General features: G+C 46.0%; 52 protein-coding genes, 2 tRNA genes and 1 pseudogene. 41 read left to right on the top strand and 14 right to left on the bottom strand.

Going from position 1 to position 55,318, the window contains the following annotated elements; genetic code table 11:
* Nucleotides 1–312 precede the first annotated feature (312 nt).
* Nucleotides 313–2,394 (top strand): FAD-dependent oxidoreductase, encoded by a 2,082-nt coding sequence (locus QMD66_05515; protein ID MDI6822297.1) that lies wholly within the window; start codon nt 313–315, stop codon nt 2,392–2,394.
* Nucleotides 2,395–2,560: 166 nt separating this feature from the next.
* Complete coding sequence (locus QMD66_05510; GenBank protein ID MDI6822296.1) at nt 2,561–2,995, top strand: hypothetical protein; 435 nt, start codon at nt 2,561–2,563, stop codon at nt 2,993–2,995.
* A 253-nt stretch (nt 2,996–3,248) separates the two neighbouring features.
* On the opposite strand, the gene QMD66_05505 is transcribed toward QMD66_05510, so the two are convergent.
* The 11 genes from QMD66_05505 to QMD66_05455 form a co-directional block, all read right to left on the bottom strand.
* Nucleotides 3,249–3,980: an ABC transporter ATP-binding protein gene (locus tag QMD66_05505; protein ID MDI6822295.1), complete on the bottom strand. Its 732-nt coding sequence runs from the start codon at nt 3,978–3,980 to the stop codon at nt 3,249–3,251.
* Nucleotides 3,977–4,735: a cobalt ECF transporter T component CbiQ gene (gene cbiQ, locus QMD66_05500; protein ID MDI6822294.1), complete on the bottom strand. Its 759-nt coding sequence runs from the start codon at nt 4,733–4,735 to the stop codon at nt 3,977–3,979. Before cbiQ ends, QMD66_05505 begins: the two co-directional genes overlap by 4 nt.
* A gap of 191 nt (nt 4,736–4,926) precedes the next feature.
* Nucleotides 4,927–5,220: a PDGLE domain-containing protein gene (locus QMD66_05495; protein MDI6822293.1), complete on the bottom strand. Its 294-nt coding sequence runs from the start codon at nt 5,218–5,220 to the stop codon at nt 4,927–4,929.
* A gap of 10 nt (nt 5,221–5,230) precedes the next feature.
* On the bottom strand, nt 5,231–5,704 hold the full coding sequence (locus QMD66_05490; protein MDI6822292.1) for an energy-coupling factor ABC transporter permease: 474 nt from the start codon (nt 5,702–5,704) through the stop codon (nt 5,231–5,233).
* 95 nt (nt 5,705–5,799) lie between these two features.
* On the bottom strand, nt 5,800–6,051 hold the full coding sequence (locus QMD66_05485; protein ID MDI6822291.1) for a hypothetical protein: 252 nt from the start codon (nt 6,049–6,051) through the stop codon (nt 5,800–5,802).
* Between the two features lie 164 nt (nt 6,052–6,215).
* On the bottom strand, nt 6,216–6,419 hold the full coding sequence (locus tag QMD66_05480) for a CooT family nickel-binding protein (protein MDI6822290.1): 204 nt from the start codon (nt 6,417–6,419) through the stop codon (nt 6,216–6,218).
* Nucleotides 6,412–6,846, bottom strand: a complete 435-nt coding sequence (locus QMD66_05475) for a DUF3842 family protein (GenBank protein MDI6822289.1) — start codon at nt 6,844–6,846, stop codon at nt 6,412–6,414. Before QMD66_05475 ends, QMD66_05480 begins: the two co-directional genes overlap by 8 nt.
* Before the next feature lie 90 nt (nt 6,847–6,936).
* Nucleotides 6,937–7,266 carry a thioredoxin gene (trxA, locus tag QMD66_05470; GenBank protein ID MDI6822288.1) on the bottom strand — a complete coding sequence of 110 codons (330 nt, stop codon included), beginning with the start codon at nt 7,264–7,266 and terminating at the stop codon, nt 6,937–6,939.
* Nucleotide 7,267: 1 nt separating this feature from the next.
* Nucleotides 7,268–8,230 carry a thioredoxin-disulfide reductase gene (gene trxB, locus QMD66_05465; protein MDI6822287.1) on the bottom strand — a complete coding sequence of 321 codons (963 nt, stop codon included), beginning with the start codon at nt 8,228–8,230 and terminating at the stop codon, nt 7,268–7,270.
* A 264-nt stretch (nt 8,231–8,494) separates the two neighbouring features.
* Nucleotides 8,495–8,854 (bottom strand): hypothetical protein, encoded by a 360-nt coding sequence (locus tag QMD66_05460; GenBank protein MDI6822286.1) that lies wholly within the window; start codon nt 8,852–8,854, stop codon nt 8,495–8,497.
* Nucleotides 8,855–10,876: a DUF6049 family protein gene (locus QMD66_05455; protein MDI6822285.1), complete on the bottom strand. Its 2,022-nt coding sequence runs from the start codon at nt 10,874–10,876 to the stop codon at nt 8,855–8,857.
* A 184-nt stretch (nt 10,877–11,060) separates the two neighbouring features.
* Here QMD66_05455 and lon point away from each other — a divergent pair, with 184 nt between their 5' ends.
* From lon to QMD66_05430, 5 genes are all read left to right on the top strand, one after another.
* Nucleotides 11,061–13,466, top strand: a complete 2,406-nt coding sequence (gene lon / locus QMD66_05450; GenBank protein MDI6822284.1) for an endopeptidase La — start codon at nt 11,061–11,063, stop codon at nt 13,464–13,466.
* A gap of 10 nt (nt 13,467–13,476) precedes the next feature.
* A complete protein-coding gene (locus QMD66_05445) occupies nt 13,477–13,605 on the top strand; it encodes a hypothetical protein (GenBank protein ID MDI6822283.1) in 129 nt (42 codons plus the stop codon).
* Nucleotides 13,606–13,631: 26 nt separating this feature from the next.
* Nucleotides 13,632–14,072 carry a DUF488 domain-containing protein gene (locus QMD66_05440; GenBank protein MDI6822282.1) on the top strand — a complete coding sequence of 147 codons (441 nt, stop codon included), beginning with the start codon at nt 13,632–13,634 and terminating at the stop codon, nt 14,070–14,072.
* Nucleotides 14,073–14,160: 88 nt separating this feature from the next.
* A complete protein-coding gene (gene ppcA, locus QMD66_05435; protein ID MDI6822281.1) occupies nt 14,161–15,777 on the top strand; it encodes a phosphoenolpyruvate carboxylase in 1,617 nt (538 codons plus the stop codon).
* 21 nt (nt 15,778–15,798) lie between these two features.
* Complete coding sequence (locus QMD66_05430) at nt 15,799–16,020, top strand: NifU family protein (protein ID MDI6822280.1); 222 nt, start codon at nt 15,799–15,801, stop codon at nt 16,018–16,020.
* 77 nt (nt 16,021–16,097) lie between these two features.
* On the opposite strand, the gene QMD66_05425 is transcribed toward QMD66_05430, so the two are convergent.
* On the bottom strand, nt 16,098–16,331 hold the full coding sequence (locus QMD66_05425) for a DUF2892 domain-containing protein (protein MDI6822279.1): 234 nt from the start codon (nt 16,329–16,331) through the stop codon (nt 16,098–16,100).
* Between the two features lie 159 nt (nt 16,332–16,490).
* On the opposite strand from QMD66_05425, the gene QMD66_05420 reads away from it, so the two are divergent.
* Nucleotides 16,491–17,213: a nitroreductase family protein gene (locus tag QMD66_05420; GenBank protein ID MDI6822278.1), complete on the top strand. Its 723-nt coding sequence runs from the start codon at nt 16,491–16,493 to the stop codon at nt 17,211–17,213.
* On the opposite strand, the gene QMD66_05415 is transcribed toward QMD66_05420, so the two are convergent.
* Nucleotides 17,210–17,446, bottom strand: coding sequence for an Lrp/AsnC ligand binding domain-containing protein (locus tag QMD66_05415; GenBank protein MDI6822277.1), 237 nt, complete (start codon nt 17,444–17,446; stop codon nt 17,210–17,212). The two genes, QMD66_05420 and QMD66_05415, sit on opposite strands and share 4 nt — an antisense overlap.
* A 298-nt stretch (nt 17,447–17,744) precedes the next feature.
* On the opposite strand from QMD66_05415, the gene QMD66_05410 reads away from it, so the two are divergent.
* Nucleotides 17,745–18,455, top strand: coding sequence for a DUF72 domain-containing protein (locus QMD66_05410; protein ID MDI6822276.1), 711 nt, complete (start codon nt 17,745–17,747; stop codon nt 18,453–18,455).
* Here QMD66_05410 and QMD66_05405 read toward each other — a convergent pair.
* Complete coding sequence (locus QMD66_05405) at nt 18,452–19,147, bottom strand: hypothetical protein (GenBank protein MDI6822275.1); 696 nt, start codon at nt 19,145–19,147, stop codon at nt 18,452–18,454. The genes QMD66_05410 and QMD66_05405 overlap by 4 nt on opposite strands.
* Nucleotides 19,148–19,308: 161 nt before the next feature.
* Between QMD66_05405 and selA the strand changes: the two genes are divergently transcribed.
* The 32 genes and pseudogenes from selA (at nt 19,309) to QMD66_05245 (ending at nt 55,006) form a co-directional block, all read left to right on the top strand.
* Nucleotides 19,309–20,739: an L-seryl-tRNA(Sec) selenium transferase gene (gene selA, locus QMD66_05400; protein MDI6822274.1), complete on the top strand. Its 1,431-nt coding sequence runs from the start codon at nt 19,309–19,311 to the stop codon at nt 20,737–20,739.
* A gap of 324 nt (nt 20,740–21,063) precedes the next feature.
* On the top strand, nt 21,064–22,968 hold the full coding sequence (gene selB, locus QMD66_05395; GenBank protein MDI6822273.1) for a selenocysteine-specific translation elongation factor: 1,905 nt from the start codon (nt 21,064–21,066) through the stop codon (nt 22,966–22,968).
* A 79-nt stretch (nt 22,969–23,047) separates the two neighbouring features.
* Nucleotides 23,048–23,143 (top strand) — tRNA-Sec (locus tag QMD66_05390).
* 349 nt (nt 23,144–23,492) lie between these two features.
* Entirely contained in the window at nt 23,493–24,554 is a 1,062-nt protein-coding gene (locus tag QMD66_05385; protein ID MDI6822272.1) for a glycosyltransferase family 4 protein, read from the top strand.
* 415 nt (nt 24,555–24,969) lie between these two features.
* Nucleotides 24,970–26,667 (top strand): formate--tetrahydrofolate ligase, encoded by a 1,698-nt coding sequence (locus tag QMD66_05380; GenBank protein ID MDI6822271.1) that lies wholly within the window; start codon nt 24,970–24,972, stop codon nt 26,665–26,667.
* Between the two features lie 292 nt (nt 26,668–26,959).
* Nucleotides 26,960–28,906: an ASKHA domain-containing protein gene (locus QMD66_05375; GenBank protein ID MDI6822270.1), complete on the top strand. Its 1,947-nt coding sequence runs from the start codon at nt 26,960–26,962 to the stop codon at nt 28,904–28,906.
* 5 nt (nt 28,907–28,911) lie between these two features.
* Nucleotides 28,912–29,703 (top strand): AAA family ATPase, encoded by a 792-nt coding sequence (locus QMD66_05370; GenBank protein MDI6822269.1) that lies wholly within the window; start codon nt 28,912–28,914, stop codon nt 29,701–29,703.
* Nucleotides 29,704–29,715: 12 nt separating this feature from the next.
* Nucleotides 29,716–30,570, top strand: coding sequence for a bifunctional methylenetetrahydrofolate dehydrogenase/methenyltetrahydrofolate cyclohydrolase FolD (gene folD, locus QMD66_05365; GenBank protein MDI6822268.1), 855 nt, complete (start codon nt 29,716–29,718; stop codon nt 30,568–30,570).
* Nucleotides 30,571–30,626: 56 nt separating this feature from the next.
* On the top strand, nt 30,627–31,577 hold the full coding sequence (gene cdhD / locus QMD66_05360) for a CO dehydrogenase/acetyl-CoA synthase subunit delta (protein MDI6822267.1): 951 nt from the start codon (nt 30,627–30,629) through the stop codon (nt 31,575–31,577).
* Nucleotides 31,578–31,607: 30 nt separating this feature from the next.
* Nucleotides 31,608–32,093 (top strand): NAD(P)H-dependent oxidoreductase subunit E, encoded by a 486-nt coding sequence (locus QMD66_05355; protein ID MDI6822266.1) that lies wholly within the window; start codon nt 31,608–31,610, stop codon nt 32,091–32,093.
* Nucleotides 32,086–32,217, top strand: a complete 132-nt coding sequence (locus tag QMD66_05350; GenBank protein MDI6822265.1) for a hypothetical protein — start codon at nt 32,086–32,088, stop codon at nt 32,215–32,217. Before QMD66_05355 ends, QMD66_05350 begins: the two co-directional genes overlap by 8 nt.
* Nucleotides 32,193–32,372, top strand: a pseudogene (locus QMD66_05345) (NADH-ubiquinone oxidoreductase-F iron-sulfur binding region domain-containing protein). Before QMD66_05350 ends, QMD66_05345 begins: the two are co-directional and overlap by 25 nt.
* A 236-nt stretch (nt 32,373–32,608) precedes the next feature.
* Nucleotides 32,609–32,923: a 4Fe-4S binding protein gene (locus tag QMD66_05340; protein MDI6822264.1), complete on the top strand. Its 315-nt coding sequence runs from the start codon at nt 32,609–32,611 to the stop codon at nt 32,921–32,923.
* 15 nt (nt 32,924–32,938) lie between these two features.
* On the top strand, nt 32,939–33,313 hold the full coding sequence (locus tag QMD66_05335) for a 2Fe-2S iron-sulfur cluster-binding protein (GenBank protein ID MDI6822263.1): 375 nt from the start codon (nt 32,939–32,941) through the stop codon (nt 33,311–33,313).
* A complete protein-coding gene (cooS, locus tag QMD66_05330) occupies nt 33,306–35,276 on the top strand; it encodes an anaerobic carbon-monoxide dehydrogenase catalytic subunit (GenBank protein MDI6822262.1) in 1,971 nt (656 codons plus the stop codon). Before QMD66_05335 ends, cooS begins: the two co-directional genes overlap by 8 nt.
* The gene (acsB, locus tag QMD66_05325; GenBank protein ID MDI6822261.1) at nt 35,269–37,947 is read left to right on the top strand and encodes an acetyl-CoA decarbonylase/synthase complex subunit alpha/beta; all 2,679 of its coding nucleotides are present in this window, start codon (nt 35,269–35,271) and stop codon (nt 37,945–37,947) included. Before cooS ends, acsB begins: the two co-directional genes overlap by 8 nt.
* Nucleotides 37,948–38,019: 72 nt before the next feature.
* The gene (acsC, locus tag QMD66_05320) at nt 38,020–39,366 is read left to right on the top strand and encodes an acetyl-CoA decarbonylase/synthase complex subunit gamma (protein ID MDI6822260.1); all 1,347 of its coding nucleotides are present in this window, start codon (nt 38,020–38,022) and stop codon (nt 39,364–39,366) included.
* An 18-nt stretch (nt 39,367–39,384) separates the two neighbouring features.
* Entirely contained in the window at nt 39,385–40,038 is a 654-nt protein-coding gene (locus QMD66_05315; GenBank protein ID MDI6822259.1) for a methylenetetrahydrofolate reductase C-terminal domain-containing protein, read from the top strand.
* Nucleotides 40,038–40,904 (top strand): methylenetetrahydrofolate reductase, encoded by an 867-nt coding sequence (locus QMD66_05310; protein ID MDI6822258.1) that lies wholly within the window; start codon nt 40,038–40,040, stop codon nt 40,902–40,904. The genes QMD66_05315 and QMD66_05310 overlap by 1 nt, the downstream gene beginning before the upstream one ends.
* A 34-nt stretch (nt 40,905–40,938) precedes the next feature.
* Entirely contained in the window at nt 40,939–41,658 is a 720-nt protein-coding gene (thyX, locus tag QMD66_05305) for an FAD-dependent thymidylate synthase (GenBank protein MDI6822257.1), read from the top strand.
* 69 nt (nt 41,659–41,727) lie between these two features.
* The gene (locus tag QMD66_05300) at nt 41,728–42,522 is read left to right on the top strand and encodes a carbon monoxide dehydrogenase accessory protein CooC (GenBank protein ID MDI6822256.1); all 795 of its coding nucleotides are present in this window, start codon (nt 41,728–41,730) and stop codon (nt 42,520–42,522) included.
* A gap of 248 nt (nt 42,523–42,770) precedes the next feature.
* The gene (locus QMD66_05295; protein MDI6822255.1) at nt 42,771–43,550 is read left to right on the top strand and encodes a dihydropteroate synthase; all 780 of its coding nucleotides are present in this window, start codon (nt 42,771–42,773) and stop codon (nt 43,548–43,550) included.
* Nucleotides 43,551–43,680: 130 nt separating this feature from the next.
* Nucleotides 43,681–44,103: an NADH-quinone oxidoreductase subunit NuoE gene (gene nuoE, locus QMD66_05290; GenBank protein MDI6822254.1), complete on the top strand. Its 423-nt coding sequence runs from the start codon at nt 43,681–43,683 to the stop codon at nt 44,101–44,103.
* Nucleotides 44,103–45,887 (top strand): NADH-quinone oxidoreductase subunit NuoF, encoded by a 1,785-nt coding sequence (locus QMD66_05285; GenBank protein ID MDI6822253.1) that lies wholly within the window; start codon nt 44,103–44,105, stop codon nt 45,885–45,887. Before nuoE ends, QMD66_05285 begins: the two co-directional genes overlap by 1 nt.
* Nucleotides 45,888–46,136: 249 nt before the next feature.
* Nucleotides 46,137–46,571 carry a CBS domain-containing protein gene (locus tag QMD66_05280; GenBank protein MDI6822252.1) on the top strand — a complete coding sequence of 145 codons (435 nt, stop codon included), beginning with the start codon at nt 46,137–46,139 and terminating at the stop codon, nt 46,569–46,571.
* A gap of 50 nt (nt 46,572–46,621) precedes the next feature.
* Nucleotides 46,622–49,312 (top strand): formate dehydrogenase subunit alpha, encoded by a 2,691-nt coding sequence (fdhF, locus tag QMD66_05275; GenBank protein ID MDI6822251.1) that lies wholly within the window; start codon nt 46,622–46,624, stop codon nt 49,310–49,312.
* A gap of 70 nt (nt 49,313–49,382) precedes the next feature.
* Nucleotides 49,383–51,005, top strand: a complete 1,623-nt coding sequence (locus QMD66_05270) for a sensor domain-containing diguanylate cyclase (protein ID MDI6822250.1) — start codon at nt 49,383–49,385, stop codon at nt 51,003–51,005.
* A 78-nt stretch (nt 51,006–51,083) separates the two neighbouring features.
* Nucleotides 51,084–52,166, top strand: a complete 1,083-nt coding sequence (locus QMD66_05265; GenBank protein ID MDI6822249.1) for an N-acetylmuramoyl-L-alanine amidase — start codon at nt 51,084–51,086, stop codon at nt 52,164–52,166.
* Between the two features lie 136 nt (nt 52,167–52,302).
* Nucleotides 52,303–53,337 (top strand): NlpC/P60 family protein, encoded by a 1,035-nt coding sequence (locus QMD66_05260; protein MDI6822248.1) that lies wholly within the window; start codon nt 52,303–52,305, stop codon nt 53,335–53,337.
* A gap of 10 nt (nt 53,338–53,347) precedes the next feature.
* Nucleotides 53,348–53,758, top strand: a complete 411-nt coding sequence (locus QMD66_05255; GenBank protein MDI6822247.1) for a secondary thiamine-phosphate synthase enzyme YjbQ — start codon at nt 53,348–53,350, stop codon at nt 53,756–53,758.
* The gene (locus QMD66_05250; protein ID MDI6822246.1) at nt 53,748–54,803 is read left to right on the top strand and encodes a histone deacetylase; all 1,056 of its coding nucleotides are present in this window, start codon (nt 53,748–53,750) and stop codon (nt 54,801–54,803) included. Before QMD66_05255 ends, QMD66_05250 begins: the two co-directional genes overlap by 11 nt.
* Nucleotides 54,804–54,931: 128 nt before the next feature.
* Nucleotides 54,932–55,006: transfer RNA gene (locus QMD66_05245), tRNA-Pro, on the top strand.
* Nucleotides 55,007–55,318 lie beyond the last annotated feature (312 nt).

The following is a 55,318-nucleotide window of genomic DNA, read 5'->3' as shown; positions in this document are numbered from 1 at the left end:
AATAATCTAATTTTAACCGAAAGCGTCAACATGTCCTGCGTTTGTCAAAGGGCAAGTGTTAACCTAACTCGTTAATAATACAATTTAAATTTTAATTTTTTTATAATTCTTACATCTCCGACCTCGAAAATATGGCATCTGAGCATGTTGAAATATCCTTTCAGCCAATCTGAGCAATCTTCAGGCGTATAACACGGTGAAAAGACTTCACTATGCTTCGTCCAAATTCGGCTTCGCCGAACTTCTTTTACACCGAGGACGTTATACGCAATTCGTTCACGGTGCCCAAGAAATTTAAAGGAGGTGTGAGAAATGGAGGATATGAAAAATAATAAGAGAAAAATACCTGGTATGCTTTACATACTTGTTTCCTTTACGCCGTGGATTGTTTACTGGATATTATGTGGTATGGGCAACGTGCTGGGCATTGTTGTTCCTCTTGCAATCTCTTTACTTCTCGTAATCCCTCAAATCTGCAAACGGGACTTTAATCTGATGGATCTTACTTCTGTTCTCTATTTCAGCATAGCTACGGTAGGCACATTTATTCTCAACTTGAACATATTTGTGGGAAGTAGTGGTTTTCTGGGTTATTCTGTCCTGTTCCTTATGGCTCTTTTTTCTTTAATCGTCAAGCAACCTTACACTTTGCAGGTTTCAAAAAGAGATTACCCAGAAATCTATTGGAAGGACAAATTGTTTTTAGCCATCAACACTCTAATCACAATAGTTTGGGTTAGCATCTTTCTATTAAACGCAATCATATTTTTGCTTCTTACTAAACCCTTTACAGTAGCTCTTTCAAACATTTTAATTGCCCTCGGTATAGTCTTCTCAATCATTTTCCCTTTGAAAGCACCTGCTTATTTCACTTCAAATGAATTCAAGAAATATGACTGGAGCGTTAAGGTGAATCCTCAAAAGCCAAAAGAAGAAAACGAATACGATGCTATCATCGTTGGTTCTGGAATAGGAGGTTTAACCTGTGGCACCCTACTTTCAAAGAGAGGCTACAAGGTTTTGATTCTAGAGCAACATTATCAGGTTGGAGGTTATTGCTCCTCCTTCCAAAGAAAAGGGTTTATCTTTAATACCGGAGTGGAAGATGTAAGCGGGTTATGGGAGAAAGGGCCTCTTACATATCTTCTACGAGAACTGGAGCTGAAAAAAGAGGATTTGTTTGTGAGAAATACATCAAGGTATATCTTCAGAGGTGATGAAATTGATAAACCTCGCAATTTAGAGGAGTTCATAAAACTGCTCTCAGAAATGTTTCCGGATGAGAAGGAAAGTATTTCTGATTTCTTTGATGAAGCTGAAAAAGCTTACGAGGAATGCTATGGAGAAGCCGAAATTTACGGAACACCTTTGCCTGCCGAGTTGATTGTGAAAGTTTTTGGAGAACGAAAGCTTTTGGACTATCCAAGGGAGCACCCTCATTTCTATGATTGGATGAATAAATCGTTTAAGCAAAAGCTTGACGAGCATTTCAAAAATGATGATTTAAAAACATTGCTCTGTGCTCTATTAGGTTACATCGGAACAGACCCTGATAAAACCTCAGCGAGCAGCGCACTCACCGCATGTGTATCCTACTATCTCTATGGAGGTTATTTTCCGAAAGGAGGAGCTCAGAAATTTGCGAATAGTTTGAAGGAGTTTATCGAGAGGTATGACGGTGAAGTCTTGCTCAAACATAAGGTAGATAAAATATTGACGGAAAAAGGAGAGGTAAAAGGAGTAAAAGTTGGAGATAAAGTTTTTAGAAGTCCCGTTGTCATATCCAATGCAAACGCTAAAAGCACCTTTTTAGAACTTGTCGGAGGGGAGAATTTGGATAAAGGATTCGTTGAATATATAAAAGGGTTAAAAATGTCTCCTTCTTGCTTTATGGTATTCTTAGGTGTAGATACAAATCTATCCAACTATCCAACCCTCATTAAAAATCTGGGTGAAGATTATGAGGTTGTGATTAATTCAAATGCTGACCCAAGTTTGGCACCAAAAGATAAATCCAGCGTTACGATATTGACAGGTGCCAACTACCACGATTTTCCAGAAAGGGGAACGAGGGAATATTTGGAAAAGAAAAAGGAACTTGCTAAAATGTTGATCCACAAAGTCGAACAAACTATTCCTGATTTGAGCAAGCACATAGTTGTTCAAGAAGCAGCAACACCTAAAACCTTTGAAAGATACACTTTCATGCCTGAAGGAGCACTTTATTCCTTTGATCAATCAATTGGAGTTAAAAGACCCTACTTTAAAACGCCGATTAAAGGCTTGTATTTGGCAAGTGCATCAACTTTCCCAGGAGGTGGAATTGAAGCTGTCGTAATATCAGGAATGATTTGCGCAAACGATATATGTAATTGGGAGGTTAAGGCGCCATGAACGAACTCTCCGTTTTGCTTCGCAAAGCTCCGACCCTAACGGGTGCGTATAACAGCGGATAAAAGGGAAATCAAAGATTTCCCCAAATTGCCTTCGGCAACTTCTTTTACACCGAAAACGTTATATGAAATTGCTTGCCTCACAAATCTATGAAAGAAGGGACAAAATGGAAAGCAAACTCATCACGATAGGTTGGATTGCAGCTTTGATTATGGCAATCTGGATACTGTTGGGTGGGATATTAATGGACATTATTATGCCTACCGCCGGATTTGAAAGCTATACTGGCCAAGCCTGGAGTGACTTTGCTAGTGCCAACCCAAGGCTAGCGGATTTGTATAGAGCAGATCACAGAGAGATTGGATGTTTAGCTCTTTGCATTGCAACCCTGATTATCGGCATAGTATTGACCGGTTATAGGAGAGGAGAAAGATGGGCTTGGCTTACCCTTCTAGTAGCTGGCATATTTGGCTGGGGTGGTGTCTTAGTCACTAGCATAATTGCTGGAAAGACGTTTGTCCTGGTGACGGGGAGCATTGGCACTGTACTGTTTGCCATTGCCATTTTAGTCCCAGCGAGAGTTATTTTAGCTCGGAAGTGAGTAGAAAAGGATCTTAAAAGCCCTGAAGTTAGAGAAGGGACTCGCAACTTCATATAACAGAGCGTATCTGGCTTCGTACTTTTGGCACTTAAATTCCCCTCTTGGAGAACTTCAGATACGCTGAAACGTTATATGACATTCCGCCCCTTCGCCGTATCAGAATATATAAAAAGTCATCAATATAATCATGGAATATGGGGATAAAAATGGCAGCAAATCCATTAATTCTTTCAAATTTGATGGATGCCTCGAATTAGCGTTTTGAGGCTGTGGAAAGAGAGGGTAGTTCTAAGCCATGTTTGACTAGGAGGGACTCGTTGGTCAATATTTTCTCCCTTGATCCATCGGCCACAATCTTTCCATCGTTAAGTAACACGGCTCGCTCACAAAGTTCCCAGGCCAGATTCATATCATGGGTGGCGATGATCTTGGTTTGCTTTAATTCCTTGAGCAAATCGATGACATGTCTCCTTGCCCTGGGATCGAGATTGCTTGTGGGTTCATCGAGGGCCAAAATCTCGGGGTTCATGGACAGAATGGTGGCGATGGAAACCTTCTTTTTCTCCCCAAAGCTTAGATGATGAGCTGAGCGATCTCCAAAACCAGTGAGCTCCACTTCTTCGAGTGCCTCTTTTACTTTCTTTCTCACTTCATCCTGGGATAAGCCCATATTCGTGGGGCCAAAGGCAACATCATCGAAGACCGTTGGGGAAAAGAGCTGATCATCGGGATCTTGGAAGACCACCCCCACCAGACTCCGGATCCGCCTCAGATTTTTTTCTTCCAAGGAAAGACCCCGAATCTTGATGGTCCCTTCGCCCCTTAAGATACCATTCAATTGAAGAAGGAGCGTTGATTTTCCAGATCCATTGGGACCGACTATGGCCACCGATTCCCCTTCTTCGATATCCATGTTGATTCCCTTCAATGCCACCGTCCCATCTGGATAGGTGAACTTAAGATTGGCGATTTCTATTATTTTCATGAAACCACCCATAGTCGAATAAAGATCAAATACAAAATAATCAAGGAGAGGAAACAAAAATCCCTCACAGTTAGGTGTAGATTATCCAAGGTTTTTATTTCCCCGCTGAAACCTCGGGAAACCATGGCCACGTACACCCGCTCCGCACGTTCATAGGTGCGCATAAATAGGGTACCGATCATGTTGCCTATGGTTTTGATCTGCCAAGTCTTATGGCCTCCAAAATTTCGAGAATCCCGAGCTCGTTTCATGCGCATGACCTCATCGACGAGGACAAAAATATAGCGATACATAAATGACAGGATTAATATCATGACCTTCGGTATTTTGAGTTTTTCCAATCCCTTAAGGAGATCGGGAAATTTGGTTGTGGATGAGAGCATGATCATGCTCAATACCGAGAGCCAAGATTTGATGAGGACGTTCCAGAAAATTATGAGTCCACTATAGGTGAGAGTTAAGCGAAAGGAGCCGAAACTATATCCCCCTGCCACCTCACCGGGTTTAAAGAAAGGGATGAAGATGGCAATCATCAGAACGAATGGAACGATAACCAAGGAGCGTTTAAGGGTGAAGGAAAGGGGGACCTTTGAGAGGATGGCGATGAATAGGATTAAAGCAAAGTAAAGCCCGAAGGAGCTCCAGGAAGTTGGTGGGGTAAGGACGACAAAAAGGATGAAGGAGAAAAAGGAAATGATTTTAATGCGAGGATCGGAGTTCATGAATGAAACTCTGTAGATAGCTATATCTATCAATAAAGCTATGTTCCACTTCCTCTCCTCCTTTGCACTTTAGGCTTCTAATGGTTTTATGCCCTAGACATAAATAGAGTGATCTCTAAGAGCCATCCTTACAGGCGCTAGCTGCTGCGAGCCTACTCGCTGCTCTCTTAAGGGCGAACGCCCTCCCTAAGTTCGGGTCGGGCCGTTGCGCCGACTTTTAGGGGTTACTTGGGCTCAGCCTTTCTTTTTATGACGATTCCCACTCCATATGCGATCACAAAAACAATCAATGTTCCCATCAATCCAGCGAGGGCGGTGGCTACCGACTCCACTTTTATGCCTGGCATGGCGTAATCGGGAATGGGAGCATGAAAGACTTCATGCCCCTCTCCCTTTTCCAAGAAACCATATTTTTCAGCCACTTTTTCCAGCCCATCTGGCCAGGAAGAGGCAAACGGCGAGATAAAGATGGCCAGAATTAATGAGACAAGTAAGCCAAAAAGTATAACCCTTTTCACTTTCATCACCTCACACCTTCTCCAAGGCCAAAAGATCCGGTCTCGTTTTGTGTACGAGGGCTATGGCTACGGTGGTGATAAGTCCCTCACCTATACCGATTAAAGCGTGTATGGAGACCATAGCTGGAAGGGCCACGTACAGGGGAGAGGTGCCGGAGATGGCCAGTTCTATGGCACAGGCAGCCGAAGCCAGAACCACCGATGCCCAAGCTGCCAAAAAGGTGGCTGTAAATGTACCCACTTCTCCCTTAATGAGGTACTTTAATCCAAAGTAGATATAGTAGCCCAGGATTCCTCCGATTATGCCCATGTTGAAGATATTAGCTCCTAAAGCGGTGAGACCACCATCTTGAAATATGAGACATTGGACGAACAGGACCATCGCCATTGTTAAACAGGACATCCATGGACCAAGTAATATCGCAGCAAAGACCGCTCCCAGGAAGTGACCCGACGTTCCACCGACTACGGGAAAATTTAACATCTATATTGCCTCCTTTCAATTTTTAAGCATTTAAAACGAACCTTGAGGTTCTTTAGGAGGCTAGTGCCATCCATTAACTTAACTTTCCCTCTTCCCTATAGCTTTGTTATGGTTACGGATTCTCCTTCTGAGGAAAGGCGGTTTAGCTCTTCTAAGACTTTTTGAAGGGAAAAAATCGATTCGGAAATTTTACTCCCCGCGGTGGAAAGTTCACTAGTTAAGCTCTTTAAATCCGCGTTTTTGGCTATGTTTCGCCATTGCTCGGTGTGCTTCTCGTAGAGTTTACCGAGCTCAATGGTCTGATGAATGGAGAGCTTAAACTGCGGCAAGTTAACTCCCCAATGCACACAGTGGATTCACCTCCTTGAAATTTCCTCGATAGCCTCAAATACAAATTCTCTCTAAAAACAAAAACCACGAAGTTGCTCGGCTTTCGAGCCGAATTTAGACCTTCGTGGTCTAAACTATTAATAATTATGTTCTATAAACTTTTGGAAAATCCTGCTTAAACTTATTTTTGTTGTTTTTTCCTTTCGGTGAGGATTACTTTATGATCGAGGAATTTGATCTCTTTTACATCGGCTTCCACGAATTTTTGTTCACCAAAGAGATCCACTAGTAGCAATTTATCCCTTTCGGGCTTTATGGTGATCACATTTTCCATGAATTCCACGAGATTCCCCTCTTTTTCCATATAAACCTTTGCTTCACACATCTTCTTTGACCTCCTGTGGTAGACCAAGTTTTTTCCTCACCAAGGCTATGGCCTCGTCCATTAAATGTGGTAGGGGTAGGTGAGTGACTCCAATCAAGTCGATATGGGGGTGGCTTAAGGGTAGTAGAATCTTCTGGGCGGGCGAGGCAGCGATAGCCTCGGCCATGCCCGGAGTAAGTTCTCCCATCATAGAATCTGGGATCACTACAGAAATCGATCCGATGATGATGTCGGCGTTGTTTACGGAGAGCTTTACCGCATTTTCTCCCGTAGCACCTCGGTTGGCGCCGGCCTTCATCATGTTACTCGTGGCAATGGCATTCGTCCCTAAAACCACTATCTCAGCCTCCGGTACATTTTCCCGCAAGCGGGTGACTATCTGATGTCCAATGCTCCCACCCATTCCATCGATAACCACTATGGTCATAATGTCCTCCCCATTTAAGAGAGATAAGGAATAAGTCTGGAGAGATAAGGAAAAAATCTTTTTGACTCATCCCTAATCCCTCATCCCTTGTTATTCGAGCCAAGGTGAAAGTTCATCGATAATTTTCTTTTTAGGCACAGGACCCACCAATTTTTTCTGCACTTCTCCGTTTTTAAATAGGATAAGGGTGGGGATGCTCAGGATATCATATTGTGCAGCTGTGTTTGGATTATCATCCACATTTAATTTAGTTACCTTTATTTTCCCCACATACTCTCCAGCTATTTCATCAAGAATGGGCGCAATAATTCTACAAGGACCACACCAGGCAGCCCAGAAATCCACGAGGACAGGGATGTTCGATTTTAGAACCTCTTCTTTGAAATTATCGTCGTTTAAATGGATGACTTTTCCGCCCATATTAATCTCCTTTCCTAAGTTCGGTGTAAAGATCGCTGAAGTTTTGCTCAACATATTTTTGAGCCGAAATTGCAGCGAGAGCACCTTCTCCTACGGCTGTCGTCACCTGTTTAAGAGGACTTTTCCTGACATCGCCTGCGGCGAATATACCCTCCACTGAAGTTTCGAGTTTCTCATCGGTTATTATGTATCCTTTTTCGTCGAGATGCAAAATATTTTTGACAAAATTGCTATTGGGAATGGTCCCGATGTAAACAAATATACCAGCAACTGGAATTTTTCTGAGCTCCCTGCTTATTTTATCGCGAACAATCACTCCTTCCACCTTGGTTCTTCCCAAAATTTCCGTCACATTTGAATTCCAGAGGAATTCTATCTTTGGATTCTTGAAGGCTCGATCTTGCAGGATCTGGGTTGCCCTGAGCTCGTCACGACGGTGAACCACAATGACTTTTGAAGCAAATTTTGATAAAAGCAGTGCTTCTTCAACGGCTGCATCTCCACCACCGACCACTAAAACGACCTTATCTTTAAAAAGAGGTCCGTCGCAAGTGGCACAATAAGAGACCCCTTTACCTTGGAGTTCTTTTTCTCTTGGAATGTTGAGTCTTGCGGGATGAGCTCCCGTGGCTATTATTATCACTTTTGTGAGATAATCACCCCTGCTCGTGATGACCTTCTTTAATCTATTCTGTTTCTCGATGGAAATTGCTTCACAGGGTAGTGCTATGTCCAATCCGAAGTGTTGTGCCTGCTCCTCCATCAGTTGCGTGAGCTTAAGACCGGAAATTCCTTTGGGAAATCCCGGATAGTTTTCGATGAGGTCCGTGGTTAAAGCCTGTCCCCCCAGTGTTTCCTTCTCGATGAGCAGTGTTTTAACCATCGATCTGGCCATGTAGATACCCGAAGTCAGACCGGCGGGACCTCCTCCAATTATCATGGCGTCGTAAATTTCTTTATTCAAATTCTTCACCCTCAGTTTCTTTATCTTGAATTTAAAATGCAAAGATCAAAAATCAAAATTACAGAACAAAATCCAAAATTTATTTTGGTCCGATGTTTCCGTCTAAATAATCCCACGAGAGTCTCCGAGATGATAAAACCTTGGACGTTGGACTTCGGAGATGGGATAATTTTGAATTTTGAATTGAAATACGCTCATCCAAACATTGCATACCTATTATAAACTTTCCACGATTTGTGGCTATAGTTTTAAAACCCGTGGGCTTTACCGAACCGATGCGCTCGCGGTGGCGGATGCTGAAAGATGGGGCGTCAAGGATTTTATCCGATGAATGATCAATGTTCTTTTTGGTGGAACTTCGATGGACACCGTGACCCTATCCTCGTTCACTTTGAAGTCGGTGAGCTTTACCCCTCTGTGGGAAGCGACCTCTTTGGCCGCATCCAAGGCTGCATCCCATGTATGGGAAGTTTTGTAGGAAGAAACCGCGGCATCTGCCACAACTTGAGCAAAATCCGATGCTTGCCAATAGGTCATGGCAATGGCGCCAAGATCGTTGATGATGACTACGGCGATGAGGAAGATAAACCCAATTTTGACAAAGGTGCCAAAGATATCTCTCATTTATCTTTCGATTTTTTTCTTAAGTTTAATGAACCGTCCCAACAGGGTTAAGAGTGTTCCCAGAAGCAAAAGGGTTATGAGGATGAAAATGAACGTTCTGGTAAAATAGGTGCTTTTTACGATTATGGTGGATTTTTCTATTTCTTTGTCGCCGACGTGAATCGCTGCTTCGATGGCGGATGAACCAGTGGTCTTTGCGATGACTGGGAATGTGAATAAATTTTCCTTTGGTTTTAAGCTCACCATCTTTTTATTACCGGCGGGGAAGGAGAAATCTTCTCCTCTCACGATGATGAGAACTCTTACAATATAGTCAGTATCATTATAGATGGGTATGGGGACCTTACCTGTTCGTGAGGTTAAGGTGACCACCTGTCTTTTAGGTATCTTCATCTTTGCCAACTCAGATTCAATCCTTCTTTGCAATGTCTTTGCGAAATCCAATCCATAATTTACAAGCTGCGGATTTCTTTGAATTTGCATCCAATCGCTGCTTTGAGCGATGAGGAGAAGATTAAGGAATTTTTCTTTGAGGGGATTATCCTCCAATACCATCTTGGAGAAGAGATTTAAGAACTCCCGTGACTTCTCGATCTTCCGATAATAGTTGAGCTTGATGTAACTTTCCTCACCATCTCCACCGGCCAATATGAGTGGCTGAGTTGAGGGGGGAACTAACTGTGCGGCTGTGCTCAGGGTTGTTGTCCTAATCCAGGGTGTTTGTTCCAACTTGGAATATAACATTTCCAGTAATCTCTGCGTGGGTCTCCAATATCTATCTTTTGGAGCGATGACCACGAGCTGCTGGATTTCGGGTTGTTTAAGGTAGGTTTGAGCAAGTACACCAATGAGTCTCTGGGTTGCGCACTCCTCATCTTTGAACTCTACCAAGGTTTTGGTGGCTGTACCATCAGTAAAGAAGATGGTCAATCGATTACCCGCTCTATCTTGAACGCGATAGGACTTGTGGACATCTCCCTCCACTGTGGGAATGTCCATTAAAAAGCGCTCATCAAGCACGGAATATTCAGCGCCACTACGGACCAGATAATATAGAGAATCCTCACTCAAACTCAAATCCGGAGGATAAACCGATTTAAGATTTTCTGGAGGGAGGTTAAAGGCTTCGGAGAGAATCTCCTTTCCTTTTTCAATTTGGATTAATCCATCATCGTTCCATCCTCTCTTGGCAACATCGGAAAGGGCGGGATAGGCATAGGGAGCGGGGATCAATTCGACCTGTTTATTTTTTATGACCCGCTCGTATCCCTTCAAAATTTCTTCGGCATCTCGCGCTTCTTGGGAAGTCTCTGGTATGGCTTTTATCTTGTCTTTCTTTTTGAATTTATAACCATCACTTATATTGAGAATTTGCTCGACGAGGGCGGGCGTAAAATTCAAGTTCACTTGGACATTTGGATGTTGTGCCAGGGCGGAAAGATGCTGGAAATAAATACCCGGGTTTTGCGGATTTGTACTACAGTCGACCTGGATTTGCTGATCCACGAAAATACCATTGGGCTCGTAATGGACTCTATCATGGAGGTTCCAGATTATAACAACTGGTAGAGGAGGCACCGGTTTTGGATCCACCAATACGAGGGCGGTTTCCTTCTCCGCTAGAATCGTTCCTCTTTGGGTCAAAATGGCCTTAACCGGATGAGCTCCCTCGCCGATTTTTAAATTGGAAGCTTTTTTGCTAAGCTTAAATTGAGCAATTTCACCTGGATCAAGTGGAGGAACGTAAAACCTTTGTTCGAGGACAACCCTTTTGGGTTTTGTGGGCGTTTGTTCTCTATAAAGTGTTAATGTAAGCTTCGTTCTTTTTATGGGTGAATTGGAATTGTTGAGAATCGTCGTAGTAATGCTGAAATATTCACTGGGTGAGAAATATGGTTTATCGAAGGTTAGTTGCATGGAGATTTGAGGAGGCTGACTCGAAGACTGGTTTGACGGATAAGGCAAGAAAATTAAAATTAATAGTAGAGGTAACAGGCGTAATACATTAAGTCTCAGGTTCACGGCAGCTTCTCCATTTTTAATACTTATAAATTCTATGAAAGCAGAAATGAATCCTTTAATAAAGTGTTTTTGGTCTTCAAAAGGAATTTCAAGGTGATCTGCAGAAAACTTTAAGAACGTTAGATTTACAACTCGTCTTAAAAGACTACAATGTACATTGAAAGGAAGGATGATGGTGGGAGACATGCCCAAAGAAAAATTTAAAATTCCGGAGGAGCTTCCTCTAATTGCCCTGAGAGATCTGGTCATCTTTCCAAATTTAGTGATCCCTCTCTTCGTGGGGCGAGAGAGATCCATAAACGCTTTGGAAGAGGCCATGAAAAGCGATCGTTTTATTGTACTCGCGGCTCAGAAGAAGGCAGAAATACAGGAGCCGGAAACCACAGACCTGTACGGAGTGGGCTGTGTCGCCACCATCATGCAAGAGCTCAAACTCCCCGATGGGACCGCCAAAGCCCTGGTGGAGGGGCTAACGAGGGTTAAAATAAGGGAATTTCTGCAAACGGGACCCTTCTTCAAGGTAAAAATCGAAGTTTTAAAGGAACCGGAGGAAAAAACCCTTGAAATCGAGGCCCTCATGAGGAGTTTGATTTCCCAGTTTGAGAAATGTGCCCGACTGGGGAAGCCCATACCCCAGGAAGTCCTATTGGCCGCGTTCAATATAGATGAACCTGGTAGGCTGGGAGATTTTATTGCTTTTCATTTAAACCTTAAAACCGAGGAGAAACAACAAATATTGGAAGCGATGGATGCCAGGAATCGACTGCAGAAGATTGGAGGCTTTTTAAATAGGGAGATTGAGATATTAGAGATTGGGAGCAAGATTCAATCCAGAGTGAAAGAGCAAATGGGCAAGACACAAAAGGAATACCTCCTGAGGGAGCAACTTAGAGCTATTCAGAAGGAACTTGGGGTACTCGATGAACGAACCGCGGAGATAGAAGAGTTAAAGGCAAAGATAAGAGAGGCCAAAATGCCTTCAGAGGTTGAGAAAAAGGCTCTTAAGGAAATTGACAGATTGGAGATGATGCCACCCAGCTCAGCCGAGATTTCCGTCGTCCGTACATATCTGGATTGGTTAATCAACATCCCCTGGTCCAGGGAGGATCGGGAGAAACTTGACCTTCATGAGGCGGCGAAAATCTTGGACGAGGATCACTACGGATTAGAAAAGGCTAAGGAAAGGGTCTTGGAATATTTAGCCGTCCATAAGTTATCGAGGAAGATGAAAGGTCCCATCCTGTGCTTTGTAGGTCCTCCCGGAACGGGAAAGACATCCATTGGAAGATCCATTGCTAGGTCATTAGGGAGAAAGTTCATTCGCATATCCCTTGGCGGAGTTCGAGACGAAGCTGAGATAAGAGGACATAGACGCACTTATGTAGGTGCTTTACCAGGAAGGATAATTCAAACAATCTGCCAGGCGGGAACGAAAAATCCCGTTTTCATGATGGATGAGATAGACAAGATAGGAGCCGACTTTAGAGGAGATCCCTCCGCTGCCCTACTTGAAGTTCTGGATCCCGAGCAGAATTTTGCTTTCAGCGACCACTATCTGGAGGTTTCCTTCGATTTATCCAATGTCATGTTCATAACCACGGCAAACATTTTGGATACCATCCCCCCAGCCCTTCGGGATCGAATGGAGGTAATTCACTTTCCCGGTTACACAGAGGAAGAAAAGGTCAAGATCGGCGAGCTGTTCCTCATCCCGAAACAATTGGAAGCGCATGGATTGACTAAGGAGCAATTGGAGATAAGCGAAGATGCCCTGCGTAAGATAATCAGGGAGCATACCCGTGAGGCTGGAGTGAGGAATCTGGAAAGAAAAATAGCCGCTATCTGTCGTCAGGTAGCCCGATCGGTGGTGGAAGGTAAAGAGGAGGAGGTTAAAGTCACCGCGAGGAATCTTCAAGAATTCTTAGGACCCCCTCAGTTCAGATATGGGGTGGCGGAGCAAAAGGATGAGATAGGTGTGGCCACTGCTTTAGCCTGGACAGAAGTGGGTGGAGATGTCATGTCTGTGGAAGCCACCATCATGAAGGGCAAGGGCAAGCTGATCCTAACCGGCCATTTGGGAGAGATAATGCGTGAATCGGCTCAAGCGGCTGTAAGTTACATCCGCTCCAGAGCTTCAGCTCTTAAAATAGAGGGAGATTTCTACGACAAATACGATATCCACATCCACGTCCCCGCTGGAGCAATTCCAAAGGATGGTCCATCCGCTGGAATCACCATGGCCACCGCTCTCGTTTCGGCTTTAACCAAGCAAGCGGCGAGAAAGGATGTGGGCATGACCGGTGAGATTACTTTGAGAGGCCATGTCCTTCCGGTGGGAGGCATAAAAGAGAAGATACTTGCAGCCCACAGGGCTGGGTTGAAGGAAGTCATCCTTCCAAAGGATAATGAGAAGGATTTAGAGCTGGTGCCAGAGCATGTTCTTAAAGGTTTAAAGTGTATCTTTGCTGAACATATGGACGAGGTGCTAAAAATGGCTCTTGTGACGGAGGGAATGAGGCGACCGTATGGTCGAGAGGAGGTTAAAGAGGGAGTTAGACAGTCTCCTCCTACATGCAGGGGACTTGGTTAAAGTGGGCGTGTTGAAGTTATTAAACGGGATACTTTTCTTCAATCCTGGCAGTCCCACCGATAAGATCTTCGCCCCTTGTAACTCTCTGGGCTTTCTTCACATCGATTCCACGATCAAGGGAGAAGTAATAGGAGTCTGATATTCCTCTTTTCAGGGGAGCTTCAAGTGCACGAAAAAAGGATATACACCATTGGTTCAAGCACAAGAGGCTCGGATGAATTCATAGAATTGCTTGAATATTATGGAATCCAAACTTTGGTCGATGTCAGAAGGTTTCCCACAAGTAAGTTAGAGCACTTTAAAAGGGAGAATCTCGCCCATATTTTGAGTGAAGCGGGAATTGGCTACGTCTACTTGGGTGAGGAGTTGGGAGGTTATCGCTCGGGTGGCTATGAAGCCCATACCCTTTCTCAACAATTCAGAGAAGGCATTGAGAGCTTGGAGGGCATTGCTACTAGAACTAAGACTGTGGTAATGTGTTCAGAAAGGCTGCCTTGGAAGTGCCATCGTAGATTCATAGGCAGAGAGTTACAGAGGAGTGGGTGGGAAGTGATCCACATCATCGATGAGAAACGCCAGTGGATCCCCCGCGGAGAGAGTCCGTAGTTTCTTAGTGGGTAGTCGGAAGTGTGAATCTAAATCTTTTACTACCGACTCCCGACTCCTCACTCCCCACTAATAGGGGGAAATAAGGGTGGAAGAGTTGAGAATTCCAACGACGATGATGACCCAGCACCCTGATGCTGCGTCCAAGTATATCTCCGTCCAGGAGGAACCCGAGGAAGCGATTTTTTCTCTTACTCCCCTTCCTGAGGGTCTGGGATTAGAGGAAGCCATGGTGGACTTCGAGGGGAAACTAACACCATATATGCAAACTTCCCAGGTTGTCCTGGGCTTACTGGGTAAAGGAATCGTTCCCGGAAGGGATGTATTTATCACCCCACGAATTCCCAGTGGCATTGAAGAAAGTGTATTCAGACAACTCATGGCTTTGATGTCCATCGTGGAAGCCAACTATCACGCCTGGAAACGCTCTCGAGTCTATGCTGTAAGGGAAGTTATCTCGCCCATGTGCACGGGGGTTCAGGAACTTCTTAGCGTGAGGGAAAGGATCATCGATGTCATCGAATTGGCACACAAGGAGTTCGGGTTGAGCAGAGATCCCAATCTCGTCCAATTGATACCCCTTGTGGAAACCGTCCCTCAAATACTCGATATTTACTTCATGCTTAAGGGCTACATCGAGGGATGTCAGAGAATGGGACTCACCGTGAGTCGGCTGAGATTCATGCTTGGACGCTCGGACCTTGCTTTATCCTATGGAATGGTGCCCGCAATCCTTTCCAATAAGATCGCCATTGCTGAGGGCTATAGGCTCGCACGGGAAACGGGGATCAACATCTGTCCCATCTTGGGGGGAGGGACCCTTCCCTTTAGAGGACATTTCACTCTGGAAAATGTGAATAGTACCTTAAAGGAGTATGGTGGAATTCGGACGCTTACCGTCCAATCGGGTATGAGATACGATCATGGTTATGAGAAGACACGAAAACTCGTTAAAATCCTGCAGAGGAAACTCCCTTTCCTCCCTCCTCTGGTCTTTGACGAGTCTTTTAAGGCCAAACTCATGAACATCATGGGCATATTCACCAAGCACTATCTGCATTCCTTCTATGAGATGGCTGAACCCGCATGTTGTATTTCCGATTATATCCCGCAGCATCGGGACCGTCTTACCAGGAAAGGGGAGGTGGGTTACGCGCGCGACCTTCCACGCCCCAGAGAACTGGCGAGATTCGTAAGCGATAAAGAACTTGTTTCCGAATTAGAGAGCCTCGAGTTGACAAGGGAGATCGAATTACCTCGGGTCATTTCCTATACTGCGGCTCTGTATAGCATCGGGCTCCCTCCAGAGATAATAGGCACGGGTCGAGGCTTACACGAGGTACTAACCAGATATGGTGAGAATGCCCTCAAGGCTCTCCTTAAAACCTGCATTGGACTAAAAAAGGATTTGTCCTTCGCGTGTAGATTCGTCCATTTCAAGAATGCCGGGGAGTTCCTTCCTTCTTCGGTAATTTCCCAGGTTGAGGAGGATCTAAAGTTCATCGAGGATCACTTGGGCATTAAAGTTGGTATTCGAAACAAGGAAGATAGATTCTATGCAACGATCTTGGAGACCATGAAGCCCATGCTCAAGCAAGTAATCGGTGTTGATGGAGAACACCTGGTGAGCGATGAAGGCTTAGAATATAACCTGGTGAGAGAATGGGTTATCAAACTTGGCACAATCAGGAAAAGTTTGGGCTAATTTATCTAGGAGATGATTTGAATGAGAGAAAAAGTTAAAGAGGCATTAGCCAAGATCAGACCCTCGTTGCAGGCGGATGGGGGGGATGTAGAATTATGTGAAGTTACCGAAAATGGTGTGGTGAAGGTGAAACTCACTGGGGCTTGCTGTGGTTGTCCCATGGCTGAGATGACTTTAAAGATGGGAATCGAAAGAACCTTAAAACAACTGGTTCCAGAGGTAAAAAAGGTGGAAACAGTATAAGGAATGCGAAAGAAATAGGGGGGAATATGAAGCTATGAGCTGGCGCTGGCAAAACTACTGAGTATTCTAATTTGTTTTTATGCCTTTTTAACGCGGTGAATCCCGGGAAATTCAAAACTCTCTATGCCTAGAAGAGCGTAGATAGGGCAATAACCGATGATACCTGTGAGCAAGAAACCAAGTCCGACTACAAGTAGTACGATGTTCCAAAACAAAACGAGTTCTGTGTAGTTTGTTGCGAAATATGCCAGCAAAACGATTCCCAAGATCACTCTGATCACCCTATCAATAATACCCACGTTCCGCTTCATTCTTCATCCCCTCCTCTTGGGAGACTCAGCTCATAGCTCCAATATTAATTATAGCACTTTCTACCTCTTCTTTCATTCTTAAAATCCATTTTTAGCTGCATAAATGTCTTTTCTCTTGACTTTCACGTTATCTTTGCTTTGATATATGAGGAAAAAGAAATGGACGTCTTCGAGGCCATCAAATCCAGAAGAAGCATAAGGAAATTCAGGAAAAAACCTATTCCGGAGCAAATTTTGGGGCAAATTTTGGATGCCGCAAGGTGGGCTCCCTCCGAGTCTAATGCACAACCTTGGGAGTTTATCGTGGTTAAGAATAGAAAGATCAGAGAGGAAATTGCATGTATAGCCGCTGAGGCCTGTGAACGCGCTCTTTTGGACAAAAAAGCTGTGGAGAGGTCGAAGAAAATCTGTAGTCGTGAAGATTTCAAGCGCATGGTCGAAGGGATGGGAATTCCCAAAATCGTTTCCCTTCTTTTGGAATCCTCTGGAATCGTGGATATAGTGGAGCATCTTAGCTCGACAAAGTTTGGGAGAGAGTTGGCGAAAAGAATGATCAAAGGAGCTTTTATCCAAGCCCCCGTGCATATAGCGGTGTTGATGGATAAAAGTAAACGCGGATTATGTAAACCCTGGACCAGTCTTGCTAGTGTGGCTTGTGCGGTGCAAAATATGATGCTTGCAGCAACGGCTTTGGGCATTGGCAGCCATTGGTATGGCTCTCCATGCGATCACGCGGATCACAGAATGAGGCTGGGAAAGCTTCTGGGTATCCCAAAAAACTATTTAAGTTTGGGAATCCTTGTTTTGGGACACCCAGATATTATCCCCAAATCCCCTTCCAGAAAAAGCCTCTCTGAAATCGTCCACAAAGAGGAATTTTAGCTCAGTTCTACGACGATGCAGGAGAGAGTACGGTTAACTCCTTCCACTTTTTGAATTCTTGCTACAACCAATTCCCCCAAGGCGTTGAAATCCGCTGCTTCAACGAAGGCAATGGCATCATAGGGACCGGTGACGGCATGAGTGGATTTCACACCTGCAATTCTCGATACTTCTCTAACCACATTTCCAGCCTTACCGGCTTCGGCATTTATGAGGACATAAGCATTGACCATTTAATTCACCTCCCCTCCAGAAGTATTCTATCATTTTTGAAGGGAAGGTTTCAGGAAAAGTTTCATAATTTTTGGAAGTTCCAACTCACGAACTTATTTAAATCTGGAAAATGAGGGTGAGTGTTGATATCCTTAATAACGGATTTCCTAAACGTTCCCTATTTCAAACCATAAGAAAATTTAAAATGCAAAGATCAAAAATCAAAATTACAGTTCAAAATCCAAAAATTTTAGAACTTTAATTTTGAATTAAAGAGGCTGGTTTTGGATTTATGATCCACGTGTGGAGTTAAGTGCCATGATAAAGGTTGGCTGCTGCGGTTTTCCCGTTAAAAAACAAAGGTATTTCGAGCACTTTGATGTGATAGAAATCCAAAGAACCTTCTATAATTTACCAAAAATTGAGACCGTTTTAAAATGGCGGGGTGAAGCTCCAAATGGTTTTGAATTCACCCTGAAAGCTTGGCAGTTAATAACACATCCTTCGAAGAGCCCTACCTATAAAAAAGCCGGCCTACAAGTATCCGAAGAGTGCGGGGGAAAATATGGCTTTTTTAGACCCACGGGGGAAGTTTTTGAAGCTTGGAGAAGGACAAAGGAGATAGGAAGAGCCCTGAGTGCAAGAATCATCCTCTTCCAGTGCCCCGCGAGCTTCAAACCCACGACCGAAAATATTAAGAACCTTAAGAATTTCTTCAAAACTATCGACCGCCATGATTTCCTTATGGTTTGGGAACCCCGAGGGGAATGGGATGACCGGGATATCATCGCCCTTTGCCGCGAATTGAATTTGATCCACTGCGTGGATCCCTTTGAAGGAGAGTCACTCCATGGAGAAATAAAATACTTCCGACTCCATGGAGGTCCCGGTTACAGACATAAGTATTCTAAAGAAGAGCTTCTGTGGCTAAAGGAAAAATGCAGTAGGCACAAGGTGACCTACTGTATGTTCAACAATATCGTCATGTTCGACGACGCTTTAAGGTTTAAGGAAATATTGACTGTTTAACCCCTTTTCCTTAAAAGGATACCCCCCGCTGAGATTAAAACCAAAAGGAAAAGCAGGAATGAAATTGCCCACCATCGGATATATCTTGATTTTGCCCGTATTTCTTTTCCCTTGAAGGGATTTATATCCCAGATAGCAGTTTCGCCTTCAATTTCATTGGTATTTGCTTTAATAATTTTCCCGGGCATGTTCAGCTTATACACGATCGAATATGCCCCGATCATTTCCAGTTGTTCAAGTTCAGTTGCCTCTAAGGGTGGAATTTTTTCTTGGAAATCGTAGAGGGCCAGGAATATTGAATCTTTTTTGGTCAATTTCACGTTGGTTGAAATGTCCCTGACCGCGCTGAGCTTTTTATTTATCCTGTTCAGTTCATCGATGTCTTTAAAATCGAAACTGACCTCATAGTGAACTTTACCCTTTTTTGTGTAGATTCTTAATTTCCCTTCCTTTGGTAGATTTTTCTTTAATTCCTCTTTTAAACTGGTTTTTCCAGACTTTTTTGCCGCAGACTCCAGCATTCGTGCGAAACTACTCTCCAAGGCGATATCCTGAATTCGTCTTCCTGAACCATCTGGATTAATCTTCGTTTCGAAGGTAAACGTAATACAACCGGAGAGGATGAGACAGAGGACTGAAACTGCGATTAAGGTAGCTTCCTTCTTTACCCCAGAGAATCCTTTTATCTTCACCGCATTGCCTCCCATCGTTTACTCTCTTTTTCTCCTTTTTCCCTTTATTTCCTCCTTGGATAATAAATGTCAGGATTTGAGTTTTAAGGTGTATAATTATGTAGAGGAATCTCTCCTTGCTTGGAGAATTCAGTATTTGCCTTTGAAAGAGGAGGAGAAATATCTTGAAGGACGAGTACCTTCGCCGCCTTTCGGCCGTCGATGAATTGCTACAATTGTCGCCAATTCAAGATCTGATGAAAAACTATCCCCGCTCAGTAGTTGTAGAAGCTATCCGCGCGGTATTACAGGAACTTAGGCAGACAATACTCTCAAGTAAGGATCCCGTGGAGCTCGAGAATTTGCAGCTTAAGCCGGAGGATTTAGTTCCTTTAATCACCAAATTGGTGAAAGAGGTCATGCATCCTCATTTGAGGAAGGTGATCAACGCTACGGGAGTGGTTATCCATACAAATCTCGGCAGGTCCATTCTTGCTCCTGAAGCTGTGGATGCTCTCGTCAACGTGGCGAAGAACTACTCCAATCTGGAGTTCAATCTGAAAAAGGGCGAGCGAGGCTCCCGCTATGAGCATGTAGAGGACATTTTAAGTACGCTCACCAGAGCGGAGGCGGGTATGGTAGTTAACAATAATGCGGGTGCCGTACTTTTAGCCCTAAATACATTGGCCTGTGGCAAAGAGGTTATCGTCTCCCGAGGAGAGTTGGTTGAAATAGGCGGAGCCTTTAGGATACCCGATGTTATGCGTCAAAGTGGAGCCACCTTGATTGAAGTGGGAACGACGAATAAGACTTATATCCATGATTATGAAAGAGCCATAACTCCGGAAACAGCCCTTCTGCTCAAGGTGCACACCAGCAATTTCAGGGTGGTTGGATTCGTCGCTGAAGTTAGTCTCGAAGAATTGGTAGCCCTGGGCAAAGGCCATAATATCCCAGTGATGGAGGACTTGGGAAGCGGCGTTTTTGTAGAACTCTCACAATATGGACTCTCCCATGAGCCTACAGTTCAAGAGTGCATTAAGGCGGGAGCCGATGTGGTAACTTTCAGCGGTGACAAGCTCCTTGGAGCACCCCAAGCCGGAATAATCCTGGGGAAGAAAGAGTTCATCTCCAAAATGAAGAGGAATCCACTGACTAGAGCTCTCAGGGTGGATAAACTCACCCTGGCTGGTTTGGAGTCCACTTTGAAGATTTATCTTGATCCAGCAGAAGCGGCGGAAAAGATTCCAACCTTGGCCATGATCCTCGCTTCGCCCTCTGAACTTGAGCGAAGGGCTCGGAAATTGGCCGAAAAATTGAGGCAAAGGGTTGGTACAGCCTTCAATATCGAAGTTCAGGGGGAGATATCCATGGTCGGTGGAGGAGCACTTCCCCTGGAGGAGCTCCCCACATGGGTGGTGGCAATAACCTCTAAGAAATTTCCCACAGCTGATTTAGAGGATAAACTTCGGCGATTGGAACCTCCCATCGTGGCTCGTGTAAAGGAAGATAAAGTCCTTCTTGATATGCGCACCATTCGACCTCAGGAAATCGGGGAGATAGTGGATGCCTTTGCTTCCATTTCTATCAGTCAGGAGTCTGCTAGTCGATAGATGTACAGATGTAATGTTCACGCACATTGTAAAACTTATATTGTTTGGGGCATCCCTCCGAGTGCTAGCTGCTGCGAGCCTACTCGCTGCGGCTCTCCCAGGGCGAACACCCTCCATAAGTTCGGGTCGGGCTGTTGCCGCCGCTGTTCGAGCTTTGCTCGCTTAACGGTTCTCTTAAGATGCACTCTCCAGGATAACCCCAAATTACTATTGGAATTCTGCGAGAGTAACCAATGTCTGCGATTATACAGGTAGTTGATAGAAATAAAATCTTTACACTCCCGACTACCCACTGACAAACTTTCAACTAAAAGGGTGGGCTTCTTGAAGCACATAATAATCGGAACTGCAGGACATATAGATCACGGGAAAACGACATTGGTTAAAGCCCTTACCGGTGTGGATACCGACCGGTTAAAGGAGGAGAAAAAACGGGGGATCTCCATAGACCTGGGTTTTGCCGAATTTAAATTACCCAGCGGTCAAGTGGCAGGGGTCGTTGACGTCCCAGGTCATGAGCGCTTTGTGAAGAATATGCTCGCCGGTGCCACGGGTATGGATTTAGTACTCCTCGTGGTAGCCGCAGATGATGGGGTAATGCCTCAAACCGAAGAGCACCTGGCAATCGCCAATCTTTTGGGCGTGAAGAAAGCCATAGTGGCCTTAGCGAAAGTGGATTTGGTGGAAGAAGAATGGCTGGAAATCGTGGAGGAGGATATCAAATCCCTGCTTAAAGGGACCACGTTTGAAGATGCCCCTATCATTCGTGTATCCCCTGTAACTGGATTTGGTTTAGAAAAATTGCTGCATGAAATGGGTAAGATTGCAAGCGAGGTTGCCCCAAAGGATACAGACTCTCCCTATCGACTTCCCATAGATAGGGCCTTCAGCCTAAAGGGTGTTGGTACCGTGGTCACGGGAACTTTATGGTCCGGCGAAATCTCCCTCGATGAACAGGTTGTAATTCTCCCTAAGGGCCTATCTTCAAGGGTAAGAAGCATCCAGGTTCACAGTCACAACGTGGAAAAAGCCTATGCTGGGCAACGTGTAGCTCTGAATCTCGTGGGTGTGGAAGTGGGTGAACTTAAGCGCGGGGATGTCATCCTTCCACCGGATTATCTTTCTCTCTCACGCAGATTTGATGCCAAACTCTATCTCTTGCCCGTGTGGTCAAAACCCCTTAAAAACGGGACTCGGGTTAGGATTCATCACGGAACGCAGGAGGTCATGGGAAGGATTATGTTGTTGGGTAAGGATGAGCTTCTCCCCGGGGAAGTTGGCTACGCTCAATTACGTCTTGAAGGACCCATAGTTCCCAAAAGAGGTGATAGATTCATCATTCGGAGCTATTCTCCTATCCATACAATCGGAGGGGGACAGATTTTAGATAGCCACCCGCAAAAGCATAAACGTTTTCACACTGAGCTTTTGGAGCAAATGAAGCTTCTAGAAGAGGGTAAATCCATGGAACTCGTGAGACTAGCTTTGAGAGAGGCAAAAATCCCTCTTTCTGCAAGTGAGGTAGCAAATCGCTTTGAGCTCCTTGGGAGTGAGGTGGGACCAGACTTAAGCTCGTTGGTTCAAAAAGGTGAAATTGAGATTCTTCCCAGCGAAGGAGAAGATATCTATATTCCTTCTTCCGAGTATCAAAGGTCGAAGGAAAGGATATTAAATTATTTGGAAGAGTATCTCCGGGAAAACCCCTTTAGTTTTGGGGTCAAGAAGGAGATGGTAAGAGCTCAAATCCTCGCACATCTTCCTTTAAAGATGGTGAATGTGCTCTTTAACAAGCTTATCTCCAGCGGATCCATAGTTCAAGAAGGGGATATTCTAAGACATCCCAAAAAAGGTTTTGAGCTTACAGCTGAGCAAAAGAAGCTGTACAATAGAGTATATCACTTCCTATCAAAGCAGAAGTTTGCCCCTCCTGGATTAAAGGAATTGAGCGAAAGCACCTGTGTCGGGATGGAGGAATTAAAGGCTTTATTGGAGAGACTATCCTCCGAAGGCAAGGTTGTAAAGGTGAGATACGATATGTATTTTTCAAGGGAGGCAGTCGAGGAGGCCAAGGAGAGAATCATCGTCTTTTTAAGGGAGAAAGAGAATATAACCCCTGCTGAGTTCAAGGCGCTCTTGGGGACCACACGTAAATATGCCTTACCACTTCTGGAATATTTTGATACACTAAAGATTACGAGGAGAATTGGAGATTATCGAGTCCTCCAATGAGTTGGGAGTCTGTTAGTTGGTAGTTTGGAGTGGAAAGAAAATTTATCTTTAACTACCGACTCCTCACTACCGACTACATGGGGGTGGATCGGTCCTGGTGGGCCGCCTGGTCTTCAAAACCACGGTGGGGCGGAAAACCGTCCCGGGTGGGTTCGATTCCCACACACTCCCGCCAAAATTCTCTTAAGACTAAATAGCGTGCCAAATGGGTAAAATTATAATGTCATAATTTATAATGTTATAATGTGGTGCCGGCTCCTTCATCTGGTGCCCCTCCGGTGAAGGAGCCGGCATCTTTAGTCTAGCAACTGTTGATTAAAAACTCAACAATTTCTAACCTCCTTTTTGCAGGAATTTACGGATTTTTGTCGAATAAATACCATTAAAATATACCGACCTGCTCATAAAAAATGAGGGGTCGGATTTTTTGTTTTCTAGAAGTGGAGATGAAGAGGGAACCTGCCCCCTCCGACAAGTCCCACCGATTGGGCGGACGGGCCAGAGAAAGGGGGATATAAAGAAGGATGAAGATCGCACAAATCGCACCACCTTGGTATCCTATCCCACCAGCGGGATACGGTGGAATTGAGCTCGTGGTGAGCTTGCTTACGGAGGGGCTTGTCCAGCGGGGGCACGATGTAACTCTGTTTGCCTCCGGTGATTCATCAACGGAAGCCGAATTGGTCTCGGTATTTGAATTTGCTCCCACCAGGGAAATCGGTCAAGTTTACCCCGATCTTCTTCACGTTCTCAATGCTTACGAGAGGGCAAGTGAATTCGACATCATCCACGATCATAGTGGGATGATTGGTCCAGCTCTCGGCTCTTTTTGCTCTACGCCAGTCCTGCATACCTTGCATGGACCGGCAACGGAAAGAGCCAAATACTTATATAGTAGGCTTAAAGACAAGATTTACTTTAATGCCATATCCGAATATCAGCGCAAGTGTTTTGGGAACTTAAACTTCGTTGCCACCATCTATAATGCCATCGATATTCACGCTTATCCCTTTTCTCCACGGAAGGACAATTATTTGCTATTTCTTGGAAGGATGAGCCCAGAGAAGGGAGCCCATCTTGCAGTCGAGGTTGCAAACCGCCTCAAAAAGAAATTGGTCTTGGTGACGAAGTGCCTCGAGGAGCGTGAAAAGCGATACTATAAGACCCAGGTTGAACCCCTGCTCTCAAAAAATGTTGAAATTTTAGGCCAGGTTGATTTGAAGACCAAAGCTGAACTTTATATGAATGCGGAATGTACATTATTTCCTATCCAATGGCCGGAACCCTTCGGTCTGGTGATGGTCGAGTCGATGGCCACCGGAACTCCCGTAGTTGCTTTAAGGAACGGTTCCACACCTGAAGTTATCGTCCACAAAAAGACCGGTTTTATAGTTGATTCCATGGAAGAAATGGTAAAAGCTGTTGCCAAGGTCGAAGAGATCGATCCCAAGATGTGCCGCAAACATGTGGAGGAAAGATTCTCGGCGGAAAGGATGGTTGGCGATTACGAAAAGACGTATCAAAGGATACTGGGTTTTACGATGATGCAAGATACGGACACCTATTATTTCCAACACCTCTGTTAAAAATCTTACAAAATGAAACCTAGACCACCCATTTCATATGGGTGGTCTCATTTATTTATAAAATATTAGCTCACTCTTCTTCTATAACCGCTCACCTCGATATTTTACCGCTTGTGGATAATTCTTGGCTCATCGGGAAATTACCCTTTAAGATTTCTTCGAAACAGAAGGTATATTGATGGAACTATCCTCAATAAGTTTTACTACCTGGATTTATAACACCCATTAATTTAAAGTTGTTTTCTTCGATACCACTTTAGTGAATCAAAAATGTGTTTTGTGAGTTTTTTCACGAAATTGCAACGGTGGCGGTAATTTAAGTTTCTCTATAGGAAGGGGCTACCCTTTTGCTAGGTAAAATTCTAAAATCTACTTAAAAGGCATTGTATATTTTAAAAAAAAGGGGTTTTTTCTCATGAAGACCGATCTTGAAATTGCTCAAGAAGCGAAATTGAAACCCATCTCCGAGATAGCGGAGCAAATTGGGCTCTTGGCGGATGAAATCGAATTCTATGGTAAGTATAAAGCCAAAATTTCCCTTGATGTTTTGGAAAGGTTTAAGGACAGACCGGATGGTAAATTCATCACCGTGACGGCGATCACCCCTACGCCCTTGGGGGAGGGAAAGACCACCACAAACATTGGGCTTACCATGGCTTTGGCCAGAATAGGGAAGAATGTAATAAATACCCTTCGCGAACCATCCATGGGCCCCGTTTTTGGCATCAAGGGTGGTGCATGTGGAGGCGGTTACGCTCAGGTTGTCCCCATGGAGGATATAAATCTGCACTTCACTGGGGATATTCATGCCGTGGGGGCTGCTCACAACCTACTGGCAGCCATGCTGGATACCCACATCTTGAAGGGAAACAAACTCGGTATAGACCTCTTCTCTATCACTTGGCCCAGGGTTGTGGATATCAGCGATAGGGCTTTGAGACACGTCATAATCGGACTCGGGGGTCGTGAGAATGGTATTCCAAGGGAAACGGGCTTTGATATCACCGTGGCTTCGGAGGTTATGGCCATTCTGGCTCTGGCAACCGATTTTAAGGATCTTAGGAATAGATTGGGTAGCATAGTTGTGGGGAGTACCTACGATGGTCGAGCTGTAACCGCGGAGGATTTGAGGGCTGCGGGAGCCATGGCCGCGCTACTTAGGGATGCTCTAAAACCAAATCTTATCCAAACCCTTGAGAACACCCCCTGCATCATGCATGCTGGTCCCTTCGCCAACGTGGCTCACGGCAACAACTCCGTCGTCGCCGACCACATCGCGCTCAAATTGGCCGATTATGTGGTCACTGAAAGCGGCTTTGGTGCTGACTGTGGAGCGGAAAAAATGTTCAACATAAAGTGTCGTTACGGCAATTTGAGACTCGATTGCGTGGTTCTCACCGCCACCGTAAGGGGCTTGAAGATGCATGGGGGTGGCTTCAAAGCCATTCCCGGTAGATCAATCGATAGGGAACTCATGGAGAAGGAGAATGTCGAAGCCGTGGAAAAGGGTTGCGAAAATCTGGAAAAGCAGATTGAAAACATGTTATTGTTTGGCGTTCCGGTCGTCGTTGCCATCAATAGGTTTCCCTCGGATACCGAGGCAGAGATCGAGGTGATAAAGGAAAAAGCGATACAAGCGGGAGCCAAATATGCCATCCCCATAGAGGTTTGGGCCAAAGGTGGAGAAGGAGCCATCGAATTAGCCCAAGCCGTGGTCGAAGTTTGCAAGGAACCAAATAGTTTCCACTTTCTTTACCCCTTGGATATTCCCATTAAGGAAAAGATCGAGATCATCTGCACCAAGATTTACGGAGCGGATGGTGTGGACTATGCTCCCTTAGCTGAGAGAAAGATAGAGCTATACACGAAACAGGGATTCGATAAATTACCCATAAATATGGCCAAGACCCATCTCTCCCTTTCGCACGATCCCAATTTGAAGGGGAGACCAAGGGGATTTAAGGTTCCCATTCGGGACATCCGAGCCTCCGCTGGTGCTGGATTCCTCTACCCCATTTGTGGTGAAATGAGGACAATGCCGGGACTTCCCTCGGTGCCCGCAGCCGTGCACGTCGATATCGATGAGCACGGGAGAATTGTTGGACTGTTCTAAGGCGGTTGTTAGTATGTAAGTAGTCTAAGGCGGTTGTTAGTATGTAAGTAGTTGGTTGTAATGTTCACGAACATTGATAACACTTATATTGTTTGGGGCATCCCTCCGAGTGCTAGCTGCTGCGAGCCTACTCGCTGCTTAGCTTCGGTTGGCTCGTTGGCTAGTTTGCCAGTTTGCTAGAATCAATTAGCAAACCAACCAACTAACAAACCAGCAAACTAGGGTGAACGGTGGACCATGTGAGAGAGTTGGAAGGTAGTTTGGCTAACAACGAACAACGAGATGCGAGATCATGAAGGAGTATAACGTAATATTTTATCCCAGCAATCGAAGGATTCGAGTGAAAGACGGAGAGAATCTCCTGCGAGCGGCGATAGCTGCTGAGGTGCATATCAATGCCTTCTGCGGCGGCGATGGCACCTGCGGTAAATGTCGGGTGATCGTAGAGAAGGGAATAGTGGACACAAAGCCGACGACAATGCTATCAACTGAGGAGATAAAGGAGGGTTATGTACTCGCCTGTTCTTCTGCGATCAAGAGTGATCTCGAAGTAAGAGTCCCCATCGAATCCAGGTTGGCAGATAGGCAGATTTTGGAGAGGGAAAGAAGGGTTCCCACCTATGGGCATATTTTGTCCACCCCCGAATGGGAGGCGCGCCTTGTAAGCGTAAAACTCGATCCAGCTGCAAGGAAGGTTCATTTGAGATTAAAACCACCTTCTTTGGATGATAGCTTAAGTGACCTGTCTCGGATCGAAAGGGAGCTTAGTGTGAAGCATCACATAAAGAACATCATCACTCATATTTCCGTTGCTCGGAAACTACCCGATATCCTCAGGCAAAGCAATTGGGATATCACGGTGACCCTTTTGAATACGGGCTCCGAGATCATACTCATGCAGGTGGAACCGGGCGACACGACCTCCCAGCATTATGGTGTAGCCATAGATGTGGGTACCACGAGCATCGTGGCACGTCTCATGGATCTTAACAAGGGCCATACCGTGGCTGAAAGTTCAGACTATAATGCTCAAATAACTTACGGAGAGGATGTAATAGCCCGGATCATCTTTGCAACGAAGGAAGGTGGGCTGGCAAAATTGCAATCTCTCGTGGTCTCCACAATTAATGGATTGATCGAGAGACTGATAAAAAAGGCGAAGATAAAATCGGAGCACATTGCCATCCTAACAGCAACGGGAAATACAACGATGACCCATCTCCTCCTGGGGCTTAACCCCAAATACATAAGAGAAGAGCCATACATCCCAGCTGCTACTTCTTTCCCCTGGGTGAAGTGTGAAGAATTGGGGATAGATGTCATTCCCCAAGCCTATCTCCACTGTTCTCCCTGTGTAGCGAGTTATGTAGGTGGCGACATAACGGCTGGAATTCTTGCTTCAAATTTCTTAGAGGAGGATATACTCACATTGTATATGGATGTGGGGACCAATGGAGAAATGGTCTTGGGTTGCTCCGATTGGTTGCTCTCTTGCTCATGTTCAGCTGGTCCCGCCTTTGAAGGCGGCGGCATTAAACACGGCATGCGAGCTACAAGAGGAGCTATAGAGCAAATTCGCATTGATCCAGTGACTCTTGAACCCATGATAATAACGATCGGTCTCACGAAACCATTAGGGATCTGCGGTTCTGGTCTCATCGATGCTGTGGCTGAACTATTCCTGGCCGGGGTGATCAACCAGAAGGGAAAGATAAATTTGGAACTTGAGACCCCTCGTGTTCGAAAGGGAGCATACGGAGCTGAATACGTCTTGGCCTGGGCTAACGAAACGGCCACGGGTAAAGACATCGTGATCACCGAGGCCGATATCGATAATTTGATGCGGGCTAAAGCGGCTGTCTTTGCAGGGATAACGGTGTTGGTGGAGAGTTTAGATCTCAAGCTCTCGGGTATAGAAAATATCATCATCGCTGGAGCCTTTGGAAACTATTTGGAGATCGATAAAGCCATAACCATCGGTCTCTTACCGGAACTTCCCATGGAGAAGTTCATTTTCATAGGGAATGGATCCTTGCTCGGTGCTTGTTTCGCTTGTCTATCGCGGGAAATGCAGGAGAAAGCCAAAAAAATCGCCGAGAAAATGTCCTACCTTGATTTAAGTACCAGTTCCAAGTTCATGGAGAGATACGTTTCGGCACTCTTTCTTCCTCACACCAATGTGGACCTTTTCCCCTCCATGAAGGGAAGGATAAAAGCCCTTACGAGGAAAGCGATATAGCCGTGGTGAGTTTGTTGAGTCGCGTGATAGCTGTAGCTGGCAAAGGTGGCACCGGAAAAACTACTCTTGCTGCGTTGATCATCAGATATTTATGCCGAACGGAAGAGATACCCATTTTGGCAGTGGATGCCGATGCCAACACAAACCTGCACGAAGCTTTAGGGATGGAACTTAAGTCCACCGTGGGTAGTATTCGGGAAGAGGTATTGGAGAGCATCCGTGAACTACCACCTGGAATATCGAAGGATACATACATCGAATTCAAGATCCAGGAGGCTTTAGTGGAGTCCGAGAAGTTCGATTTACTGAGTATGGGAAGACCCGAGGGTCCGGGATGTTATTGCTATGCCAATACAATCTTAAGGAGATGCCTGGATGCTTTATCAGAAAACTACCAATATGTGGTGATAGATAATGAAGCTGGAATGGAGCATTTAAGTAGACGTACAACAAGGGATGTGGATTTCCTTTTGGTCGTTTCCGATCCCACCTTAAGAGGCGTCGAAACGGCGGTAAAGATAAGAGATCTGGCAAGTGAACTAAAATTGAAGATTAAAAAGATTTTCCTGATAATCAACCGGATAGAAGGGAAACCTCATCCTTCGGTATTAAGCGAGTTGAAAAAAGGGGAGCTTAAACTGGCAGGAATTGTACCAAATGATGAGCTCATTCCCCGTTACGATATAGAACATCGATCCCTGCTGGATCTCCCGGAGACCTCAAAAGCCGTGCAAGCCGTGGACGGAATTATGGAGGAGCTTTTGGCTATCCAGACGAGCCGTAGGAAAATCACTTAGGGAGGTACAAAGATGACGGCGAAAATCATCAACGGGAAAGAGGTAGCCTCCAGCATTTACCGTGAGTTATCAGAAGAGATAAAAATCCTTAAAGAGGGGGGTATCATCCCCGGATTAGCGGTTATTTTGGTTGGCGAGGATCCTACATCCCTGGTTTATGTTCGCCAGAAAGAGAGAGCTTGTGAGAAACTAGGTATCTTATCGAAAAAATATTCTTTATCTAAAGATGTTTCCGAGGAAGAACTTTTAAAACTCATCGATGATTTAAATAATGATCCTTCGATCCATGGCATCCTCGTTCAGTTACCATTACCCGACCACATCGATACCCAAAAGGTTTTAAATGCCGTTGATCCTAAGAAGGATGTTGATGGTTTTCACCCCTTTAATGTGGGCAATTTGACCATAGGTGAAATCCGCTATCCACCATGTACACCCCATGGGGTATTGGAGCTGTTGATGAGGACGGGTGTGGAAATCAGAGGCAAAAATGCTGTTGTGGTTGGAAGAAGTAACATCGTTGGGAAGCCCATGGCTTTAATGCTCTTACATAATGATGCTACGGTCACCATCTGCCATTCCAAGACAAGGGATCTGGCCTCTCACACGAGGAGAGCCGATATTTTGGTGGTTGCCGTGGGACATCCAAAACTGGTTACGGCGGATATGGTCAAGGAGGGCGTGGTTGTAATCGACGTAGGCATCAATAGAGTGGATGATAAATTGGTGGGCGATGTTGACTACGAAGCGGTGAAGGAAAAGGCTGCTGCCATAACGCCAGTGCCTGGAGGAGTTGGCCCAATGACCATAGGTATGCTTCTGAAGAATACCGTGGAGGCAGCCAAGATCCAATCCGCGAGAAAGTAACTCGAATCACTCGAATCACTTCATCACTTGAATCACTGATAATGAGGGGGGTTTAAATGGCTTTTGTACCGCCCTTTGAGAAATATATGGGCAAGATCAGAGAGGTAACCATCGGAAGTGGGAACTCTCAAATAACCGTTGGCGGAGAAAATACCCTTCCCTTCTATTTATTCGAAGGGGAGATGTCTCACAAGCCCGTTATAGCCATGGAGGTTTATGATGTGGTTCCCGAAGGATGGTCTGAAGTCGCCCTGGAACCCTTCAAGGATGTAATCAATGATCCACCGGCATGGGCTAAGAAGTGTCAGGACCAGTATCAAGCTGATTTAATCTGTCTCCAGCTCTTGGGAACGGATCCCACGGGAAAGAATCGCAGTCCCGATGAAGCTGCTGAAACCGTCAAATCCGTTTTAGAAGCGATTTCCATTCCTCTAATCGTTTACGGTTCAGGAAATGTTGAAAAGGATATGGAGGTCTTGAAGAAAGTAGCTCAGGTTGCTCATGGGGGAAGAATAGTTCTCGGTCCAGCTCAGGAGGATAATTATAAATCCATAACTGCTGCTGCATTGGGTTTTGACCATGTTGTGTCCGGACAAACACCCATAGATGTGAACATGGCAAAACAACTCAACATTTTAATAACAAATTTGGGAATCGATGCCCAGAGGGTGATCATGGATCCCTCGACCGGGGCTCTGGGCTATGGTTTGGAATATACCTACTCGGTAATGGAGAGGGATAAATTGGCGGCCTTGCAGCAGAACGATGCAATGATGCAGATGCCCCTGGTCTGTAATTTGGGCAGGGAAGCTTGGAGAGCTAAAGAGGCTAGAGCCACCGAGGAAGATGAACCTTCCTGGGGGGATGTCAAAAAACGCGGTATTTTATGGGAAGCTCTTACCGCGATAAGCTTGGGCTTAGCTGGCGCAAATATTTTGATCATGCGCCACCCCGAAGCCGTAAAATTGGTGAGAAGGGTAATCGATCTCCTGATCGAAGGCGAATGAGCTTAAATTCCACGAGGAAGGTTGGGTTTCATGGGAGAAATTTGTGCTTGCTTAGAGTTAGAAAAGACTCGAGAGATAGTGAAAAAATATGAGGGCAAACAAGGAGTACTCGTCCATATTTTGCAGGACGTTCAACTTGAGTTTGGTTATCTTCCGGAAAATGCGATGAATGTCATCGCGAAAGAGCTCGATATCTCCCTCGCTCACGCCTATGGGGTGGCCTCGTTTTATACCCGTTTCTATTTCACGCCTCGGGGTGAGAATATCATCAGGGTATGTATGGGTACAGCTTGCCATGTTCGGGGTTCGCATGCGATTCTTGAGGAATTTGAGACCAATTTAGGTTTAAAAGATGGAGAGACCAGCGATGATTTAAAATTCACTTTGGAGACCGTCAGTTGTGTTGGTTGTTGTGCCCTAGCTCCCGTTGTAGTCATCAACGATGTGGTCTCTAAAGAGAGGAATCCAAAGAGGATAGTTGCAAAGTTGAGAGGGGAAGAGGAGCAAGGTGACTAGATTAAAAAGCGTAGAGGATTTACAAGCCCTCAGAGAGGTACTCATCTGCAGAAGAGAAGCAAAGAAGCATAGAGTGAAAGTGTGTGCCGGGACAGGTTGTCGTGCATGGGTTCAGGTGGTTTAGTGGTGATGGACGAATCCGATTGCATGGTGGAAATAGCTAGATTTTTCCTTTCTTTTACTCAGAGGGAATCCTGTGGCAAATGTCCGCCATGTCGCATTGGAACCTATGAGATGCTGGAGATTCTCACCAGAATTGTGGAAGGAAAGGGCACCGTTGAAGGAAAAAGAGTGGTTAAAGCATGATACCAGCGGTGGAGGAGCATTGTGCGGTCCTTGAAGCATTGGAATATTTTCGTGACTTTGCCCAAAAAGAGATGTGTGGCAGATGCCTTCCATGCATGCCTGGGACGGATCGGGTAATTTGGATATTGGACAAGATTACGAGGTGAGGGCATAAGCCAAGACATGGAATTCCTTCGGTTAATCTCTTCAAGGGTTAATGAGACGGCTCGATGCAAAAGGGGGAGAGAAGCGGCCAACTTCTATCAGATTCACTCTCTTCGAGGGAGCGAGAATACCGGGAGCATATAGAGGAGAAGCATTGCCCCAAGAAATCCTGCAAGGATCTCATCTCCTACAAAGTGGTTGCCGAAAGATGTACGATGTGCGGCTCATGCAAGAGCATCTGTCCCGAAGAAGCCATCCTTGGAGACGAATATGTAGCATATTTGGCTGACAACAAACCCTATATCATAATGGAGAAAAAGTGCACGAAGTGTGGTCTATGTTTGTCAACTTGTGAAGCCGATGCTATTATCTTGGTCTAACAAGGGGGAAGAGAATTGAGTCAGTTGGCAACCTTAAACATAGACGGCAGAAAGGTCACCGTTCCCGACGGTATAACAATCATTGAAGCAGCTACCCATGCTGGTATCGATATTCCTCACCTTTGCTACTGTAAGGGTCTTGAAAGCACGGGGGCGTGTCGGTTATGCCTCGTTGAATTGGAGGGTGCTAAGGAATTGGTCGTCTCGTGCAGGAGGAAGGTCAAGTCCGGGATGGTGGTGCGAACGAGAACGGACAGAGTCCTTGAAGCCAGGCGTTTCGTTGTACTCACGACTTCGGATATCGAACCTGCCACAAAGACCAGGAAGATTCAGCTATCCGCTGTGGCAATTTCACAACTTGATGAAGTGGGGGAAGTGACTAATGAGTGAATATAAGAAGAAAAGTAAATCATCAAATCCTGCGAGCATTCGTTCCGAAACTAGCTGCGTGGCGAGCATCAAGATGCTGGATAAGACGGCTAGAGAGGGTGTAACCACCGTCTTTCAGCGGTCCAAGGAGAAAAGGCCATGTTCCTTTGGAAGTGTGGGATCTTGTTGCCGGGTGTGCAACATGGGTCCGTGCCAAATCATCCACAAGGAAGCCGGTTCCGAGGTTGGGGTGTGTGGCGCTACACCTGAGGTCATTGCGGCTAGAAATTTTGGTCGCATGATCGCTGCTGGAGCAGCTGCCCACTCTGATCACGCTAGAGAGGTTGTCCTAACCTTTTTGGCAGCAGCCAGAGGCGAGGCACCGGCATATGAAATCAAAGATGAAGAGAAGCTGAAAATGATAGCGAGTGTTCTTGGAGTGGATGTGGATGGAAAGAATAAAAATCAAATTGCCATCGAAGTAGGGGAGAAGGCGCTCGCAGAATTCGGCAAGCAAGATGGAGAGCTTCACTTCATAAAGCGAGCCCCTACAACCAGACAAAAGTTATGGAGGAACCTTGGTATCGTCCCCAGAGGTATTGATCGTGAAATTGTGGAGATGATGCACAGAACGAGCATTGGTGTGGATCAAGATCATAGAAATATAATCCTGCATGGTTGTCGAACTGCTTTGGCAGATGGTTGGGGTGGTTCCATGATCGCCACTGAACTGCAGGATATCATGTTTGGCACACCGGTTCCTTTAAGGGCGAAGGTTAATTTAGGTGTCCTTAAAAGGGACGAAGTCAACATAATCGTCCACGGACACGAGCCATTATTACCCGAGGCAATGGTCATCGCCTCTCGTGACCAGGAGTTACTCGATTTAGCCAAGAAAGCTGGGGCAAGGGGGATAAACATTGCTGGGATATGCTGTACCGCGAATGAGCTTTTGATGAGGCATGGGATACCCATAGCTGGTAATTTCCTGCAGCAGGAATTGGCCATCGCAACTGGGGCCGTTGAGGTCATGGTCGTGGATGTCCAATGCGTTATGCAGTCTCTACCATCGGTGGCTCAGTGTTATCACACGGAGATCGTCACCACATCGCGAAAGGCGAAAATACAAGGTGCAATCCATCTCGAATTCCATGCCCATAATGCCATCGATGTGGCCAAGGATATAATAAAACGAGCCATCGTCAATTATCCCAAAAGGGGAGATGTAGATATACCACAGGAAAAGATGGAGCTGATCGCAGGTTTCAGTCACGAGACGATAGAGTATATCCTGGGAGGAAAATTCCGCTACTCATATCGCCTCCTCAACGACAATATAATTAACGGAAGGATAAGGGGAGTTGTCGGCGTTGTGGGGTGCAACAATCCCCGCGTGAAGTCGGATTTCGTTCACACCACGCTAGTCAAGGAACTAATCGCCAACAATGTTTTGGTCCTAACCACCGGCTGCTCCGCCATCAGTTGTGCCAAGGAAGGATTGTTGGTTCCCGAGGCAGCTGAACTCGCTGGCTCTGGACTGCGAGAGGTCTGCGAGGCGGTGGGGATGCCCCCAGTGGTTCACTGTGGCTCTTGTGTGGATAACAGCCGTATCTTAACTGCAGCTTCTGAGATAATAAGGGAAGGTGGATTGGGTGACGATATGCACCAGATACCCGCCGCCGGTTGTGCTCCCGGTTGGATGAGCGAAAAGGCCATCGCCATCGGTCAATACTTCGTTGCCAGTGGAGTGATGGTCGTATTTGGAGTGTCCTTCCCGACCTTGGGAAGCGAGACCCTATGCGATTTCTTATTTAGAGAACTTGAGGATCTCACCGGGGCGATGTGGGTTTATGAATCCGATCCAATGGAGATGGCAAGGATACTGATCGATCGCATTGACCGAAATAGGAAAGCTCTGGGAATCGACAAGAAGATAGAAAGGGTGCTTTATGACATGGAGATGAGGAGAATGCTTCGTGTCTAAAATCATAGCTTCAGCTGCCATAAGAGGTGCCCATAATATCGTCAAAAGGGCGGAGGAAAATCTCAAAAAAGCCCTCAAGAATTATGGACCGGATAAGGCGGTGAGTTTCCCCAACACGGGTTATTACCTGCCCGTAATTTACAGTATCACCGGGATGAAGGTGAGCACCTTAGGCGATATGCTCCCTGTGTTGGAGAGGGCTAAAGCGCTTCTTCCCCCAGTCCCCGACAAGCGTGTGTGGCTGCCTTATCTTGGTCCCGCACTGGATGCTGGAATGGCCACCCTATTTGCTGACGAAATCATCGAGGCCATAAAGTACGTGAGTGAGAACGTTCCTTATACCATGACGGCTAGTCCCACGGATGAGAATATCTGGCTGGGAGCGGCGGATGATGTGATCATGCGGGAGGGGGGAATCGAATTCGTGGACGGTACGGCTCCCGGTTTTGCAGCCATAGTGGGAGCCGCTCCAACCAATGAGATCGCTGTGAAAATCGCACGGGAGCTGCAAGAGAAGAACTTATATGTTTTCATGTCAGCCACTACCAATGGGAAGAACATGGCGGAGCAACTCGCCGAAGAGGGAATTCAAATGGGTTGGGAGACCAGGCTCGTCCCCTTCGGTAAGGATATCACGGCGACCGTCTTCTCCTTGGGCTTCGCGGCCAGGGCGGCCATGGCCTTTGGTGGAATCAAACCCGGAGATTTTAAACGAATTTTGCTCTACAACAGGCATCGCATCTTCGCCTTCGTTATAGCCTTGGGAGAAGTGGACGACGAAAAATATGCCCAAGTCGCAGGGGCAATCAACTTCGGATTCCCCACCATTGCCGATACGGATATCCCACAGATACTTCCCACGGGCATTTGCCTCTATGAGCATGTGGTCTCAAGTGTCCCCCACGATGAGATCGTCCCCAAGGCCATTGAGGTTCGGGGACTGAAAATCACCGTGACCGAAGTACCCGTGCCTGTTTCTTATGGACCAGCCTTCGAGGGCGAACGAGTGAGGAAAGAGAATCTTTTTGTGGAATTCGGGGGCGGCAAATCTCCTTCTTCTGAACTGCTTTTGATGAAGAGTCTGGATGAGGTGGAGGACAACAAGATCGAAGTCGTCGGCAAGGAAATCGATGATATCTCCGAGGGGTCCTTACTTCCGCTTGGTATTCTAATCCATGTCGCTGGGAGCAAGATGCAAAAGGATTTCGAATCCATCTTAGAGCGGCAGCTTCACCATTTCATCAATGGTGCTCAAGGCGTCATGCATATGGGTTCACGCGATATCATCTGGATAAGAATTGCCAAGGATGCCAAGGAAAAAGGCTTTAAGCTCCACCATTTGGGCGACATCATTAGAGCCAAACTTTTGGCGGATTTCCCAGCCATCGTGGATAAGGTCCAAGTCACCATATATACCGATGAGGAGAGGGTAAAGGAGTTACTCCCGATGGCCAGAGCCATCTATCACGAGAGAGATGAGCGCGTGGCGGGCATGACCGATGAGGGCGTCGATGTCTATTTCTCGTGCACCCTCTGTCAATCGTTTGCTCCGGATCACGTGTGCATCATCTCGCCTCAAAGATTGGGGCTCTGTGGGGCTTATAATTGGCTCGATGGAAAAGCAGCTTTTGAAATAAACCCCACCGGACCCAACCAGCCTGTTTCCAAGGGAGAAGTCATTGATCCAGTTAAGGGTCAGTTCAAAGGGGTAAATGAATTTGTCTACAAAGCCTCTCATAACAAGATAGAAAAGGTCAGCATGTATAGCATGATGGAAGACCCAATGACCTCATGTCTTGTCGCAGATACCGAAATAATCATCGATGACAAACCTGTCAAAATAGCCGATTTTGTCAATGCACATCGAGGAGGCGAGGAATATACAAAATCCAGAGTTTTAACACTTAATCATGGACGTGCCATTTCTAAGAATTTGGTGGCGATGCAAAAATTTCCCGCTCCAAATAGACTGATTTGGTTTAAAACCAAATCTGGGAAGGAGCTTACGCTCACATGTAATCATGGAGTAGCTATCAGTAGAGCTGGAGTTCTAGCTTGGGTGAGGGCAGATTGTTTAAGGATAGGAGATCCAGTTATTTCCCTCAAAAAGCGCAATGTTAATGTCCAAGGAAATGTGGATTATTATTTGGATACCATCACTGATATAAAAGAGGTGCAAAATAAAGGAGATTATGATTTTGTTTACAATTTAACAGTCCGAGAGACGCATTGTTACTTTGCTAATGGAGGTCCACTGCTCAAGAACTGTGGGTGTTTCCAGTGCATCGTGGCCGTTCTTCCCACCACCAATGGGGTTATGGTCGTCAATAGGGAGTTTGCTGGGATGACACCTTCTGGAATGACTTTTTCCACCATGGCTGGCATGGTTGGTGGGGGTCAGCAGACACCAGGCTTCAGCGGTGTGGGGAAGTTCTTCCTGACCAGTCCCAAATTCATCTCAGCCGATGGAGGTTTCAAAAGAATTGTCTGGATGCCCAAGGAACTCAAGGAGGAATTGAAAGATATGCTCGATAAGCGGGCAAAGGAAATTGGTGAGCCGGACTTTGTGGATAAGATCGTCGATGAGACGGTGGCAACCACGGAGGAAGAAGTTCTTGAATTCATGCAGAAAGTGGGACATCCAGCTTTAGAAATGCCACCCATGTTCTAACAAGTCGGTAGGTTTATCACCTCCAACTACCAACTCTCAACTATCAACTAAAATAGGGAGGGAGATATATAAGTGGCGTTGACTGGACTGGATATCTACAAGAAATTACCCAAAACGAATTGTGGGGAGTGTGGCTTTCCAGCTTGCCTTCCCTTCGCCATGAAGTTGGCAGCAGGTCAGGCAGAGCTCGATGCTTGCCCCTATCTCTCTGAGGAGATAAAAGAGGAGCTCGCTGAAGCATCGGCCCCGCCAATTCGATTGGTGACCATGGGCAGGGGAGAAAATGTCCTAAAGATCGGGGAAGAACAGGTGATGTTCAGGCACGAGAAAACCTTCTTCCATCCACCGGGCATCGGAGTGATCGTGGAAGATACCGATCCTCAAGAAGTCATCGATGGGAAGATAAACCAAACTCGCGAGGTCAAATTCGAGAGAGTGGGACAGATATTAAAATCCGACATCATCGCGGTTAAAGCTTCCTCCGGAGATGCTTCAAAGTTCGTCTCCGTTGTGAAAAGGGTAAAGGATTCCCTGGACATTCCCATGGTCCTCATGAGCCAGAATCCCGAGATCATGAAAGTCGCGCTCTCGGTATGTGCTGAGGATAAGCCCTTGATTTATGCGGCGAATGGTGAAAATTATGAAGCCATGGCCAATTTATCCAAAGAATATGATTGTCCCCTGGTGGTTTCTGCAAAGGGTCTTGAGACCTTATCCCCACTTGTGGAAAAGATACTCGCCTTGGGCATCAAGCATCTCGTACTAGATCCGGGTTCCGAAAATGTCGGTTCCACTTTGCATGATTTAGTGCTCATTCGCCGGGCTGCACTTAAGCAAAAGTTTCGTCCATTGGGTTATCCGGTGATAACATTCCCCTGCTTTCAAGCTGAAGATGATCTCATGGAGGCAGCCATAGCTGCTATATATATCATGAAGTATGGGGGAATCATTCTCCTGCGGAACCTGGAGCCTTGGAAGGTATTGCCCCTTTTCGTGCTCCGTCAAAACATCTACACGGATCCTCAACGTCCCATGAGAGTTGAGGAGGGAATTTATCCAATCGGCAATCCCAATGAGACTTCACCGGTTCTCATCACCTCCAACTTTTCTTTAACCTATTTCATAGTTTCGGGGGAGATAGAAGCGAGCAAAATTCCCTCATGGCTCCTCGTTCTGGATACGGAGGGTCTTTCGGTGATGACATCCTGGGCGGCGGGAAAGTTCGTTCCGGAAACGATTGCCCCCTTCGTGAAACGCAGTGGCATTACCGATAAGGTCGAGCACCATAAACTGGTGATACCGGGTTGCGTGGCTCAAATCAGTGGTGAGCTTGAGGATGAGCTTCCCGATTGGGACATAATCGTCGGTCCGCGGGAGGCTGCTGATATTCCGGTCTTTTTAAGGCAGTGGGCCGCCTAACTTTGTGAGGGGAGAAAAATGATCGTCACCAAACAGAAACCCCTTGAGGAAATCTTGAATTTCCTTAAGGACTATGAAGCCATCTTTCTCATAGGTTGCAGACTTTGTGCTGCGATGTACGATACCGGGGGACTTCCTCAGGTCAAGGAGATGGGAGAGAAACTTAAGGCTCGAGGAAAAACCATAACCGGTTTTTCGGCTATTGCCGCTCTTTGCCATGGCAAAAATGTGGAAAAGGAATTGTCCGAAAGGGCGAGGGAAGTCGATGCAGCCCAATCCATACTCGTTTTGGCCTGTGGGGAAGGGGTACAGGTGGTTAGCGAAATCTCTGCTAAGTCGGTTTATCCCGCTCTCGATACCCTATTTTTGGGTGGCATCACGGAAAATCGTCGGTTCGAGGAACATTGCTCACTTTGCGGAGAATGTATTCTAAACCTCACGGGTGGGATTTGCCCTGTGACCCGATGTGCCAAGGGCATCCTCAATGGTCCCTGTGGCGGAGTGAATGAGGGTAAATGTGAGGTAGGTAATGGTAGGGAATGTGTCTGGGTTCTCATCCATGATCGGTTAAAGTCGCAGGGTAAATTGGATAACATCAAAGACATCTTCGATCCGAAGGATTTCTCCAAAGCCCTTCACCCACACTATCTATCTGAAGAAGGGGATAAGTGATGAAATTTCGGGATATATTAAATTCCGAAGAGTTTGTGATCACCGCTGAAGTTGGTCCTCCCAAGGGAACCGATATGCATGAGATGCTTCATGCTGCGGATTTGTTAAAAGGGCGTGTATCCGCGGTAAATGTCACGGATAATCAGAGTTCGGTCATGAGGTTGAGTTCGCTTGCCGCCTGTCACCTCCTTAAAGAAAGGGGTCTCGATCCTATCTTCCAATTGACCTGCCGGGATAGAAATCGCCTGGCACTTCAATCCGACTTGCTGGGTGCCGCCACCTTAGGGATAGAAAATGTTTTGGCATTGACTGGAGACCATCCAGTGGTTGGTGATCATCCCTCGTCCAAGGCAGTTTTTGATCTTGATTCGGTACAACTCCTTAAAGTCATTCATTTGCTGAATAGTGGGAAGGATATGTCCGGTAATGAACTTGTTGGCCCAACGAATTTTTGCCCAGGGGCAACCGTTACCCCTGGTGCCATTCCACTCGAACCCCAACTTTTGAAATTTGAAAAGAAGGTAAAAGCTGGAGCCATTTTCTTCCAAACCCAAGCCGTTTACGATCTCGAAAAATTCAGGGAATTCATGGATTATGCTCGACAATTCAGGGTTAAGATTCTAGCCGGCATTCTACTCTTAAAATCAGCCGGCATGGCTCGCTATCTCAATAAAAAAGTCCCCGGCATTTTTGTGCCAAAGAACTTGATTGACGAACTCGAAAAAGCATCCGACTCCTCTCAAAAGGGTATAGAGATTGCTGCCCGGCAAATCCAGGAGCTGCGGGAAATTTGCGATGGAACCCACATCATGGCCATTGGAGCCGGGGAGAAGGTGCCCAAAATTCTCGACGCTGCAGAGTTATAGATTGAAACCAACAAATTGAGGGAGAGAAAAATCGGTGCCCGAGGAGCAATTGCGCGTTATTTTATTGAAATACACACCGGACCCCGAAGAGACCATAGCTTTGGCAGGAAGGCTTTGCTATTCCCGCGTGGGGGTGCCTCAACTTAGGGAGAAAATGTCCAGGGAGGACAAAGAGAAACTTCTCCACCGTTTGTTGGAGGGGGGTCACCATAGTCCATTAGAGCATGTGAACTTCACCTTTGCGGTAGAGGGTATCTCCAGAGCCTGCAGTCACCAGCTGGTTCGTCATCGTTTGGCATCGTACAGCCAGCAATCACAAAGATATGTGAGCGCCAAGGATTTCGGTTATATCATCCCCCCCGAAATAGCAAAAGATGATGAGCTTCGAGCCAAGTTCATAGAGAATATGGAGAGATTTGCCCAGAGTTATGAGTTCTACGTTGAAAGGCTTAGGGCAAAAGGTCGCACTCGAGAGCAAGCTCAGGAGGATGCAAGATTTATCCTCCCCAATGCCGCGGAGACAAAGATCGTGATGACCATGAATGCCAGGGAATTGATTCATGTGAGCAATGTCAGACTCTGTGAGCGCGCTCAATGGGAGATTCGCCGGTTATTTGAGGCAATAAAGGAGGAAGTGGCAAAGATTGCTCCGACCGTTGCCTCTTATATGGTGCCTAAATGCGACGACAAATTCCTCGGTTACTGCCCCGAAGGTGAGATGAGCTGTGGGAGGGTTCCAACCCGAAAACCATAATTTTCAATGTAAACGTGCTATGGAGTCATGCTTGAAAAGATTGAAAAAGTTAATTGGAGTGATGAGAGGTTGAAGATCGCCATCAGCGGTAAGGGCGGTGTTGGAAAGACCACAATTGCTGGAACTTTGGCTCGTCTTTTTGCCCATGAGGGATATAAGGTATTGGCCATCGATGCGGATCCTGATGCCAATTTGGCCTCCACCATAGGGATACCCGATGAATTGGCAAAGAATATAGTTCCCCTTTCGGCCATGAAGGACTTGGTGGAAGAAAGAACGGGGGCGAAACCTGGATTTCCAGGCGGTTTATTCAAGCTCAATCCCAAGGTTGATGATAGCCCGGACAAGTTTTGCACGGAAGCCTTTGGAGTAAAACTCCTGGTCATGGGAACCGTAGACAAAGGGGGCATGGGCTGTATCTGCCCGGAGAACGCCCTCCTTAGGAGTTTGATGAGGCATCTTCTCATCGACAGAGACGAGGTAGTGATCATGGATATGGAGGCGGGAATCGAACACTTAGGCAGAGGTACCGCCGAATCTGTTGATGCTCTACTTGTGGTGGTGGAACCCAGTTCGAGGAGCATTCAAACCGCCAGATCCATAAAGAAGCTAGCCGAGGATATCGGGATCAAGCGAATTTTCCTGGTGATAAATAAAATACGAAGCGGGGAGGAAGAGGCTTATTTAAGGGAAAATTTGCCTGAACTACCCATTTTGGTTTCGATAAAAGAGAGCCCCGAGATTCGTCTCGCCGATTTGGAGGGAATATCTCCCTATGATGCACACCAATCCCTCGTTCGACAATTGAAAACACTGAAGAGAGAGCTGGAAATCAGGTGCGGGACGAGGTCGTGTAAGTTGTAGGTTCAAGGTCTAGGTGTAATGTTTACGCACATTGGTAACACTTATATTGTCACACAAAAATATGAGCTTAATCTGTATTATTAACGAGTTAATAGTCCATCTTAATCTCGATAAAATTAAAAAATTAAATCATGAACTATGAACTGTGAACCGTGAACCGTGAACGGTGAACCATGAAGGAACCAAACACGAACACGAATATTTAACGAACAACCAACAACGGACAACGAAAATGAGGGGGAGAAATCATGCTCGCAATAGGGGAAAAGATCAATGTGATATCCAGGAAAATAGGAGCCGCCATGAAGGCCAAAGATCCAAAACCAATCCAGGAGCTGGCCATAGCTCAAGTCAATGCTGGTGCGAATATGTTAGATGTGAACATTGGACCGGCCACGAAGGGGGGACCCGAACTCATGGAGTGGCTAGTGAAAACGATTCAGGAGGTTGTGGATATTCCCCTATCTCTGGATACCACAAACCCAAAAGCCGTGGAAGCCGGACTTAAAGTTCATAAGGGTCAAGCCCTCATCAATTCTGCTTCCGGGCAAAAGGAACGCCTCGAGAGCATGCTTCCCCTGGCTAAAAAATATGATGCAAAGATAATCGGTCTAACGATGACCGAAAAGGGGATACCCAGAGATGCCAATGAAAGGGCGAGCATCGCCGTGGATATCATAACGGCGATGGCGGAATATGAAGTCCATCTGGAAAATCTGTATCTAGATCCATTACTCTTGCCAATAGGCGTGGCTCAGCAGCAGACCATGGAAGCTATAGAGGCTGTAAGGTTATTCAAGCAGTTACACGATCCCCCCTTAAAGACCGTGGTGGGCTTGAGCAATATTTCTAATGGAGTTCCCGCCCAAGTAAAGCCAATACTGGATCGCACCTTACTGGCGATGCTCATGACCGTGGGTCTGGATGCGGCCATATTGGATCCTTTGGACGAGGAATTAATGAAGACCCTCAAGACTGCACAGGTATTTCGAAACGAGATTCTGTACTGCCATTCTTATCTGGATTAACAACTGAGCTCTTGCATTTTCTCAAACAGCATCATTATGATTTTTATTTTTTCAGTTTAAATTTGGGATTAAGTCGAGGTGCTTTCAGGTGCTCGAGAAGGAAAAACACAAATTTAAAACTCTTCGCCAAATTTTGGATAAGCACGGAGACGACGCTGGCTCCTTGATCCCCATTTTGCAGAAAGCTCAGAACGCCTATGGTTATCTATCCCAAGAAATTCTGGATCAGATTTCCAAGGAGACGAGAATACCCCTAAGCCAAATTTACGGAGTAGTAACCTTTTACGCGCAATTTAGACTTCATGCTCATGGGGAGCATGTTATTAAGGTTTGCCATGGTACTGCCTGTCATGTTAGTGGAGCGGAAGATATCAGTTTGACTTTGAGTGAGGAATTGGGTATCGAGAGTGGAGAGACGACGAAAGATAGAAAATTTACCCTTGAAACCGTCGCCTGTCTGGGTTGTTGTAGCTTGGCACCGGTGGTTATGGTTGATGAAATGGTCTACGGCCGCTTGACCCCTGGAAAAGCTAGGGAAGTGATCAGAAGATGATGGGTGAGAATGCTGCTCCCAAAATAGTGGTGGGATTGGGGAGTTGCGGTATCGCTGCGGGAGCACGTGAAGTCCTAGCAGCTTTTGAAAGGGAGCTAAAAAGGCAGGGTGTAAGGGCCAAACTTGGTCGGACGGGTTGCCTTGGTCTTTGCTACCGGGAAGTACTTGCCGATGTAATTACAAAAAGCCAAGGCAGGATTTCTTATGGCAATGTCACACCAGAGATGGTTCCCCGCATCGTTGAGCAGCATATAATCAACGATAAACCGGTCGAGGAGTGGATAGTACTCGGTGATGGATATACCACTCCGGATACGGATTTTTTGACCAGACAATACCGAATCGTTCTTCGGAATTGCGGTCGAATAGATCCAGAAGCAATCGAAGAATATATAGCTCGTGATGGATATCAAGCTTTGCAGAAGGTACTTACGGAAATTTCTCCCGAGAATGTAATCTTGATCATAAAAGAATCAGGTTTGAGAGGTCGAGGTGGAGCGGGTTTTCCCACTGGTCTTAAGTGGGAATTTACCCGTAAGGCGAAAGGCGATAAGAAGTATATCATCTGTAATGCTGATGAAGGTGATCCTGGTGCCTTCATGGATCGAAGCGTTCTTGAAGGAGATCCTCACAGTGTGCTTGAAGGTATACTCATCGCTGGTTATGCCGTAGGTGCCCAGGAAGGTTTCATTTATATCCGGGCGGAATATCCATTGGCTGTGAAGCGTCTCAAAATAGCATTAGAACAGGCGAAGTCCCATGGCTTTCTCGGAAATAACATTTTGGGTACCCCCTTTAACTTTAATATCAAAATTAAGGAAGGAGCTGGAGCATTCGTCTGTGGCGAGGAAACAGCCCTTATCGCTTCCATTGAAGGAAGAAGGGGCATGCCTCGCTTGCGTCCTCCATTCCCAGCGACCTCAGGCCTATGGGGCAAACCCACTTGCATAAATAATGTTGAAACCTTCGCCAATATCGCGTGGATAATCTCAAATGGAGCAGGAAAATATAGCGCCATTGGTACGGAGAAAAGCAAGGGCACGAAGGTTTTTGCCCTCACCGGTAAAATTAAGCGCAGTGGTTTGGTTGAGGTCCCCATGGGCATAACCCTGAGGGAGATCATCTTCGACATCGGGGGCGGGATTAAAGACGATGGTAAATTTAAGGCAGTTCAGTTGGGAGGCCCTTCGGGAGGGTGTCTTTCCGCTGATCTTTTGGATATCCCAATTGATTACGAGACCATAACCCGAACGGGAGCGATCATGGGTTCGGGGGGAATGGTAGTAGCCGATGAACGCACATGCGTGGTGGACCTAGCCAAATTCTTTTTGAGTTTTACTCAGAATGAATCATGCGGTGAATGTGTACCCTGTAGATTGGGAACAAAACGGATGTTAGAGATACTTATCCGTCTCACCCAAGGTAAGGGCGAAGAAGAGGATTTATATTTATTGAGGAATCTTGCCAGGGATGTCAAGGTTGCTTCCCTTTGTGGTCTCGGTCAAACTGCACCCAATCCAGTTCTCACAACTCTTGAATATTTTAAGGAAGAATACGAGGCTCATGTGAGGGAGAGGAGATGTTACGCCGGAGTTTGCACGGATTTAACCGTCTTTGTGATCAAGGATAATCTGTGTAAAGGTTGTGGTATATGCGTCAAACATTGCCCAGTGGAGGCCATCGTTGGGAAGAGAAAAGAGATTTATCACATCGATGAATCTAAGTGTATCAAGTGTGGCCTGTGTATGGAGCACTGTCCCTTCGATGCCATTTACAGAGCCTAATTTGTGCCTAGACATAAATAGACTGATCTCTAAGAGCCATCCTTACAGGCGCTAGGCTGCGAGCCTACTCGCTGCTCTCTTAAGGGCAACGCCCTCCATAAGTTCGGGTCGGGCCGTTGCCGCCGCTGTTCGAGCCTTTCGCTTAATGGTTCTCTTAAGATGCGCCTTCCAGGATACTCTTATCGAATTATTAAGTGTGAATTATGTCTAGACATAAGCCCTGATTGTACTCAGGTGAGGAGGATTAAAATGAGGGTCAAGGAGATCATGACCAAAGAAGTTGTTTCCATCGCACCGCAAGCATCAGCGATGGAAGCGGCGAAAAAAATGATAAAGGAGAAAGTAGGTTCCTTGTTGGTCATGGAGGAGGGGAAATTGCTGGGAATAATCAGCGACAGAATCATAGGCCTGGGCGTCTTAGTGCATGCAAAAGATCCGAGAAGAGCAAGGGTTTGTGAATTTATGAGGGAAGATGTGATTTCCGTCTCCCCGGAGATGGATTTAGCCAAGGCAGCGAAAATATTGGAGGAATTGGAGATTAGATACTTACCCGTTGTCGATGATCAAGGTAACGTCGTTGGAATCCTTTCCATCTCGGATATCGCCTGTTTCGTTCAGGGATATATCGATTGTATTCTCGTGGAATTGGGTGCCAGAGTCAAGAAGCGAAAAGTGAAAGACTAAAAAGGCTTGACGGAGAACTATGAACCGTGAACCAATTTAGGTGAGAGGATATGGCTCAAGTAATCGTTACCATTAATGGACGACGAATAAAAACAGAGATGGGCAAGACCATCCTTGAAGTGGCAAAGGAGAATGGGATATATATACCCACCCTTTGCTATGAACCCAGGCTCAAACCCTATGGAGCATGCCGAGTATGCCTCGTGGAGGTCGAGGGAGCCAAGGGATTGCTTCCCGCCTGCGCCACGGAGGTCACCGATGGTATGGAGATTGCCACGGACACTGTAACATTATATGAGATTCGAAAAACCATTGTGGAATTATTACTCTCCAATCATCCCCCCGATTGCTTAGTCTGTGAAAGTGCTGGAAGTTGTGAACTTCAAGATTTGGCGTATAGATTGGGAATCGAAGAAGTTCGCTTCAAGGGCGAGCAGTATGAATACAAAGTTGAGGATTTTAATCCTTTAATTGAAAGGGATCACAGCAAATGTATCCTCTGTGGTAGGTGTGTCCGAATATGCGAAGAGGTCCAGGGGATCAAGGTTTATGATTTTATCAATCGCGGATTTGAAACCGTGGTCACTACTCCCTTCGATCGTTCACTGACGGAAACGGAGTGTGAATTTTGTGGGCAGTGTGTTTCAACCTGTCCCACGGGAGCGCTCATCGACAGACAGAGAAAATTCAAGGGACGGATCTGGGAGACAGCAAAGGTTAGGAGCATTTGTCCCTATTGTGGCTGTGGTTGTCAGATAATTATCCATGTCAAAAACGGTGAAGTCATAGGGATTTCAACCGATGTTGAATGTGGTATAAACGAAGGCAATCTATGTGCCAAAGGTCGTTTCGGTTACAATTTCATCAATCATCAGGACCGCCTTAAAACTCCATTGATTCGAAAGGATGGACGCTTTATCGAGGCTTCCTGGGAAGAGGCCCTGAAGGTTGTGACCACCAATCTCTCCAAAATTAAGACCAAATATGGAGCTGATTCGATCGCTGGATTATCCTCCGCGAAGTGCACCAATGAGGAGAATTACCTCTTTCAAAAGTTCATGCGCGCCGTCATTGGAACGAACAACGTTGATCATTGCGCTCGCCTTTGACATGCCCCCACCGTGGCCGGTCTGGCCGCTGCATTTGGAAGTGGAGCGATGACAAATTCCATCGCAGATATCGCTCAAGCCGATGTTATCCTGGTCATCGGATCAAATACCACTGAGGCCCATCCCATCATCGCTCTTCAAATAAAGAAAGCGGTCCGGGAAAATGGCGCCAGACTCATTGTAATAGATCCGCGTAAGATCAAATTGGTGGACTATGCCCATCTTTGGCTACGCCAAAAACCAGGTACGAACGTCGCGGTCATAAACGGGTTAATGAATGTGATTCTCGAGAAAAGTCTCGCGGATGAGGAATTCATAGCCAACCGTACGGAGGGAATTGAGGAGTTAAAGGCGATTTTACCAAAGTATACTCTTGAGGTGGGGGAAAGAATTTCGGGAGTCCCTGCCACCGACCTACGCCAAGCAGCTCGCATCTTCGCCCAAGCCGAAAGGGCTACCATCATCTATTCCATGGGCATCACCCAGCATACCACCGGGACCGATAACGTCCTTTCTATCGCCAATCTGGCCATGCTCACCGGCAATATTGGAAAACCCGGAACGGGGGTGAGTCCCTTGCGCGGTCAAAATAATGTTCAAGGCGCCTGCGATATGGGTGCTTTACCCACTACACTTACCGGTTATCAAAAGATTGCCCACGATGAGGTACGAGCGAAATTTGAGAAGGCCTGGAGTTGCAGGTTACCCAAAGAAGCTGGTCTCAGTGTTGTGGAGATGTTTGAAGCGGCTCTCCAGGGAAGAATAAAGGCCATGTATATCATGGGGGAAAACCCCATGCTTTCCAATCCGGACATTACCCATGTTGAAAAGGCTTTAAGGACATTGGATTTTCTCGTCGTTCAAGATATCTTCCTTACCGAGACCGCAGAGTTTGCGGATGTCGTTCTCCCCGGGGCCACCTTTGCTGAAAAGGATGGTACTTTCACAAGTACTGAAAGAAAGGTGCAGAGGGTAAGGAAGGCAATAAATCCCCCAGGTAAGGCAAAGGCTGATTGGGAGATCATCTGCGATTTAGCTAAAGCCATGGGTTATGAGATGGGTTATTCCTTTCCGGGTGAGATAACGGATGAAATTGCTTCTCTAACTTCCACTTATGGGGGAATCCTCTTCGATAGGGTTAATTCCTCCGGTGGGATTCAGTGGCCTTGCCCCTCATTGGATCACCCGGGAACGACCATTTTGTATCAAGATAAATTTGCCCGAGGTTTGGGGAAGTTCCATCCGGTGGAATATAAACCCCCCTCTGAGGAACCGAGCGAAGAATATCCCTTGATCCTGACCACTGGAAGGTTATTATTCCAATACCATACCGGGACCATGACTCGACGCTCCAAGGGGTTAGAGGAAATCTGTCCCGCGGGACCAGCGGAGATCAATCCGGAGGATGCAGCCGCTTACCGGATCAAAGAGGGAGAAGAGGTGATTTTAACTTCGCGACGAGGGAAGATCAAAGTTAGGGTCAATATCACTGAACGCTCACCCCAAGGCACGATCTTTTTACCCTTCCATTTCTCCGAATATCCCGCCAATGTCATCACCAATCCCGCTCTCGATCCTCTCGCCAAAATTCCCGAATTTAAGGTTTGTGCGGTGAGAATCGAAAAACTCTAATTCTTTAAAGGACTCATTAAAAAATCAAAACGGTCGATAATATTGGTGAGTATGGAAAATGGTGTGAACCATGAATCCTTTCAGGGAAAAGACTACACTAATTGAGAGAATAAAGTGGTTGATTGTAATAAGATGGGTGGCCGTAGCGGGAATGCTTTTGGCTACCCACTTCATTAGAATGATTGGCAATCTATCCTTCCCCATGATCCCATTATATGTCATTGCCGCTATCATCGCCCTCTATAATATATTCTTTATAGTTTGCGGAAAGCTCATGAAATCAAGGGATTATGTGCAGGCGGATTTGGAGAAGTTTGCCAGTGTACAGATTGTCTTCGATTTGGTGGCCCTAACATTCTTAGTACATTTCTCTGGTGGTGTGGAAAGTCCCTTCATATTCTACTTCGTATTGCATATGATCACCGCTGGAACGATGCTATCCACCATTACCAGCTATCTCATTGCGACCCTTGCCATTCTGCTCTTCGGTTCCGTAGTGGTTTTGGAATACCTGAAACTCATTCCCCACATTCACATCATTACCTTCATCAAGCCCGACCTTTGTACCCTGAGGATATTCAATGCGGGCACGGTGACCATTTTAGCGAGCACCCTTTATTTCACGGTGTATTTAACCAACTACCTAATCAATATAATCGAGAAAAAGCAGGAGGGAATAGAAGAACTCTCTGCTCTTTTGGAGATAGGAAAATTGATAAATTCCACCCTAGAGCTGGATGATATATTGGATTTGATTTTGCATAGTGCCATTAGAATTACCGGTACCTCAGCGGGCAGCATAGCCCTCTTCGATGAGAAGAATCTCGAATTTTCAATTAAAGGGGCGGTTGGGTTCAGTGAGGAGTTCATGCATACCCTCAAATGGAAGGTAAGACCGGGGGGTATGACCGATCTGATATTGAAGAGTAGAAATCCTTTGGTTTTGGAAGACGCGCTGAAGGAGCCCACATTCAATAATCCCATAGCTCTCGAGGAAGGGATCAGATCCCTTATCGCCGCACCACTCTTGGTTGAAGAAAAAATAATAGGCATTCTTTACGTTGACGATTTTAAACCTCGGACCTTTTCTGAAAGTGAAGTGCGGTTGGTTTCCTTCCTGGCGATGCAAGCGGCCATCGCCATCAATAATGCACAGCTTCATGAACGAACTCGCTGGCTGGCAGCAACCGATGGTTTAACCAAGGCCTTCAACCACAGATACTTTTACGAGCATTTGGAGAAAGAGATGAAGAGAGCCGAACGTTATAATCACCCCCTCTCCTTGATAATGATGGACATTGACTATTTCAAGGACTACAACGATGTCTGTGGTCATAAACGAGGAGACGATGTCCTCAAGCAAGTGGCCAAAATGCTCATCAAGACCACGCGAAAATTCGATGTAGTTGCGCGGTATGGTGGTGACGAGTTCACCATCATCTTACCCGAAACGGACAAGACCGAAGCCTTGAACATCGCGGAAAGAATAAGAAGAGACGTAGAGCAGTATGTTTTTTCTTTTGATGATTCTCCTGAGAAGAGGTATCTCACTATGAGTTTGGGCATCGCTACTTGTCCCTACGATGCTGGGAACGTAGATGAGCTTGTCGATGCGGCAGATAGGGCATTATATAAGGCGAAGAGGCGTGGACGCAATAGAGTATGCCTTTTTCTTAACTCGCCGGTGGTTTAACTCTTTCCCCATTCAAATCATAATTCCCCTATCTTTATTTATTCCACTTTTGGGCTATAATCTTAAAAGGTGAGTCCAATGCAGTTAATCAAGAGAGGTAGCAGAGGGAATGAGGTTGTTGATATCCAAACAAGATTGATCAAACTTGGGTTTAATCTGGGCCCAACCGGCGTGGATGGCATATTTGGAAAGTACACGGAGAGAGCGGTGAAGGAGTTCCAGCAGGATAGAGGATTACTTGCCGACGGTATTGTGGGCGAAGATACCTGGCGTGAGCTCGTGGAAGCAACCTATAGATTGGGGGATCGCCTTCTGTATCTCCGATCCCCTTTCCTTCGGGGCGATGATGTCAAGCAGCTCCAACGTTGGCTCAACACTTTGGGATTTAACGCTGGTCCGGTGGATGGTATCTTCGGTCCTCTTACAGAGAAAGCCGTGAGAGAATTCCAGGAAAATGTGGGACTTGTGAGCGATGGGATAGTGGGTCCTTCTACCCTGGGAGCCTTTCAAAATTTCAAAAGGATTCTTAAATCCAATGAACACGCAGATTTTCCCGTAAGAGAGGAAGAACCCCTCGATTCAATCGGGGGTGTAATTTCCATATTAAAGGGTAGGAGAATTGCGGTCGATTTTGGTCACGGGTATCCCCCCGATCCTGGCGCCGTGGGCCCCACGGGGCTAAAAGAGAGTGAAGTTTGTGAGGATTTGGGGGAAAGATTCGGGAATCTCCTCGATCTTTTGGGAGCGAAGGTTATTTACACCCGGAAGAAGGGAGAATTTGTTGGACTATCTCAAAGGGCTAATTTGGCCAATGATGTCAAAGCTGAACTATTCATAAGTTTTCATGTCAATGGTTCAACGGATCCCAAGGCTGAGGGTTCGAGCACCTATTATTTTGCCAGTGGGAATCATTTTTCAAAGAGGGGTAAAAAACTCGCCCAGGTTATTCAGGAGGAGTTGGTTTCTTCCCTGGGGAGAAAGGACGGGAGGATCCATGGCAAGAATTTTTTGGTTTTAAGGGAAACCAGAATGCCCGCAATTCTGGTTGAACCCGTGTATATAACCAACCCAGGGGAAGAAAAGTTATTAAAGGAAGAGGCCTTTCGCCAAAAGATTGCTGTTGCCATCTTCGATGGTTTAAAGAGATATTTTGAGGCATAAATGGGCTTGCGGATGGAAACGTATTATGATATACTTCTGGCGATTTGGGCAAATAAGATTCTAGGAGTTGGTGGAAATTTTATGTGGTAGATGCCTATATTTAAGGGTTATTGCACCTATTTTAAGTTTATTCTTGGTGCCAAACCTAATTACCCCAGCAGTGGCTACACCTCAAATATCCGAAAAGAGAGCTCAGCTTCAAAGGGTAAAAGCCCAAATCGACGATATAAACCGAAAGTTGGATGAAGTAGTTGAGGAATACAATCAGGCCAATTTGGCTCTCAATAGAACGAGACGGGAAATACGTCACAATGTTTTAAGGCTTCAGGAGCTTGAGAGAGATTTAGCTCAAAATAGAAAAATCTTGAATGATCGGGTTGTGGGGATATATAAGCATGGTAAGTTGAAATTCGTCGAGGTCATCTTCAATGCCAAGAGCTTCGACGAATTTCTCTTTCATTTCGACCTTTTGATACGAATCGGCAGTAAAGATGCCCAAATCGTCAAAAGAATAATCGCCGATAAAGCTGAGATTGAGAGGAGAAGAGAGGAGCTTCAGAGGCAGGAGAGGAAACAGCGGCTACAAGAGGAAGGATTAAAAATCAGGAAATCTGGAATAGAAGCGGAGCTTTCTAGGAAGAGAGCATTCCTTTTCTCCCTTCAGGAAGAAATCACCGCTCTTCAGCGTGAGGAGGAAGCCAGGCAGGCGAGATTACTTGAAGAAATCCGCCGTGAGCAAGAAAGGCGTCGGCGAATGCTCCAAGAGCAATCTGAGGAGCGGGAGAAATCAAGAGTTGCTGTTTCTAGAGGTGCCATCGGCGCAGCACGTGGAGATGTGGTTGGTATTGCTATGAGATATTTGGGAAGACCATATGCTTGGGGTGCCGCAGGTCCCAATGCTTTTGACTGTTCTGGATTTGTTATGTATTGCTCCGGGCAAGTGGGAGTTTCACTCCCACATTCAAGTGCAGCCCAATATAGTTGCGGAAAACGTGTAAGTCGAAACGAATTGCAACCCGGGGATTTGGTTTTCTTTGGGCGAAGGCACATTTCCCACGTGGGGATATATATCGGTGGAGGAAATTTCATTCATGCCTCATCTTCTGGAGATGTGGTTAAGGTTTCGAGCCTTGATAGCCACGGAGGATACGTGGGTGCCTGCCGACCCTAATTAATTTGAGATGAAAATACATACAGCCGATTTGCCCCTTAAAAGCGGTGCGAAAATAGATCTCATCGACATAACCGGTGAACTTTTCAATTGCTTCTCGAAAAGCAAAGTCACAGATGGTGTCATGATCGTCTATTCTCCTCACACCACTACAGCATTGATCATAAATGAGAATGAGTCCCGTCTCGTGAGCGATATCAAAATTGCGGTGAAGGACATCATCTCCTGGGAGAAAGATTATGCCCACAACCTCATCGACAGCAATGCTCCCTCCCACATAGTTGCAGCTTTCCTGGGAAATACCTTAAACTTACCCATTTCTGGGGGAAAGATAGAGCTTGGAACGTGGCAAAGCGTTTTCCTTTTGGAATTGGATGGTCCCCGCTCAAGACAGGTTAAGGTGAAGATAATTGGAGAGTAATTTCTCCGTTGGATTGGTCTACCACACCCTCTATCTCGAACACGACCCCGGTCCCAATCATCCAGAAAGTCCAAGCCGTCTTCTTTGCATCCATGAGTTATTGGAAGAAAGAAAATTCTTGTCGCGGTTAACCCTGATATCGCCGAGAATGGCTTCCCTCGAAGAACTCACCACAGTCCACGATCCTTCGTACATTAAAAGAATCGAAAATTTTTCCAAACGAGGTGGAGGATACTTAACTCTGGATACCGCACTTTCTTCCAAATCTTATGAATCAGCTTGTCTGGCTGCGGGGGGCATCCTCTCTGCCATTGACGAAATCTTCAGCTCAGAGATTCGAATGATTTTCTGTCTGATAAGACCCCCTGGTCACCATGCCCTTGCCGATCAAGGGATGGGTTTTTGTCTCTTTAACAACCTTGCCATTGGAGCCAAATACGCTTTGGAGAAATACAAAATCTCTCGAATCCTTATCATCGATTGGGATGTTCATCACGGCAACGGTATTCAGGAAATTTTTTATTCGGACCCCAGAGTCCTCTATATATCCTTACATCAATATCCCCTCTATCCGGGCACGGGATCTCTTGACGAAGTTGGATTGGGTGAGGGGAAAGGATTTACCATAAATTTACCCTTCCCCTACCACACGGGAGAACAAGCCTACATGCGGGCCTTTGAGGAGATAATATCACCCGTGGCAGATCAATTTGAGCCCCAGCTTTTGATGATAGCCTCAGGTTATGATGGTCACTTTGCGGAACCCTTGGCTTCCCTCAATCTCATGGTGGGCAGTTTTGCCAAGATGACGGCCAAGGTAAAGGAATTGGCGAAGATGTTTTGCCAGGGTCGCCTCATTTTGTCTTTGGAGGGAGGCTACAATCTCAAAGCCCTTTCCCACTCGGTACTGGCCACCATAAATGAATTGGCTGAACTGGGACACGAAGTATCTGATCCTTACGGCTCTCCCAGTACCACTCCCGGAGGAGCAGAAGACGTATTTGACGAGGCAAGAAGAATTCATGAGAAATATTGGAAACTTTGATACAGCATGCATGATTCAGGATCTATGATGATTGTAATTTCAAAATTTGTGGGAGTTAAGCATGCATTTTGCAACGTGAAAATGTGTATAATAGGTTTTGAGGGATAGAAATATGCGGTTTCATTTGTCGGGACGTGGCGCAGTTTGGTTAGCGCGCTGTCTTCGGGAGGCAGAGGTCGCCGGTTCAAATCCGGCCGTCCCGACAATTTCATTTAGTCAATAGCCGATCGCAGTGGGAATGGTTTCCAGGGGTGACAGCGAGCCGGAAGGCGAGCGTCCTCAGGGGGACGGAGTCCCCCTAGGAAGGCGGTCAGCGCCAGGTGGTTCAAATCCGGCCGTCCCAGCTATAAAAACCAGTGAAGAGTCAAAAGTCAAGAGTCAAAAGTGATGTCATGAAAAGACTAGCCTCCTTTCAAACCTCCTGATATAAAGGAGGAAAAACAAAGAAAGAGGCAGTCATTTATATGTTGGTTTAGACCAACACAAGAAACACTCATATTTTACCGTAAAAGGAG

The sequence above is a fragment of the Actinomycetota bacterium genome, from assembly GCA_030018275.1.
Lineage (GTDB): Bacteria > Actinomycetota > Aquicultoria > Subteraquimicrobiales > Subteraquimicrobiaceae > Subteraquimicrobium.
Note: the sequence above shows the minus strand (reverse complement) of the source record. Positions and strands in the feature narration are given on the sequence as shown.

Bases quoted from the DNA above. Each gene is read 5' to 3' on its own strand.
- QMD66_05255 (MDI6822247.1), top strand. From the start codon at position 53,348: ATGAAAATACATACAGCCGATTTGCCCCTTAAAAGCGGTGCGAAAATA.
- QMD66_05420 (MDI6822278.1), top strand. From the start codon at position 16,491: ATGGACGTCTTCGAGGCCATCAAATCCAGAAGAAGCATAAGGAAATTC.
- QMD66_05385 (MDI6822272.1), top strand. From the start codon at position 23,493: ATGAAGATCGCACAAATCGCACCACCTTGGTATCCTATCCCACCAGCG.
- QMD66_05475 (MDI6822289.1), bottom strand. From the start codon at position 6,846: ATGACCATAGTGGTTATCGATGGAATGGGTGGGAGCATTGGACATCAG.
- QMD66_05430 (MDI6822280.1), top strand. From the start codon at position 15,799: ATGAGAGAAAAAGTTAAAGAGGCATTAGCCAAGATCAGACCCTCGTTG.
- QMD66_05285 (MDI6822253.1), top strand. From the start codon at position 44,103: ATGGGTGAGAATGCTGCTCCCAAAATAGTGGTGGGATTGGGGAGTTGC.
- QMD66_05425 (MDI6822279.1), bottom strand. From the start codon at position 16,331: ATGAAGCGGAACGTGGGTATTATTGATAGGGTGATCAGAGTGATCTTG.
- QMD66_05270 (MDI6822250.1), top strand. From the start codon at position 49,383: ATGAATCCTTTCAGGGAAAAGACTACACTAATTGAGAGAATAAAGTGG.
- QMD66_05310 (MDI6822258.1), top strand. From the start codon at position 40,038: ATGAAATTTCGGGATATATTAAATTCCGAAGAGTTTGTGATCACCGCT.
- QMD66_05380 (MDI6822271.1), top strand. From the start codon at position 24,970: ATGAAGACCGATCTTGAAATTGCTCAAGAAGCGAAATTGAAACCCATC.
- QMD66_05295 (MDI6822255.1), top strand. From the start codon at position 42,771: ATGCTCGCAATAGGGGAAAAGATCAATGTGATATCCAGGAAAATAGGA.
- QMD66_05375 (MDI6822270.1), top strand. From the start codon at position 26,960: ATGAAGGAGTATAACGTAATATTTTATCCCAGCAATCGAAGGATTCGA.
- QMD66_05410 (MDI6822276.1), top strand. From the start codon at position 17,745: ATGATAAAGGTTGGCTGCTGCGGTTTTCCCGTTAAAAAACAAAGGTAT.
- lon (MDI6822284.1), top strand. From the start codon at position 11,061: ATGCCCAAAGAAAAATTTAAAATTCCGGAGGAGCTTCCTCTAATTGCC.
- cooS (MDI6822262.1), top strand. From the start codon at position 33,306: ATGAGTGAATATAAGAAGAAAAGTAAATCATCAAATCCTGCGAGCATT.
- QMD66_05480 (MDI6822290.1), bottom strand. From the start codon at position 6,419: ATGTGTGAAGCAAAGGTTTATATGGAAAAAGAGGGGAATCTCGTGGAA.
- QMD66_05355 (MDI6822266.1), top strand. From the start codon at position 31,608: ATGGGAGAAATTTGTGCTTGCTTAGAGTTAGAAAAGACTCGAGAGATA.
- QMD66_05280 (MDI6822252.1), top strand. From the start codon at position 46,137: ATGAGGGTCAAGGAGATCATGACCAAAGAAGTTGTTTCCATCGCACCG.
- QMD66_05515 (MDI6822297.1), top strand. From the start codon at position 313: ATGGAGGATATGAAAAATAATAAGAGAAAAATACCTGGTATGCTTTAC.
- cdhD (MDI6822267.1), top strand. From the start codon at position 30,627: ATGGCTTTTGTACCGCCCTTTGAGAAATATATGGGCAAGATCAGAGAG.
- folD (MDI6822268.1), top strand. From the start codon at position 29,716: ATGACGGCGAAAATCATCAACGGGAAAGAGGTAGCCTCCAGCATTTAC.
- QMD66_05415 (MDI6822277.1), bottom strand. From the start codon at position 17,446: ATGGTCAATGCTTATGTCCTCATAAATGCCGAAGCCGGTAAGGCTGGA.
- QMD66_05340 (MDI6822264.1), top strand. From the start codon at position 32,609: ATGCAAAAGGGGGAGAGAAGCGGCCAACTTCTATCAGATTCACTCTCT.
- QMD66_05315 (MDI6822259.1), top strand. From the start codon at position 39,385: ATGATCGTCACCAAACAGAAACCCCTTGAGGAAATCTTGAATTTCCTT.
- trxA (MDI6822288.1), bottom strand. From the start codon at position 7,266: ATGGGCGGAAAAGTCATCCATTTAAACGACGATAATTTCAAAGAAGAG.
- QMD66_05460 (MDI6822286.1), bottom strand. From the start codon at position 8,854: ATGAGAGATATCTTTGGCACCTTTGTCAAAATTGGGTTTATCTTCCTC.
- QMD66_05510 (MDI6822296.1), top strand. From the start codon at position 2,561: ATGGAAAGCAAACTCATCACGATAGGTTGGATTGCAGCTTTGATTATG.
- QMD66_05490 (MDI6822292.1), bottom strand. From the start codon at position 5,704: ATGTTAAATTTTCCCGTAGTCGGTGGAACGTCGGGTCACTTCCTGGGA.
- QMD66_05265 (MDI6822249.1), top strand. From the start codon at position 51,084: ATGCAGTTAATCAAGAGAGGTAGCAGAGGGAATGAGGTTGTTGATATC.
- QMD66_05505 (MDI6822295.1), bottom strand. From the start codon at position 3,980: ATGAAAATAATAGAAATCGCCAATCTTAAGTTCACCTATCCAGATGGG.